Origin of the sequence: Legionella bozemanae (genome assembly GCF_900450575.1) — a bacterium.
GTDB lineage: Bacteria > Pseudomonadota > Gammaproteobacteria > Legionellales > Legionellaceae > Legionella > Legionella bozemanae.
Window position 1 is genome coordinate 1 of sequence record NZ_UGGY01000001.1, and the last position, 57,671, is coordinate 57,671.

Here is a 57,671-nt window from a genome sequence, read left to right on the forward strand (position 1 = left end):
GTGTCAGCATCTGTTTGGCAAAAATGTTTAGGTCTCTTACAAGATGAATATTCTGCGCAACAATTTAATACCTGGTTGCGCCCTTTACAGGCTCATACAGATGAGCAGCGTTTCATTTTATTTGCACCTAATCGATTTGTTGTTGACTGGGTTAAAAAGCATTTCTTTTCTCGAATCGAAGAGTTGATTAAGCAGTTTTGTGGTGACGAGATTAAATCAATTTCCATTGAAATTGGCAGTAAAACTTCCAGCACAGACTCAGATTCAAGTTCTTCTGGTTCATTTTCTTCTGAAGTGAATACATCTCCTTCAGTCAGTTCTAATGCAAGTAAGGCTTTACCGAAAAAGGCTGTTGATTATAAGAGCAGCCACTTAAATAAAAAATTTATTTTTGAAAGCTTTGTTGAGGGTAACTCCAACCAACTTGCTCGTGCGGCTTCAATGCAAGTGGCTGAACGACCCGGCGATGCCTACAATCCTTTATTTATTTATGGTGGGGTAGGTTTAGGAAAAACGCATCTGATGCATGCTATTGGAAATGCCATCTTAAAGAATAATCCTGATGCTAAAATACTTTATTTGCATTCTGAACGTTTTGTTGCCGATATGGTTAAAGCGATCCAGACGAATTCAATTAATGAATTTAAACGCTTTTACCGCTCCTTAAATGCATTGCTTATTGATGATATACAGTTTTTTGCTGGTAAGGATAGATCACAAGAAGAGTTTTTCCATACCTTTAACGCTTTATTGGAAGGACAGCAGCAAATTATTTTAACCAGTGATCGTTATCCAAAAGAAATTGAAGGCATGGAAGAACGTTTGAAATCCCGATTTGGCTGGGGACTAACCGTTGCTGTTGAGCCTCCTGAGTTGGAAACGCGAGTTGCTATTTTAATTAGTAAGGCAGAACAATCGAATATCGAATTGCCTTATGAGGTTGCATTTTTTATCGCAAAACGTATTCGCTCTAACGTAAGAGAACTTGAAGGCGCATTACGCAGAGTTATTGCTAATGCACATTTTACAGGTAAGCCAATTACTATCGAGTTTGTTCATGAAGCGTTGCGTGATCTTTTAGCGCTGCAAGATAAATTAGTCACTATAGAAAATATTCAAAAAACTGTTGCTGAGTACTATAAAGTCAAAGTGGCTGATATTTTATCAAAAAGACGCAGTCGTTCTATTGCTCGACCTCGACAAATGGCTATGGCCTTAAGTAAAGAGTTAACGAATCACAGTTTGCCTGAAATTGGTGATCATTTTGGCGGCCGTGATCATACAACGGTTATTCACGCATGCAGGAAGGTTAAGGAATTGATTCAGGATGACAGTGATTTTGCCGAGGATTATAAAAATTTAATGCGTATTTTATCTTCTTAGTGCTGTAAAAATAGTGTAATACGCCTTATTAACCCATATGTTTATTCTGGGAAGATAGTTTTTTAGTTTTGTCTATTAATAAATCATTCCGCTAGGGTAGCCATGTTGTACATGAATTAGATGAAGCGATTTATTTGTTATTTTATTCTTAAAGTTCATATGGAGTTCTATCTTGTTTGAATTCACTATTAAAAAAGAAGATTTACTTGCTCCTTTGCTAACAGTGGCAGGTGCTGTAGACAAAAAACAATCTTTAGCTATTTTGTCAAATTTTTATTTTAAGTTAGCGGATGATTTGTTGAATATAACTGCTACCGATTTAGAAATTGAAATTTCTGCGCAAGTTGCTTGCGAATCTGGGCAGCATTCTGGCAGTATTACCGTACCTGCAAAGAAATTTATCGATATTATTCGCTCTTTAGATGATGAAACCAATCCAAATGTTATCGTTGATAATGGGCTTTTAACCATTAAACAAGGGCGTAGTTCATTTAAGTTAACGACTTTACCTGCAGAGAGTTATCCTTTAAGTGAAGATGAATGTAATGAAGTTGAGTTAACTGTTCCTCGCTTGGTTTTATTAAAGTTGTTGCAATCAACTCATTTTGCCATGGCGCAACACGATGTACGTGTTTTCCTCAATGGCTTGTTTCTTGATTTTGAACCGAATCTTATTTCTGCAGTTGCAACTGATGGACATCGAATGGCGATTTGTCGTCATCCGTGTTCTAACACCAGCGAGAAAAAATTGTTATTGCCTAAAAAGGGAATTCAGGAATTGTTACGACTTCTTAATGGTATTGATGATGAAGAAGTTTTATTGGCAGCAGGTAAATCACATTTTAAATTAGTATCTCGTCAGTTTATATTTTTATCGAAATTAATTGAGGCGCGTTTTCCTCCTTATTCCAAGGCGATTCCAAAAAATCAAGATAAACAGATTATTATCGACTGTTCTGTTTTTAAGCGTTCTTTATCGCGGATTGTTATTTTAGCTCATGAAAAGTCGAGAGCGGTTATGCTTCATTTACAACCTGGTCTGCTTACTTTAATTGCCAACAATAACGAGCAGGAGGAGGCTGTTGAATCTCTAACTGCTGAGACTCAGGGTGATGAATTAAAAATTGGTTTGAATGCAACTTACTTACTTGATGTGCTTTCGCACTTTGGGGAGGGAACAATTCGCTTGTCCTTATCGAATACGGATAGCAGTATTTTAATTGAGTCATTAGATGATGATAATTATCAATATATTATTATGCCCATGAAAATATGATCCTTTCCGAATTAAAAATTCATCACTTGCGAAATATTTCATCGGTACATCTTGGGTTAAGCCCTCGATTTAATTTTATATTTGGGCCAAATGGAAGCGGCAAAACTTCTATCCTTGAAGGACTCTATCTTTTAAGTTGTGGCCATTCTTTTCGATCTCGTGAAATCTCGCCAATTATTTCATATGAACAACCCTCTTTAACTGTATTTGCTCGTTCTCAGCTGGAGGAGACGATCAGCATTCAAAAATCTTATTCTGAACCAACTCAAATTAAGCTGAACAATCAATTTTGCTCTACTACCAGCCAACTGGCTTATGCTTTACCTTGTCAGATTTTTTATGCTGATATTTTTCAAATCATTGATGCGGGTCCATCGGAACGACGTAGTTTATTGGACTGGGGATTGTTTCACGTGAAACATAATTATCATGCTTTATGGAAAGAATATAGAAGAGTCCTTAAACAACGCAATGCACTTTTGAAACAGCATGCGTCACACGTACAGTTTATTCCCTGGGATAAGCAATTAAGTCAGCTTGCAACTCAACTTCATTTACTCAGAGAAGAATATTTTAAGCAATGGGAGCAAATGTTTATTACTGTTTTAAGTGAATTAAGTCACCTTGACTGTAAGATAACGTATTATAAGGGCTGGGATAAAAAAAACTCTGGTAAAGAATTAGAAGACATTTTATCTGAGTGCTTTACCAGTGATCTGCAAAAAACATACACACAATTTGGAGCCCATCAAGCTGATATTGTGATTGAAATAAATCAAAATAAAGCCAAACAGATTTTGTCACGTGGTCAACAAAAGATAATTTTGATTTCCTTACGATTGGCGCAGGCAAATTTACTTCAGCAGGATTGTTTGTACTTGATTGATGATTTGCCTGCTGAGCTAGATGAAGAACATCAAATAAAACTAATGGAATATTTGGCGAAAAGAAAAGGTCAATATGTTATTACGTCCACTACCGACCCATCTCAGTTTATTTCTGCTATATCCAGTCAAGAACATTTCATTTATCAAATTATTGAAGGTACTTTAAAGCAGAAATAATGTTTCACGTGAAACAAACTGCTATGTATGAAGTAGACTAGGGGGAGGCCATTCTGCCATTACATGCTACGTAATTAGTATTCTATAGCAGAAAAGCCATATTTGGCTCATCTTGAATGAAAAAATACCCTGATAAAGCTCATATTGATGTATACCATGCATTTTCAACATATTTTTCGTTTAACTAAGCTTAAAACTGCCTGAGCAGTTACAATGATGGAGTTATATGTGTTCGGTTATTCAACATACTTTACCGGTACTCCTAAAATCACGCCCAAGTAGGCTCAGTTCAGCGAGTTTTCAATAGGCCATAATCCATATTCTTAGAGCAACTATGACCAGTTCAGGCTAAGCTTAAAGTTCCCTAATGAGATATAAACATAGGACAAAATATGCTATGATAAAGTATTTAGAACACCACAATAGGGTTAAGAGGACCACTAATGAGCGTTGATGCCAGTTATGATTCAAATAATATTAAAGTCCTAAAGGGTTTAGATGCAGTAAGAAAAAGACCAGGGATGTATATTGGTGATACAGATGATGGCACTGGCCTGCATCACATGGTTTTTGAAGTTGTTGATAACTCTATAGACGAAGCACTGGCGGGCCATTGCAAAGAGATATTTGTTACCATTCATACCGATGAGTCAATTACTGTAAAAGATGATGGACGAGGGATACCCGTCGATATTCATAAAGAAGAAGGGCGATCCGCTGCTGAAGTGATTATGACAGTGCTTCACGCCGGTGGTAAATTTGATGATAATTCTTATAAAGTATCGGGTGGTTTGCATGGAGTGGGTGTTTCTGTAGTTAATGCCTTATCCGAGGAATTACATTTAACCGTACGTCGTCATGGTAAAATCCATGAGCAACATTACCGTAATGGAGTTCCAGATGCGCCAATGGCAGAAACAGGAGATGCATCGACAACCGGAACTCAAATTTGGTTTAAACCAAGTGCCGAAACGTTTTCTAATATTGAGTTTCACTATGATATTTTAGCAAAACGGCTAAGAGAATTATCTTATTTAAATTCAGGTGTTTGCATCCATTTATTCGATGAGAGATCCCAAAGGCAAGACACTTTTCATTATGAAGGTGGAATCACGGCATTTGTGGAGCATCTCAATAAAAATAAAAATACTATTATGCCCACCGTTTTTTCTATGACCGCTGAAAAAGATAACATTGTTGTTGAACTGTCTATGCAGTGGAATGATTCTTATCAAGAAACACTTTATTGCTTTACAAATAATATCCCTCAGCGTGACGGCGGAACACATATGGCTGGGTTCAGAGCTGCATTAACAAGAACTTTAAATAACTACATCGAAAGTGAAGGTTATGCTAAAAAAGCTAAAGTATCTCCAACAGGTGATGATGCTCGAGAAGGATTAACCGCAGTGCTTTCTGTTAAAGTACCTGATCCCAAGTTCTCTTCACAAACAAAGGATAAGTTAGTTTCTTCGGAAGTAAAATCAGTCGTTGAGTCCAGTGTTGCTGAAAAATTCAATGATTTCCTCTTGGAAAATCCATCCAGCGCAAAAGCAATTGTTGGTAAAATAATCGATGCTGCACGCGCAAGAGAAGCAGCGCGCCGTGCTCGAGAAATGACTCGCCGTAAGGGGGCACTAGATATTGCTGGTTTGCCTGGAAAACTTGCTGATTGTCAAGAAAAAGACCCAGCATTGTCTGAGCTCTATCTGGTAGAAGGAGATTCAGCGGGTGGCTCAGCAAAACAAGGGCGAGATAGAAAGTTCCAAGCAATTTTGCCGCTCAAGGGAAAGATATTGAATGTTGAAAAAGCACGTTTTGATAAGATGCTTGCATCTCAAGAGGTTGCTACTCTTATTACTGCTTTAGGCTGTGGCATAGGGCCAGATGAATATGATCCGGATAAAGTTCGCTATCATCGTATTATCATTATGACGGATGCTGATGTTGACGGATCACACATTAGAACTTTATTACTTACCTTCTTTTACAGACAAACACCTGAGTTATTGGAGCGTGGTTACATTTATATCGCTCAGCCACCTTTGTATAAAGTGAAGCGTGGAAAACAAGAGCAATATGTAAAAGATGATGAGGCATTGTTTGAATATTTAACACAAAGTGCTTTGGATGGAGCTGCATTTTATCCAGGAAAAGATACGCCTCCAATTACCTCTTTAGCCCTAGAAGAGTTAGTACAGCAGTATCGACGTGTTGAAAAAATTATTAAACGTTATAAAAGAAGATATCCAGCAGATATACTGAAGCGTGTTGCCTATTTACCTATTTTACAAAATGATGATTTTAATCAGCAAGAAAAAATAGCTAATTGGTGTAAACAGTTGCATTTAAGCTTGCAACAGCTTGGAAGCAAGACAGAACAATACCAAGTTGTGGTACATACAATAGAGGATACGAATCAATTTATACCGCAAATAATTGTTACACAGCATGGGATGGAAAATGACATCCCCATGAATGCTGAATTCTTCTATTCAAAAGACTATAAAGAATTGGTAAATCTAGGATCCAAATTGGCAAGTCTGGTAGAAGAAGGGGCTTATATCAAACGAGGTGACAAGGAGTTAGTAGTAGAAAACTTCGAGCAAGCCTTATACTGGCTCATGGAGGAAGCGAAAAAAGGCCAGGCTATTCAGCGTTACAAAGGTCTGGGAGAAATGAATCCCAATCAACTCTGGGAGACAACGATGGATCCAGCGGTTCGCCGTATGCTGCAAGTCAGTATTGAAGATGCTGTTGCTGCTGATGCCATTTTCACTACATTAATGGGTGATAACGTTGAGCCTAGAAGAGAGTTTATTGAATATAATGCCTTAGAGGCAGAAAATATAGACGTCTAAAAATTTCTTGCGTGATCCTATTATTTTAGTGATCACGCGACATCTGCATAACTTCCAAATCTATTTTATATATACCTGTTCAGCCTCAATCAGGGAGCGGCTGCATTTTTCTCATTTTGTGAGAAAATTTCTCTGCTCACACATTGATGTAGGCTACACCTGCTTAGAAAAATCTTCTCACAATTTACGCTCAACCCAGCCATTCAAGTAAACAGTTGCTCAATCAGGCCTGCCGTTTTCATCGGTTTCTATTTCTAGCAGGCCTTTTATTTTTCTTAACTTAGTAAAATTGAACGGACACAGCGAACATTCAATGAGCTTCCTTTACTAGTAATTCCTTGAAGACCCTGATTAGAAAAATTCAGAAACCATGCATTATTAGCGGGATTAGCGCTGGATTCAGTAGAACTCCAATACTGCCCAGATAATCCTGCAGTAAATCCTAAACTAAATAAGTTAAAAATTGTTGAGGCATTAGCAGGGCAACCCGCACTACCTGAAGTACCCAGTTCGCAAATAGAAGGTAGATACCAAGCAGCCATAGGAAGTGATTCAAAATAGCAGTTACCGGCGGCAATAGCCATGGGATCAAAACTTGTTATTTCCTGGGTATTACAGAATCCATTAGTGGCACCATTACAATTATCGGGAGGATTTGTAGAGGCTTCCGTAATTCCAGGTATGTTCATATTGACTGTGCTCCAAGGAACAGCAGAAAAATCAGTATCTGCGATGACATTAGCAAAGGGAGGTGATACAGAATAGATTAAGAAATTATTGATAGAAAAAGCTAAGGCGATTGCAGGAGGTGAGATCACGTTATCACCAGTAACTAATATACCTCCCTGAGGAGCGAAAGGAGTTAATGCTGTAGATGCGATATGTATGACACATGAGCCGTTTGCTGGAATAACAGCACACGTGCTGCTGGTGACATTGCTCCAGAAAGCAGGCAAATTGAGCCTGACATTTAACGCTGGGGTACTGGTAAGATTATTTACAGTAATATCAACACCAACTGAATCATTGGTAGGAATAACCGCGTTCGTTGGAGCACTAATGGTAGTTTGTGCAGGAGCGCATTGTATGGCCTGCATGTCAAAGAAGGTGGCGTTGGTATTGGTTCCTTTAACCATAACACTAGGTATGAAAAAAGCAATTGAGGTATTGGTAAAAAAGGAAATGGCACAACTTCTACCGGGTAACAACGAGGTTGGGCAACTATTATTTTGTAGGACATAAAGGGAAAAAAAACCGTTTGTCGAAGAGGCCTGAATATTGTTTGCGGGAACTCTGGAGTTATTCGTAATGATAACAGTACCTGGGCTTGGCAAGCATTGAAGTTGGCTCACTTGAATCATGCAGTTTTGCAATGACTTGGAGCAAATGACACCATTTTTACCGGTGCTGATGGTTAATTGGGCTTTTTCAACAGTTTTGGATGACCCGAGTGCCCATAGAGATTGAATAGGAACGATAAAAAAAAGAAAAAAATATAAAGGTAGTTGTTGCACGCGACGCATAAAATTCATCCTTTTAATTAAACTAGGCGCATAGTTATGCAACCATATTACAGACCCTATCTTTTTTGCAAGAGTTTATTGGGATATGTCGAAAGTTTCCATGAAATGAAATACATTAATCATTAAGTTATTGAACTAACTGAAAAATAATTTATCGTTTCATTTATTAAACCGTCTGTAGTGCGACGTAAAAACAGGCCTTTGCTAATAAGAGAATTGCTTTGATTCATGCTTTTTTCTTGTTGGTTAACATGTATCCATTATACATGCCTGGGTTAACACCGTAAAAAAATCGCCTTATCTCGTTGCGAGTGCATCTCAGTTCATTAATATTTTCTTAAGTTTTATTTATTAAAATATGCAAAATGTTTAAAAATATACCAATATGTCGACGAAAAAAATATGTGCTGCTTTAGAAGCTGGAACGCATTGTATCGATGCGAGTAGTCTTAGCAAGGACCAAATTCTGAAATATGAGAACTCTGCACGTGGTGCTATTGTTAACCGAAAATTAGATGATGGTACAGAGGGAATGGTTGCCCGTGCATTGCATCAAGTACTCGAACCACAAAAAGGAAATTCAGGTCAGTTTAAATTAATTGATGCTACAAATTTACCGGCTCAAGATTTACCTCCTGCAAAAAGACCAGCACTTCGCGTTACATTAAAAGAAGCGTTGTTTAATGCACAATGGTTTACCCAATATGAAATGCCTGCGAGCGCTACGGATGGGAGTTCCAATGCATTTGGAGGGTTTGGGACCATACAAATGCCATCAAGTGATTCATTGAGTATACCGGTTATTAATGCCCTTTATGCCTCAGACGAGTTTTTAGCAGCATATGGCGTGAAGTTAGTGCATTTAACTGAATCCACCTCAATTGATTTTGGAACGAGTCACGATTTAATGTTATTTCGTTATGATGTCCATGCCCAGTATTTCGACAAGTATATTAAAACCCCAAAGGGTGGTGGAGTTTATCTGGAAACGCACAATGATTTCCCTCATCTGGCCATACCACTGCATCCATCTTGTGGCGGATCCTATACGGTTGCAAGGAAAGTCAAAGAGAATGAATATGCAATCGTTTCTATTAAAGTCAGCTATGGTTGGGGGCTTGTGATTGCTCCTGGCGCTATTCATGACGATGCTACCTTGACTGGGCCTTATATTATTGGTTTAACGACTAATGTGGACCCAACGCACGTAAATACTGCCTTAATGCGAACAAAAGATGGCGGCATTATGGATGCAGTTTTGACCACCCCTTCTACTGCGTGTTTGTCGGGCGATGGAGTTACCAGTATAAGTCAATGTAAAGCGCAGATGTTTATGCAATTCAAAATAGGTAGAAAAGATAATTTGGAAATGATAGCTCGTTCTGCCGATAAACGCCCTGCAGAAGAGCGAATAAAAATTTTGGCTTATCTAAAAACGTTACCTGCAGATACTTTATCTGAAATCAGGCACTTATCAGACACAGCGCAGGAAGCATATGATCATACATGCGGGCTTGTACTAGCTCACGTAAGTTCGATATAAAAAATAACCTGAATTTGGAGAATTTAATAGTACACATTGATGCGGTAGCGACGTGCGGCGGTCACAATGCTTTCATTTGCATTCTTTCCTACGAATTCTGATACGGTTTTTTGAGGTATTGCAGAACGTATACTCGCTAAAATAGGAAAAAACCCATGGTTCTGCAATAAATCTTAAATCCAATTTTGAAATAATGAGAAGGTAATAAATACTCAATGAAGGGGGCTATCTGTTACTCAGGAACAATGCCCATTTGCTTAAAAACGTGGCTTATGGTTAGGCGATATAATTGATAAATAACAATGCGTTGTAGGTATATATTGAGTGTGTAGTGTGCTGCATCCTTGCAGCGAAGTACGTCCTATGTACTGGTCCCTTAGTTTGACTTCCTGTCAGACAAATCCGTGTCATCCCTTTGAGTTACAGTATAGTATTTTGATGTCCGTTGTCATTGCGCAGATAGAGCAACAGCATGTAAGAAATTTCTCAAAGAGTAACGTGTGTTGTCTTCGGTTGCTGTTGTGTAATGCAATGAATCCCGCCGCCGCCTGCAAATACATCCAGTGCATCAATTTGGGTAATTTGATAATCAGGATATAAGTGCGTGAATAATTCGTAGGCTGCTTTATCTTGTTTTTCATAACCGAAAGCAGGCATGACAATTCCTTTATTTGCCAAATAAAAATTGATATAGGACAAGGTCAATCGTTCGCCAGCAAGATAAGTCGCTGGGGGTTGCTCTACAGTATAAACTTCTAACTTTCGCCCTTTCGCATCAGTTGCTGATTTAAGAATTTCCAGATTCTCATGGAGCATAGAATAGTTTGGGTCATTTTTGTCATGAGTAATAAGACATAAAACTTTTCCTGGTGCTGTAAAACAGGCAATTTCATCAATATGGCCATCCGTTTCATCACCTAATAATCCTTTATTTAACCAAATAATTTTTTGACCGCCCAGAAAATTATTCAGATAGTTTTCAATTTCTTGCTGCGTGAGTTGTGGATTTCGATTCTTATTCAGCAAGCATTCACGAGTCGTTAAAATGGTGCCTTCACCATCTACATGGAATGAACCTCCTTCCATAACCAAAGGTGCGGAAAAGGATAAAGCCTGAGTTTGCTTTATGATTGCTGTTGCAATTTGGTTATCCAGGGCACAATCTTGATAGTTACCGCCCCAAGCATTGTGGATCCAATCAACACCGGCTAATTGGTGTTTCTGATTTAATAAAAAGGTAGGACCTGTATCTCTTGTCCATGAGTCATTGATAGGAAGAGTAAATAATGTAATGCCCTCGCCACATAGGCTTTGAGCGGATTCTTCATCTCCAGGGTTCACTAACATGGTTACTGGTTCATATTGAGCTATAGCTTGGGCGACGCGAGCATACGCTGTACGTGCTTTGTGTAGACCTATCTTAGACCAGGTTTCAAGGTGACAAGGCCATGCCATCCAGCATCGCTCATGTGGATGCCATTCCGCAGGCATAAAAAATCCACTTTGTTTTGGTGTCATCTTATCTTCTCCGAATGTTTTCGTCTAAATAGGTTAATTGAGAAAAAATGCTTCTTAATTCATTTAAATATAAAAGCGTTGTCTCTTTAGGTAATTCAGCATGAATTAATTGTTTCTCATAGGATTGCACTAATTTTTTAGTATCAAAGTGAGCGAGATTCAGAACGTTAGTTACTGTATCGCCACTCACCAAATCATTCAGTTCAAACTGTCCATCGTCAAAGAGTTTAACATCCAGCGAATTGGTATCCCCAAATAAATTATGTAAATTACCCAATATTTCCTGATAAGCACCTACCAAGAAAAAGCCCAATGAGTAAGGGTTATTACTATCATATGGAGGAAGCATTAACGTTGAGTTAACGCAAGAACTGCCAAGATATTCTTTAATAGTACCATCTGAATCACAGGTTAAATCTTGCAATACACTGTGCATGGCTGGTGTTTTTGTAAGTTGTGAAATAGGTGCGATTGGAAAAATTTGTCCTATAGCCCAGGCATCAGGAATCGATTGGAAGAATGAGATATTACAGAACACTTTAACTGCCATATCTTCGTTGATTTTTGCTAATAAAGTTTCTTCAGCAGGATTTTCTACATTGAGCCGCTTTTTAAGCTCCATGCATATATTGGTATAGAACGCTTCTACCTTGGCTTTTTCTTGCAAACTAATCACGCCATGCTTAAACAAAGAATGGGCTTCATTCAATGAATGCTCTGCATAGTTATATATCTCGATAGGTGAGCTTGCTGTTATTGAATGATACGTATCATAAATATCACGAATCACATGGGAGTCTTCATCGGTAATTTCTGGAAGTGAGGGCGACTTATTAATTATTTCAATATCACTGATATCAGAAATTAAAACTGCATGATGGGCTGTTAATGCTCTTCCCGATTCTGAAATAATGTTGGGCTCTGGGACATTGGCCTCCTGGCAAAGATATTGAATTGCAAGGAGAATATGCGTGGCATATTCATGCAAACTGTAGTTCATGGAGCAGCCTTGGTTTGAATGAGTGCCTTCATAATCCACGCTGAGCCCACCCCCAACATCAATCGTATCTATGGGCGCATTTAATTTGCGTAATTCAACATAGTAACGAGATACTTCTTGCATACAATGACGAATATCATGAATATTGGCAATTTGTGAACCTAAATGACAATGCATCAGTTGCAAACAATCGAGCATATCGTGCGCTTTTAATTGATTGATTAACTCAAGTACCTGCTTTGCTGTAAGGCCAAATTTGGATTTGACGCCACCAGTATGTTCCCATTTGCCTGCACTTTTAGTGATTAAACGGATACGCACGCCAAGAGATGGTTTTATTTTCAAGCGAGCAGATTCTTTTAAAATAATATCCAGTTCAGAGATTTTCTCAATAACAATAAAGACCTTATGCCCCATTTGCTGGGCGATTAATGCGGTGCGTATATAATAGCTGTCCTTATAACCATTACAAACAATCGTACTGTTTTGATGATTGCTGAGCATGCCAATTACAGCCATGAGCTCGGGTTTTGAGCCAGCTTCCAGTCCTATAGAATGATTGGGTGATTTCAGCAACTCTCTAACCACGCTTTGTTCTTGGTTTACTTTAATGGGATAAACCAGTTTGTAGTGGCCTTTATATTCATTTTCTTCTATGGCCTGGGAGAATGCTTCATAAATGCGGTGCACGCGGTCATGTAAGATATCGGAACAACGAATGAGAAGCGGCAAATGAAGCCCCGTCCTGCTTGCCGCGTTAACAATAGCTTGCAGTTCAACACCAGGTTTACCTGGTGCCTTGCTGATTTCAATATTCCCTTTGGTATTAATACTGAAGTATCCCTCACCCCAGTTGTTGATGTTATATAAATTTTCTTCAGATGGTGCACTGATGTTCATAATATCAATATTCCAAAGGGATTAACGTGATTTTACAAGTTCATGGTAGGTGGAAGGCTCTCGCTGTTGTGCAAAAGGAAATAATCTTCCCCATAATGCGCGTTGGCTAAAGTCTAATTCCGCTACTAATACCGCAGGCTTGTCGCGAGAGGCTTGCACTAAAATTTCACCCATAGGCGTGCTAATGAAGCTGCTACCATAAAATTCCAATCCATCTTCACAACCTATTCTATTGGCTGCAATGATAAATGTATTACTCATGATTCCTTGCGCAACCATAACTTTTTGCCACATCGGTTGTGTATTTATCTCCGGAGCAGTGGGCTCCCCGCCTATTGCTGTGGGATAAACTAAAATTTCCGCTCCTTTTAAACCATAAATTCGTGACAGCTCAGGAAACCATTGATCATAACAGGTAGGTAATCCCCATTTGTGTGCTGCGATGTGATGCACCGGGTAATTGGAGTCGCCGGGTTTAAAATAGAAATTTTCATGGTATTTTTCACCGCTGGGGATATGTTGTTTTCGGGTTACGCCAATAAGCTCACCCTTATTACTGTATGCCACAGCAGTATTATAGCCAGCTTTTTCAAACAATGAGGCAGTAATGCATACATTATGTGCCTTTGCCATTTTGCTGACAAATTGGGCAGTTGGACCAGTATGAATATCTTCCATAAATGGAGTCGAATTTACATCTGAACGAGTACAAAAATAAGGACTTAGCGTAAGCTCTTGCAAACAAACTACAGATGCTCCTTGTTGTGCTGCAGCATGAATCCCAGAGGCTAGCTTATCTTGATGTTCTTTAGGGTTTTCGTGCCATTTTTCTTGTACTAACGCGATAGTCAGTTTTTCTTGCGTCATTAACTTACCTCTCTTGCAATTAAGGATCAAAAAAAAGTGCCCTTACTTTGTAAGGGCAGATGTATTTAAAGTGAAGTGCTGGTGAATGAGTCACTAAGCGTGCTTTCATCATATTCTTCCTCTTCGTTACGCTGGGAGAGTTCTTTTTCATTAGCATCATTGGTTGGCATTATGCTCAACGGAGGTGTTAGTGATCTGCTATTAAAATAACCATACGGATTTGTGGTTTGAGCTCCCGTTTTCTTTTGTTCAGAGCTTTCTTTTGCACTCAGGGAATTAGCGATGAGTTTGAATGGATTTGTTTCATCAAATACTTCAGTGTGCAGCAACTCTAAGTGACGCTTGACTGATGCTCGCGCGCTTTCAGATTGGATAGCGCATAATTTTTCACCGATTGTTTCTTCGTGGCCTTTTAATAAGGCACGAAACATATTGATGAACATCCTGCAGCTATCTTTATTGTAATCGCGACTTGTAAAAAACTTCTCTGGATTGTCTCCTAATAACAGTCTTTCTATATTCCGCCGCATCATAAATGCGATCTGAACTTTTTCTGCAAGACTATGCTTGGGGAACGTAGTGCTTATATTATGAGCTACTTGGCTGCGATCCTGTTCGGGTGTGCACAAGGCGACGCGTTCTGCAATCACAGGCTCATTGCTTTCCAATACGTGCTTGGCTAAAGTGCTGAAACGATGGAACGGGGCGGGATTAAATTCCTTTCCTAAAAATAAAACATGGGGTGCTTTATTGCGAGAGTCAAGTAATGAGTTGATGCGCTGTCTGACTTGGTATGCTTCAGAGAGTACAGAGTGGAATGTATCCTCGCTTTTGGTTAAATTCCCTAATGCTCTAATGTGATGAGCATATTGTTTGAATTTTGCTTCGGGACAAGCAGCAATTATCTTAGTAGCAAGTGCGACTTGTTCTTTATCGCTTAATGTATTGAGCATCTCCGCATTCTTTGCCAATGCGTCACCATCGCTTAGTTGCTCATAGGGATTTTCTAGCGCAATTATTTCTATACGAGTAAATGCCATTTAATCCTCCTTAAATAAAGATGAGAAAGTGTAATGAACAATTAGGGTCTGTTTCTATTTCCACTTTATTGGCCAAACTGTCCTGACATTCTGTGCGCCGATGTTCCCATACTGCGTGTATGCCACGCGTCGGGTGCTCGAAAATCAGGTCATTTTGGCTCAAGTTAGCGAAATGTAAACAGCCCCTATACAAAGGAGTTACCTCAACAAAAAATAAATGTTATTTCCTTTGCTCTCTTCCGGCATAAAATGCTACCGAAATTCCTTTTTACTGACATCAGAGTTAAATTTGGAGACTATATTAACGGATTAAAATCGAACTGTCATGAAATTAATCTAAAGTTTTACGAAAAAATGTCGAATAAGTGATCAGATGCATGTTTTGCCTTTAAAAAATACAATAACAACAAGGAGTGGGCAATGTCTAAAACTCATTTATTACAAGACCCCTTTTTAAATGAATTACGCAAAGAAAAGGTGCCTGTATCCATTTTTTTGGTGAACGGAATCAAATTACACGGTATTGTGGATTCTTTTGATCAATACGTAGTCATGCTGAAAAATTCGATTACACAAATGGTTTATAAGCATGCCATTTCTACGGTTGTTCCTTCACGCGCAATAAAAATGCCTGTTGAAGACGAAACTGGTGGAAGCGAAGGAACTGTGGCAGACTAGAAAAATTTCAGTATCCATTGCAGGTTGAGCCTTGGGCTCAACCTGAATTCCGGTAATGAGAAGATAATTCATATCTGAGTGAAAGCACTTCTGAAAATTTATATATCTCTCAGGGGTGGCTTTTGCTTGTACTCAACCGCGGATTCAGTTTTTTTCGGAGAATAAGTTAGTGTTTGAACGTCCTCAAGGTGGTGAGCGAGCGGTATTAGTGCAACTAGCACTGCCGGGAGTTGATGCAGATAAGGCATTGCAGGAATTTGAAGAATTAGCACTTTCAGCAAAAGCGGAAATATTAGATTGTGTTTTAGGCACTCGAGCAACTCCTGATGCTAAGTATTATATCGGTAAAGGCAAGGCGGAAGAAATTGCGCAGCTGGTTAAAGCACTTGATGCAGAGTTGGTTCTGGTCAACCATGAATTGTCCCCATCGCAAGAGCGAAATCTGGAGCGTTTATTTGAATGCCGCGTGGTAGATAGAAGCGGTTTGATTCTCGATATTTTTGCTCAGCGCGCACGAACTTTCGAAGGGAAATTGCAAGTCGAGTTGGCGCAATTACAACATTTATCAACGCGCCTGATACGTGGTTGGACGCATTTGGAACGGCAAAAAGGAGGTATAGGATTACGAGGCCCTGGTGAAACGCAATTAGAAACAGACCGTCGTTTATTGCGAGAACGCATCAAATACATTAATAAACGTTTGGAAAAAGTACGTAGTAGTCGTGACCAAAACCGACAGGCCAGACGTAAAGCTTCTTTGCTTACAGTGTCTTTAGTAGGTTATACCAATGCGGGTAAATCCACTTTGTTCAATGCATTGACTGGTGAAAGCATTTATGTGGCAGATCAGTTGTTTGCTACTTTGGATCCCACCATGCGTCAACTCAACTTACCTGGTTCTTCCTCAGTGATTTTAACGGATACAGTAGGTTTTATTCGCGATTTACCTCATCAATTGGTAGAGGCATTTCGCGCTACTCTGGAAGAGACACAGCAGGCTGATTTATTATTGCATGTCATTGATATTTCTGACGCTCATTGGCGAGATAATGTTTTTTCAGTGCAACAAGTTTTAGATGAATTGGGCGTGCATGATATCCCTGTAATACAAGTGTTCAATAAAATTGATTTAAAGGAGGGGTGGACTCCTAAGATTGATTATCAGGAAAAGCGCTGTAAAGTCTGGATCTCTGCCGCAGCAAATTTAGGGTTGGATTTACTTAAAGAAGCAATTAGTACTCAATTGCATGGAGCAGTGCTTATTGAAAATGTAGTACTTAAAGCGACCCAAGCGAAATTACGCTCACAACTGTATGAATTGGGCTCTGTTTTAAGTGAGTCACACAATGAAGACGGTGATTGGCTGTTGAAAATTCGGATAACTCAAGCACAAAAACAACGTTTGTTTGCGAGTGAGAACTCCTGATATGGGAAGCGCAATTTCGCTACACTCCACTTTGGTAAGTGCTTAGCGCCATTTGAATAGACATTAACATGGAGATCCGAGTGCTTTGAGCCTTCGCTTCTATAATTTATGTCTTTTCTATCTCCATATCCAAAGTCTTAAGGTCTTGGCCGCCATAAAGGGTATTAACAAGCTCGCCTTTGGGATTAATGACGAAAGTAACCGGTACTCCAATAATATCACCTAGTCCTAATGCAAGCGCCGGATCTGTAACAAGAGAGGGATACTGAATATTGAATTTTTGAATGAGCCTTTTTTGCTTATGTATTGGGAGTCCATCGTAATTTACTGCAAATAATACAACAGGATCTTTTTCGTGTTTTTGATAAAATCGATTCAATTCGGGAATTTCCTCAATACACGTTTTGCACCAGCCCGCCCAGTAATTAATAAGTACCCATTTACCTTTCAAAGAGGCAAAAGAAATAGTATTGCCTTGAGTGTCCTTAAGCAGAACGTCCGCCTGGCTTAGGGGTGCGGTGGCCATTAAAATCAAGAGGACAAATAAAGTTTTTATTTTCATTATAGTTATCTCATGCAATATTTGAAATTACTTCATTCTATGTAAAACAGCCCCTACAGGGGAAAGATATTTTTTACTATATCAAAAAATACTCCTAAAATCGCATGAATTTAATGAATTAGGTTAGCATTGTAGACCATTGGCAAATGATTTGGGTATGATGAGAGTATTTTAAAAAACGAAACGCTCCAATGGCAAAACTCTATTTTTATTTTGCAGCAATGAATGCAGGGAAAAGTACGGTTCTCTTGCAATCAAGTTATAACTATCGTGAACGCGGTATGGATACTTTGTTATTCACACCGGCAATAGATAATCGTTATCAGCATGGTGCTATCCATTCGCGTATTGGTTTATCGGAACACGCTTTGATTTTTAATCCTGAAGACGATCTGTACAAGCAAGTTCTAATGCAAGAAAAAAAATACGCTTGTGTTTTGGTGGACGAGGCTCAATTTTTAACGCGGGTACAAGTTCACCAATTAACGGAAATTACTGATGAATTGGGTATTCCTGTGCTCGCATATGGATTACGTACTGATTTTCGTGGTGAGTTATTTGAGGGAAGCCAATATCTTTTAGCTTGGGCGGATGAGTTGGTTGAGCTTAAAACCATCTGCCACTGCGGGCGTAAAGCAACCATGATCTTACGATTAAATGCTCAGGGTGAGGTGATTACCGAAGGTGAGCAAGTGGTTATTGGCGGTAATAATATGTATTCATCGACGTGCCGTAAACATTTTAAGCGTCGAGAGCCGGGGAGCACGCTTGCTATAAAAGAACGAGCAGCAGAAGATTTAATTTGATCTGGATTAAGTTTTATACCCTTAAATTAAATCGTTCTTGCAAGGAGAATGACTTTTCATAAACTAGTTACAATGACCTGTTTTTTAACTTTCAGTTTACTGGAAGCTAAGAAAAGAAATTTTGTTTCATCATTTAAAGCGGTACATTTAGGGTACTGTTATCGGTAATGTTACTTGCTCTTTTCCAGGAGGAGCCTTAATCATAGATACTGCGTACTCAACGAGATCCGCGCCAGTAAAACATTAGCTTTCGGAACGGCTTTTCATACCATTGTTTTGAAAGCTTAACTTTTACATCTATAGCGGATGGCGGATTTTAGACTATGCTATATAGCAATGATGGAAATTATGTTTTAGTTAGCTAACATGGAGTGTATTCATGAGCGAAATTAAAGTAGAGCGATTAATCAAAGGTATCCTGGTTCGTGAAGGTGGTGGTGTAAAATTACATCGCTACATTGGTATCGAGAGGAGCAATGATTTTGAACCTCTTCTTTTACTCGATTATTTCAATAGTGCTGATCCTTTAGATTATATGGCGGGTTTTCCTCCTCATCCACATCGTGGTTTTGAGACGATTACTTATTTACTTGATGGCAGTATTACTCACGAAGACAATAAAGGGCATAAAGGAGTTATTGGCGCAGGAGATGTTCAATGGATGACTGCTGGCAAAGGAATTATTCACTCGGAAATGCCTTCACCCAATGGCAGATTACATGGGTTACAGTTGTGGTTGAATTTACCCGCGTTAGAGAAAATGCGTGCTCCACGTTATCAAGAAATGCAAAGCGCCCAATTGCCCGTGGAGACCAATGATACCGGTGCTCAAATAAAGGTTATTGCGGGGAAGACAGATAAAGGAACCCATTCGCCAATTTCGGGTATTGCCACACAACCTTTATTATTTGATATTATTTTGCCTCCTGGTGCAAGCATACAACAACATATCCCTAATGATTACCAAGCTATTCTACTGGTGATTTCCGGAACCGTTCGCATAGGTGAGCAATTAGTTCAACACGATACTTTGGCAAAACTTGGAGGCGGAGAGGTTTTATTTTTGAAAGGTGAGACAGCAAGCCAATGTATTATGATTGCAGCAGCCAGACTTCATGAACCGATTACCCGTCATGGGCCATTTGTAATGAATACCCAGGAAGAAATAATACAAGCGCTGGATGATTTTCGTAGTGGCAGATTCTAGTTTTCCAATGCGACTGTATTTAACCCGATTTTACTAGGCTCTGATCCCTTTTCGCTGGATTGAGTCAAAATGGCTAAATTTTCGAGCATCGAAACACCAATGGGAACAGACCCTAAATTTAGTCTAAAATTGAATTATTAATAGTGAAATAAGTGAGGGAATAGGAGTAAAACTTGTGCACCCACGGAAAGAGCAGTCTGCCAAAGAAATCTATAGGATTGTAGATCAATACTGTGAAGCCAATTTACATAGTAAATACAGCTCAAGTTCAGCAATACCTCTGGTTTTGGGTATTTCAGATACTGATGCGCAGAAACTGATTCATAAAATCCTAATCGCTTTGCCCGATTGTTTTTTTTATTTGGCAAAACCAGAGCGTGTTAATGAGATGGTCAGTTTTATTGCGCAGCAATATTTGCTTTTTCAAGCACAAGAAAACATTAACGATGAGTTATTTCCTAGCTTACTTATTAACTTTGTCAATAATTTAGTCGAAGAAATTATGCTTCGGTATTACTCATACACATGACCAGGTGATTTATGACTAAAGAAGAGATAATTCAGGGAACAGGACTTAGCAGCGAAGATCTGGACGCATTATTTTTGCTGGAACGGATTATCCAAACGGATAAACAAAGTTCAGGTATTGAGTTAACAGCCGAAGAAAAAAAGCAAGTGATCACTTTTTTAGAAAAATCAATAAGTAATCTGGGATTAAACAAACAACTTCTTGAGTTAGGAAAATTGGAGCAGCAAGATACAGGAATTAGTTTTGCCGTGATAAATATGCTAAGAAATATAACGTTTAAATCAAGACATTGGCATGAAATTCGTTCTGACGATTATCAGAAATTAACACTATCTAAATTAGGCGCTTTATCTGATTTAGCTGCTCTTGCGCGCGATTTGGCTGTACTTGAGCGTTCTGGGTTAATCATGGAATCCTCTCCTTTAGCGGAATTGTATTCTGATGCTCAAAAAGCATTAAAAGAAGGCTTTTCCAAAGGTGTTGATATTTCTTCCCAGGCTATGGTTTTTGAGATTAAAGCAAAAGGTGCTCCCATGTTACTCCATCCAAATTATCAAAAAGAAGATGAATTCGTCTTGTCTGAATTTCTCTATAGCGAGGAATATAGGATTAAGCTGGATAAGTTAATTGAGCGTGATGAACTAAAAGAATTTCTAAAAAAATATTTAGGTGATGACTGGTTACAGCAATTGGAAAATAAATTTGCGATAATTCAACGTGAAATCCATGATGCACAACTTATAGGTCCTATTTATCATGGGCTCATTCATCAAGATACTTCAGCCCAGGAAAATTTTCGTGCGGAAGATAAAAGTCCAGTAACCCTTATTTGCTCTCCATTTGTAGGGATTTGTACTATGGCTGCTATTAAAGAATTAAATGAGCAGCTGATGCACGAGTTGCAAAAAAAAGGTGTTGAGGAGGATATCCCTTCTCCTTTGCTGCAATTACCGGTTAGCGAAAAACTGAAGGCATTATCTCCCTCCCAATTTATTGATGCTCTGGATAAACGGCGTGCTTTAGAGCGATTACCCGGACAGGCAACAGTTATGATGAAAGAGCGTTTGAGTGGTGCCAAAAACGAAGGCGAAGATGAGCATCCGCTAAATCGTCCCAAATAGCAATAGACTTCTAGCGAGTTCCGAAGAAATCTATTGATAGAACCTTTTACGCCCCTCTCCTATTGAGAGGAAAGTTTAAGCGAACTTTTACTCAAGCCACTCAGTCAATAACGATTCCATTGTTTTGCGAGCAGCGATTAAAGCGGAGGAGTCAAGCGAAGAGGGGCTATGTAAATCGTCGCAATGAGCTGCTCCTTGAATCAATTGATAAGTTAGTTTGGGGTTCATCGCGTTCCCATTTTTTTCCGCCAAAGAAAGAGTGGACCAGGGATCGTTTTCCCCATTAGTGAAATAGATATTAGATGCCAGAATGTCCATTAAGGGAAAGTATAAGGTATTATTAAGTTCCGTTGTATTGGCCGGTTGAGTGAGACCAAACAAGCGTTGACAGACACTGTGGTGATACTCCATATTAATTAATGAAGAACGGGTAGAAAGTGCAGAATTAGGATGGGCATTTTGCCAATAACCGTATTCCCTGCATGATTGATAATACCACTGACGCATTCCTAAACCATCTTTATAATCGCTGGGATTTTCACTCATTGCACCCTGGGCTGTCATCTCTACTGCATTAACCTGCATGTCTTGATATAATTTTCTAGCAAATTCGGCATAACCTTGGAGTGGTGTTGGGCTTGCCGATAAATTGGCGCAAAAAGCATCCCGCATTCCGTATTGCACTGCTGCAGCGCCGGTATCAGCAATCAAATATAAAAAATCAACTGGATCAGCAACTGCAGATGCATCAAACAATGATTTCATTTGTGCCAACGTCGCAGGGTTACTCAAACTGGCTTCCACTTCACTGACTACCTCCCGCATTTGATTGGCGCAATGTAAGCCGGCAACTTGGGTGACATGCGCATCGTACTCAACAAAGTCTTCTTTAGCCATTACTGGTGCGGATGAAGCCAAAGCACCAACCACTAAATAAGGAAATTTTAAGCGATAATAAGCGGATAAAGAGCCGGGATAAGAACCACCAAAAGCCACCCATTTCCCGGTCCAGTTTTTTTCGTTTTTTAAATGGCGCTGGAAATAAGCCAAATCATCTAAAGCTGCTTCTGTGGTTAAGAAACGTAAGTCTTTAGTTGACAACGAATTGAAAGGTAAACTTTCACCATAATATCGATGTTCCAGGGCAACGAGTTTGGCATGAAATTTTTGGGCGTAATTTCTGATCGCGCCGTTTAGGGCGCGCTTCGTGCAGGCGGATTCGCCGCAAATATAGAAAAATACCGGTGAATCCTCTTTAGGACCATATGTTTCATCAAGATAGTAACGTTGAGAAAATGTTCCCATGACAGGATCATTATGATCAATTAATTGTTTAAAATATGCGAGTTGAATGGTTTTTTCAGCAATTAAAGGAGCTTTTTCTTCTTGTTTTTTTTGCAAGTAACGCTCCACAACTCCTGCATGGGATGCAGAAAAAGTAGCGTAGAGGCCAAGAAAAAGGAGCATCCATTTTTTAATATACATCATATTGATTATCCTTAATATAAAAAAGTCCATTAGTTAGGCCGGCGCAAAAACCCGGACACAGCGAACACCATAAGTATTGTTTTTGATGATGGTTCCCTGAGTACTCATTCCATTAGCAAAAAATTCCTGAAACCACGCGTTATTTTCTGAGTCAGTGCTGGATTCAGTAGAGCTCCAATACCGGCCATTTACTGCCAATTCAGGAAGAAATCCTAAACTATATAAATTATTCGCAATATTGGGAGTATTCGCAGGGCAATTTGCATTGGCGCTGCCAGGAAATCCTGGGGTAAATATGCCTAATTCACAAATCGCGGGCAAATACCAAGTCCCTGGAGGTACTTCGCCACCATGATCTTCGGTAATTTGATAACATAACTCAGCCGCATTAGGAACCTCTCCTCCATAAAATTCAATCAGTATATTTGAATTACAGGAACCATCGGTCGCGCCATTGCAATTCTCGGGTGGGTTGGTAGAAGTTTCCGTGATTCCAGGGACATCATTAGGATTCATGCTCCAAACAAAGCCTGAACTTGCATCACTATCCCGCACTACAAAAAAAACTGAAGAATCGATTACAGAATATACTAAATAACCTTCTATAGAAAAAGCCAAGGCAATTGAGGGCGGTGAAATAACATTATCCCCTGTGACTGATATTCCCCCTTGGGCAACAAAAGCAGTAAAGAAAGGTGAGGTAATATTTATCATGCAGGATCCGTTTGCTGGGATAACAGCACATGTGGAGCTGGTAACCCCAGCTGCCACCCAGAGAGCAGGTAAAACAATTCTAACGTTAAATGCTGGAGTGCTGGTTAGATTCGTCACAGGGATATTAACGCCCACTGAATCACCAGCAGGAATAACTGCATTAGTAGGAACAGAAAGCATTGTTGTCGGCGATAAACTTACATTGACTGTTATTGGAATTGTATTCGCCGTATTTGTTCCAAAGACTGTTGAAGTGGTACTTCCCGGGGTAGCTCCTGGTTGATAAGTGATTTGACACGTATTGTTAGGCATTAAAAGTGCCGGACAAAAACTCATGACGCCAACGCCAAGTGGAGGTGATGATGCTATGGACGCCTGAACATTCGCAGCAGGTAGCGTACCAATATTGGTTACGGCGATTGATTGGGGGGAACCGCCGGTGATCAAATTTACCGTATTAGACGATACGTTGAGTAGTGCTTGCGGCTGAGCAGAACATGTTACAGCCTGCATATCAAAGAATGTGGCATTGGTATTGGTACCTTTAACCATGACACTGGAAATGAAGAAAGCAATTGAGGTATTGGTAAAAAAGGAAATGGTGCAACTTTTACCGGGCAACAAAGAGGCAGGACAGCCATTATTTTGCAGGACATAAAGGGAAAAAAAACTGTTTGCCGAAGAAGCCTGAATATTGTTTGCAGGAATTTTGGAGTTATTCGTAATGGTAACAGCGCCCGGGCTTGAGAGACATTGAGGTTGACTTACTTGAATCACACAGTTTTGCAATGACTTGGAGCAAATGACGCCACTTTTGCCGGTGCTAATGGTTAAGTTGGCTTTTTCAACAGTTTTGGAATATTCAAGTGCCCATAAAGATTGAATAGGAACGATAAAAAAAAGAAAAAAGTATAACAGTAGTTGTTGCACGCGACGCATAAAATTCATCCTTTTAATTAAACTGGGCGCATAGTTATGCAACCATATTACAGACCTCATCTTTTTTGCAAGAGTTTGGGATCTTATCATGGGGGTATTCCTTATAAAAGGGAAATGGTACTTGAACAATTTACTTGTAGATTGTTTATTTTCATGCCATTATGGTGGCAGTGTAAATTTTTTGAGTGATTTTTATGTTAAAAAAATTTCTTAGCATTACTTTTGTTTTGGTCACTTATGATGCGTTTGCTGTAACAGAGCTGGATTTATATCAAGCTCCATTAAGTAGTTTGAATCAATTTTCACTCAAACAACAATCAAACATAAGGGCTCGTGCAGCCGCTCCATCGGCAGAAAAGAATGCCTTACAGCAAGTGAGTCAGACCCAAGAGCACTCAAAAACAATCATGAGATACCAACAAATGTACCAGGGAATCCCTGTTGTTGGCGCACAAATTATGATTACTAAAGAGGATGCGCAAGTCAATGGACATTTACTTAACGACGTCCAACTGAATACAAAGCCCACACTGACGTCAAAAGAGGCTGTTAACTTGGCCAAAAAATCTTGGTTCAGCTTCAACTCACAAATGCCTACTTATGAGGAATTGAGTGAGTTGCAAATTAGGGCAGATCAAAATAATGAACTGCAACTGGTTTATCAAGTTTCATTTAAAACCACTCAAAATGATAACAAGCCGGCATGGCCATTTTTTATTGTAGATGCACAAAGTGGCGAAATCAGTAAGCAGTGGAATAACATAAAAAATTTTATGGATGGTGGTCCGGGTGGCAATGAAAAAGTTCATGAATACTGGTATGGGCGAGATGGATTGCCTTTTTTAGAAGTAACTCAAAATGGCAGTCAATGCATCATGGATATCGCCAAGGTAAAGCTTGTTAATCTGGGATCGGCTTGGGATTGGAATGATCTTTTGACCACTCCTTTTCAATATCCTTGCAGCAAGAATGTAGAAGAAAACATCAATGGTGCTTTTTCACCAACTAATGATGCTTATTATTTTGGCCACACCATAGTGAATATGTATAAAGAATGGTACGGGGTCAATGCACTGCAACATAGTAATGGAACCCCAATGCAGTTAGTCATGCGTGTCCATTTTGGCCAACATTATGATAATGCTTTTTGGGATGGACAGTTTATGTCTTTTGGCGATGGCGAGGATTTCTATCCCTTGGTATCTCTTGACGTAGCGGGTCATGAGGTAACACATGGTTTTACTGAACAGCATTCGGGACTTGAATACCATGATCAATCAGGTGCTCTCAATGAATCTTTATCCGATATGGCAGGCCAGGCAGCGCGTGCTTATCTCTTGGAAAAATTTCCTCAGCTTTATAATAAACTTTATTTGGAGCCAAATACTGTAACTTGGGGTATTGGTGAAACGATTGTTCGTGATTCTTTTGGTAAAGCGCTACGCTTTATGGATTTTCCTTCTTCAGATGGTAGTTCGGCTGATTGTTTGGATAAAAATCTAGCTCAAAGTCATGGGACCTATTGCGCAATTAGTTATCTAGAATTGGTTGCTTATGCAAAAGCACATATTTCTAATCCTCAAGAAAGACAAAGTTTTATTGTACATACTGCCAGTGGCGTATTTAATAAGGCATTTTATTTGTTGGCAAAAAATATAGGTATTAAACAGGCTTATCAGATGATGATTATTGCCAATAGCAAATACTGGACACCTACTACTAATTTTGTTCAAGGTGCTTGTGGTGTGCTGTATGCCGCAAAAGATATGAGTATTGATCAGAAAATGGTTCAGTCAGTTTTTGGTCAGGTAGGTGTGAAGACCACCGGCTGTAAGGTAAATTAAAGTATGGGTTTGTGGACTTTATGAGAAGAAGCTTATAAGCATATATGAGGTTCTTAATTGATTCGAAAACCCTGGTTATAAATCAAGTTCATTTTGATCTCTATAATGTTAATTTAATTATATTGTAATTCCTCCATTTAAAACGTTTTGACGCTTATAGGTTTTATTTTATATTGAACGCATTATACGATACTTTTTATCCGGCACAGGAATTAGCGGAAAACGCCTTGAACAGCATTCAGTGTGTGATGGAGTAGACACATCCATGTTTTATTGGGAAATGTTTAAAGAAAAATCTTTAATTTGAGCAGGCCATTGCTCATAGCGGTTGGGTCAAAACGACTCAACTTATGCTGAATTCTAGATTAGTTCATATCATCGTTTCAAAGAGCTCTTGCAAAAGACCAAGGAAATCCAGTATTGTTTATACGCAGGAGCAGGCAAATTCACCTCTCGCTTTTATTGTTTTTTATACGCAATTCAATAAAAGACATAGTCTTGAAAATTTTCATGTTTTCTCTACGTTAAAAGGGATTTTATGTACAAAAAACAATTAATATCGTCTCTCTTAGGCTTTTTGGTTGCCGATATATTATTTGCTAATGAAGTAGCAACAACATCATCACTACAAAATTTTTATAATAATTATAATAACTATTGGCATGCAGGTCCTTGGACTTCTCGTTTTACTAGCCAAGGCTTAATTAGTCGTAGTGAATTAGCTGGTTTCGTAGATGGAATGATTCCTGTGTTAGGGCAAAGTGACCGCTTAGTATATGTGGATGGTGCTTTTATGGGAGGACGAAATCAATCCATGGTAGCTAGCATGGGAACCGGTATTCGTAGTATCCATAACATACAATCAGATGAAGTTATTTTGGGTGGTTTCTTTTTTGCTGATTATCAAAGAATGAATCTAATGAATAATCAGTTGCACACATGGATAGCAAATCCGGGACTTGAGCTATTAACCAAGCATCATGAAGCACGAGTACAAGGTTATTTTCCTATGGGGAAACGAAGTCAACCTTATCTCTCCATGATGGCGAGTAACATGCCTCAATTTGTTCTTCATGATTCAGGAAAAACAAATATCGCACAAACAAGTGGTCATACATTCATTGATGCTCCTGTTAGTTTAACTCATGAATATGGTGTAGGTGTGGAAGGGGAGGTAGGACGTTATATACCTATAGCGGGAGGGGTATGGCTAAGAGGTGGCGTTTATCACTTCGACTATCATAATGCTCCTTCTGTGAATGGTTGGGAAGCGAATATAGAAGTTTATGCAGGAAAAAACATATCATTATTAGTGCAAGATAATTATGATAATCAAAATAAAAACTGGTTCTCCTTTGGAGTGCGCTTAAGTTTTGGTGGGCCTGATTATACACAAGTGAATCAGCTAAGAAATAGAATGGAGGAGCCCATTATTCGTCATATTGCACGCCAACCTTCAGGTGCTGCAATACCTATTAGGGAAAGTTATATATTAACTGGACCTACGCAAATTATAAATGATATTTGGTTTTTTAGTCCTTCTGGCACTAACTATACAAATTTTAATTCCAATATATGTACCGCAGAACATCCTTGCCAAACATTGAATCAATCTATTGCTGATGGTATTACAGCAACAGTAACTCGACCAGCGAATTTATGGTTCGCCTCAGGGAATTATACACTTCCAGCTAATAATGGTAGTCAAGTAGTCTATTTAGGTAATGGGCAAATATTATCTGGACGTAGTGCCGATTTCACAACAAGCGCTACTCTTGCTAGACCTATTATTAATGGGGGTTTATGGTGGTACGGAAATGGTTCGTTTCAGGACATGAATATAATTAATTCAGGACAAATAAATGTCATTGATAATTCAGTAGCAGCATTAGGTGCTGATAATAATCTTACAGTGAATAATGCCTCGGTTGTGGCGCGTGCTCAAGGGGTAACGGTTAATGGAATTGAAAGTGATAATCTTTCAGTAAACAATGCGGTTATATCCGCTGAAGGAGATCAATTTGTTATAGCTGCATCTGCATTAAATGCTATAAACGTCACTAATTCAGAACTAAGTGCGTTAGGTACAGATGCTGGCCAAATTTTTGGTGTAATAGGAAATCAATTAGCTACACCCGTTAATGTAGTTGTCAGAAACTCTAATATTAAGGTTGTCTCCACAGGAGATTCTTCTTTTGTTTTAGGGGTTTGGGGCATCAATACCGGTACGGTAATTGTAGATGATTCAGTGATTAGTGCTATAGGACCTCGTATTGTGGTTGGAGTGGATAGTGATGGGGGGAATGTTGAGGTAAATAGAAGTTCTATTTATTCAGAAGGAGGAGATAGCCTGGTAAATGGGATTTTTGCTCAAGGAAGTATCAGAGCTCAAGAGGTGAATATTACCGCAAGAAATAACTCAACAGGGGAGTCTTTAGGAATAGTAAATAACATGGGTGATGTTTTTTTAACTGACTCAACAATTAACTCCTTTAGTACTGCTATTGCTTATGGAATTTCTGCTAATGGTGGAAATGTTTTTAGTACTAATAACATTATTTTTGCACAAAGTTCGAGCGCTATCCCAGGAAGATGGGTTTTAGGAATTTATGCAAATCAAAATGCGACAATAAATAGTTCGAAAGTTACCGCTCAAAATATTAGTACTGCTGCAACAAGTGTAACACAAGGCATTGTGTCTGATGGCGTTTTAACCTTTGAAGGTGGTGAAAGTAGTGTATCAGCTACCTCATCAACACCTGCATCGTCAGATGCTGTTATTGGGGCTGAAGGAGTAATTAATAATAGTAACCCTAAATCACAATGTTCTATCAATGGAGGTGCTTCTGCTGATTGTGCTTAACTTTATAAGCACCGGAAATTTTATCCAAAGAGAGTATGAATTATTGTTATCAAATCCTACAGTATTTGACATAACCTACCTTGCTGCTTTCTGGATATTCATTTGGGGAGTTACTGGGGGAAGTGGTTGGAGTAGATTCTGGGAGGGACGTTGGGGAACGAATCATGATAATGAGGTTACCTATCGAGTGTTTGGGGCAATAGACAAGCGTAGCAACTGTCTTAAAATAAAATTCAAGGCTAAAATTGAAGGGCAGAAGAAGAATTGGTTGCCTTTGCAAAAAGAGCATTCACAAATAGCAGCATAATAGAAAGCCCCAGATGGGGCTTTCTATTTCAGAAAATAAGTAACTAAGCACTAAGAGAATTCATTGAGGTATTTTATGAAAGTACTTGGAAAAAATGCTCAAATTTATATTTCTAATTTAGAGCTTGTATTTCTACTATAGAAGAACTTGTGATTCCCAGGCGACTTGCAGCCGCATATGAAAGATCTATAATTCGCGTACTATAAAAGGGGCCTCGATCATTAATACGAACCACCACTGTTCGTCCATTTTTTACATTCTTAACTCGTAGTCGGGTGTTAAACGGGAGCGTAGGATGTGCAGCTGTCATGGAATACATATTGTATCGCTCTCCATTAGATGTCTTATGATGATGGAAGCGTTTACTATAAAACGAAGCTAGTCCTCGTGCTTTATACCCTTTTGCAGATCTAAGAGGTGTATATACTTTACCCTTAACTTTATAAGAAGCTATTTCATGTCCTAGAGGCTTTGTTTTCATACAGGCGGTTAAACTAAATAACAATCCTGTAATGACAAAATATTGCATAGTTTTAATGGCTAATCTCATGCTTATCCTCAAATACCAAATGAGCCTGGAAACATAGCATATTGATTAAAGTCTGGCGACATATTCGTTGAATACTGAGCATACTATCTAATATTGGATCCTTTGACATAGATAATCAGACTTAATGATATTCCTGTTCAGAAAGTTCACGAGACTAGCCCCGCACAAAGTCTAGAATTTAATAAATAACCCCCATTTTATATACGCATATCACTTCATGCTGTCTCCTATATCATTCCTATTAATGAACAATAATTAATTACAAAAAATAACTTGCATATGAAATATAGTTTCACTATAATTTCAAATGAAAGGGGCTCGGAATGAAAACTTCTAGTAGTACACATCATAAAGAAGAAATTGTTTTGTCGAAGGCTTTATGTAACTTGGCAAAATTTTATTCTTTATCCGGAAAAGACTTAGGTAAAATCATTGGCATAAGTGAACCCAGCGCATCTCGTCTCAGTCAGGGGAAAAAATTAATTTCACCTCATACAAAAGAAGGTGAAATCGCTCTATTACTTTTAAGGATATATAGAGGCTTAAATGCTATGGTTGGAAATAATCATGAAAAAGCTAAATTATGGCTCAATAGCCAAAATAAATATTTTAAAAATAAACCTATTGAAGAAATGAAAACTATTTCTGGTTTAATCAGGGTACTTAACTATTTAGATGCAATGCGCGGTAAATTATGAGTATTTGGATCGAATGTGAAGGTCTAAAATTTTGCAAATATTTGGAGTTGGAACCATGGAGAATAGTTGAGGATCAATATAGTTCAAGCTCTAGAGATTTAGTTGAGAGCAGCGAAGAACACGATCTTTTAGAAAAATTACTAGATGATTCAAAACCTCAAGCAGCCAATAATAAACACTATTTAATTTTTACTCCTTTTAGATATCCTCCACTTGAGTATGGATCCCGGTTTGGTAATACTTATGAACCTTCGCTGTGGTATGGCTCTTTAACTCAGAAGACAGCATTTGCAGAGGTAGCATTTTACCGTTTGAAATTTTTTGATGATACTGTAGCAAATCTAGGGTACATTGAAATTCGAATGACTGCATTTAAGGCTTATATACAAGCAAAAAATGGAATCGACTTAACAAAGTCACCATTTCAAAAATATCAAGATAAAATTTCAAGCAAAACAAATTACGAACAAAGTCAACTTTTAGGTACGGAGATGAGAGAGGCAAAAGTTGAGGCTTTTATATTTGCTTCAGCAAGAGATAAAAATGCGGGGGAAAATGTTGCAGCATTCACACCAGACGTATTTAAAATTAAAAATAAAGAATATATAACTAATATGCAAAATTGGCGGTGTATAGCAAACAAAAATGTTATTGAATTTAGTCGCGATGATATTTTACAGAGAAAAAATCTGGAATTTTCTAAAGCTGAATTTGAAGTCATGTGAATTAAGGGTGTCAGGAAAGGTCTTAGAGTATGTATCCTAATACCAGCAATTTCTTTCTCAGGTTTCTAGTTAGACTAATACTTAACCCCGTTTACCAAAGTAAATGAGGTTAAGGCTTTGCTAGCTGAGATTGAACTCTTCCGGGAGGTGGCAAGTTAGTCTTCATAATCAAGTTCTTCGCTCTTCCTTCTTAGGAAATATTTTGACTATAATAGGTTTGGGCTATTCAGCAGGTGCAACATGGGGTTATTTATTCAAACTATTAAATCCCTGGCTAAATTTATTCGTTTTGTCTTTATTATTTTTTTTCTCATAGCGACAACATCTTATATTTTAAGTTTTTTACTTGCTTCTAAAGAAACAAAAACTTTAAAAGTACCGAAGATAAGGGCAACAGAAAACCAATTAAAAAATTTTACTTCAACTACTTTAAGTAAAGGATGGTTTGAACATCTTAGTGTGGTAAATACAAATATTTTTTATGCAAGTGGAATTAATTTAGTTAATAAAAGTCCTTACTCTTTTTATAAAAGTACTGATGGGGGTTTAACTTGGGATTCTATGAAAACACCATTTAGTACGAGTATTTCCGTAATTAATGAAGATATTTTATATGTCGGTAGCTTAAAATTTGGTGTTGGAAAAACAGTAGATGGAGGTAAAACCTGGAGTCCAACGAATTTGTCAAATGTTGATATTCTACAAGTCCAAGCTTTGGATTCTAATTCAGTTTATGCTCTCACAAGTAACAAGATTGGTTTTGGAGGTAGTCTTTTTCAAACAAATGATGGAGGAACGACATGGAAAAAAATTTATTCTTCAATATGGACCGTCCCTCTAACATTTTATGCCGTAAATTCAAAAATAATCTATTTAGGTTTAAGTCATGGTTTTATTAATAACAGTAAAATTCTAAAAACGACTGATGGGGGTTTAACTTGGGAGACTGTCTTTGTAGGTACAAATAAAACCTCTATTGATACACTGTATTACAAGGAAAATACTTTGTTTGCCACAACTTCCGAAGGCCTACTTAAAACTTTGGATGGCGGTAAAAATTGGTATTTAATAACCAAGGGCTTACCAAGGGTATTTGAAAGTAAAATATATTACTTTCCAAAAATTACGGCGCTTAATTCTCAAGAAATCATCTTATCTTCTCCCGCATTACAATCAATTTATATTACTTATAATGGAGGTAGCTCATGGCAAAATATTCCAATAAATAAAACTGTCCATGACATCACAACTTTTAATAATATAATTTATGTCGGGACCCAAGGTTCTCTTATTCAACTTCAAGAAAATCCATAATTCAAAGAATCAAAATTCTCGAAACTTTTAGCGCACTTAGGTTCCGTTTTAGTTTGAAGTCTGTTTACTGTGAAGTAGACTTAATGCAGAAAACTAACCTCGAAATAGTTCAACACTTGAAAAACCGTTTTGTTTAGCCTCATAAGCAGCAACGGTCGCAAAACCCCCGTTTTATTTCCTCTTTAAATACTTGACTATAGGCTTGAATCTATATAGCATTTAACCTATAATAAAAAGGAGAGGGTATGTGGTCAATAGAAACGACAGACACCTTTGATATCTGGTTTGATGCTTTGGATGATATAGATAGGACTAACATGTTGGCATCAATGATAGTATTACAAGAGAAAGGGCCTATGCTATCAAGACCCTATGCAGACACTGTTAAAGGCTCTTGTCATAGTAATATGAAGGAGTTACGAGTCCAAAGTAAAGGTGATCCAATCAGGGCGTTTTTTGCATTTGACCCAAAGCGGAGAGGTATTTTATTGTGTGCTGGCAATAAAACAGGAAATGATAAACGATTTTATGATGAAATGATTCCAATAGCTGATCGTGAGTTTACTGCTCATCTGAAAAAGTTAAATAAGGAGTAATTATTATGGCGAGAACCCTTGAACAAATTCTTGCAGCAGAAAAACCAGGAGTGGTTAAAAAGGCACAAGAAAAGGCAGAAGAAATGTTGCTCAATATCCATTTAGCTGAGCTTCGCGAGTTGGTACAAAAGACTCAAGTAGATATGGCAAATGTTCTTGGCATAAAGCAGCCCACAGTCGCTGAGATGGAAAAGCCTGGACGTGATCTTAAGCTATCATCTTTAAAGCGCTATATTGAAGCAACTGGGGGAAAATTACGGCTCGATGTTGAGCTTCCGGATGGGACACATTATGGTTTTGCTATTTAACTACTAAATATTATGACATTGATTCTTGCTGAAGCTAGCCTTGATGGCTCCAATAGCCCCCTGCTTGAAACACAAAGTGGCCTTGCTTTAATGCAGAAAAAATAGTTGGAGCATAAACCGATTTTAAAAAAGAATTGACTTGAGGGGATAAACTACAGAATTAGCTCGCTGACCGCAATAAGCGAAGCCACAACTGAATAACAGTAAACTATTTAATATCCTTTTTTTCATCAATACTCCTTTGTTAACTGTAACCTTCCCAACTTAACAAATTAATTCACCAGACTAAACACTAACCACAAACAAAACAATAGCCTTGCTGTTAAAATTATCGGCGTTTTGGCAATCGATAGGGTTATGTTGCAAAATTTTTCTTAGCCCCAAAAGCAGATATTTTGGGCGAATTTATGCGGCGAGTCCATAGAAATGAAGAAATAATGATTTTAGACCCGATGAAATTACTGAATGATATTTTGTTGAATGGAAGCAAGAATTGTCTTTAGTATTTATTTATGACATTTATAGGAGTCGTGTGGAATAACCACCAAAAGTGTTAATATTGAGTTATTCCACACGATCCCGAATAGAGCTGATTCTTACGAATCTATTAAAACTGGCTTAAGTCTGAATTTAGGCTGGATTCATTATCGAGCATTAATGCGAATTGACAGAGAAGAAGCACGACAATTTTATACGGTTGAAGCAGAAAAAAACTGTTGGAGTGGAAGAGAGCTTGAAAGGCAAATAAATAGTTTACTTTATGATAGATTAGCTAAAAGCAAAGATAAGGAAGGATTAATAAATCTAGCTAAAGAAGAGTCAAGAAATTAATAAACCGGAAGATGCTATAAAGGAACCGGTTGTATTAGAGTTTTAAGGGCTATCGGAATCAACGAAATTAGTTGAGTCGGAACTTGAAGAAGCATTGATTAACAATTTACAACAGTTTTTATTAGAACTAGGAAAAGGTTTCTCGTTTGTTGGACGTCAAAAAAGATTAACTTTTGATGGTGATCATTTCTATGCTGATTTAGTTTTTTTACCATGTTATTCTTAAATGTTACGCTATTATTGAATTGAAAGTAGGGCGGTTTGAACCAGAATACCTAGGGAAGCTCTCATTTTACCTGGAGAGCCTAGATCGAACTGTGAAAAAAGCACATGAGAATTCTTCTATAGGGTTATTATTATGCTTATGCGCGAGTAAAGATAAAGAAGTTGTCGAATTTTCATTAAATAGAACTTTATCTCCCGCATTGATTGCGGAGTACCAAATTCAACTTCCTGATAAAAAATTGCTTAGCAATTGGATATTTCCAAGACCACTTTATATTACCTACGGCACAGAAATGTTTGTATTGGGGAAAAAACATAAAAATTTAAACCATTTCATCGAGTTATTTTAAATACAAATTAATAACCATTTCGCGTATAATTTAGTCTTTTTTATAATGGAGATACCATGTCTTATAGAGATTTCTCATCTTTTCATAACATTAAACTATTGTTTGGTAATCCCAAAGAAGGTCTAAATTATGGTTATACCTGCACCCCAAACTTTCAGCCTGTACAAAACTCTTCTTTCGATGGGGATTTTTTTCTTTTATTCAGACGAAGTGAATATGCTGCTCAAGTTGAATTAGCTTGCTCTAAAATATTTAAAGGACTTATGGGTTATGGCCCTGAATTGGAGATTATTAAAGAAAACAATGAGTTTTATATTGCGAGCAGGAGGATAAAAAATTTTAGAGAGGGTTGTCCTGATCTCAAAGAGCAAAGTCAATTTCAAGATATTAAGGGTTTAGCAGGAATGTTTATTATTTGCTATTTCCTTTGTGAAACCGACATGCATTCGGGTAATTTTGGCTTGCAGGATACAGGTAAGGAAAAAAGAACATTTAGGATAGATATGGCTGAGTCTTTGGACTATGAAATGTTACGAACTACACTTACATTATCATCGTTACAAAAAATTCCCTACATAGTCGAGCAGCATTATCATGGTGTAGATGAGAACTCTTTGCCTCAAAATTATGTGAGCTCCGAGAGTTTTCAAAATGAAAAAATAGCTATGATAAAGTTAATTGCAAATACTCCTTTTTCATTTTTTGAAGATATCATTCGCACTACGATAACATCCGATTTATACACACACCAACAAATAATGTTTGATAAATGTCTTGCCCTAGTTGAAGATGAAGAGGAAATTACTTCAATGAAGAATGCTTTTTCTAAAATAGAAGCTAATGAATGTGATATAGAGTCTTTAATAAAATTATTAAAAAATAGGCATGAGCAATGGCAATTATTAGCGCTTGAAAAAAATCTTGATCAAGATTTTAGTTTGGCAAATCCTTCGCTCTTTATGAAAGAACTAAATCTGTATCATGGAAATACATCTGAAAGTGAAGGAGAAGAAGAACTTTCTTATTCAGATCAAGGGATAAGTCTGAATAACTCTTATTCTGGTATCGGTTTTTTCCCATCGCCAAAAAATGACGGCAATGAAGATAATCAATCTAAAACTAATGACTTCACACCCATTGAATATATAAATTAATGATAGTTATTATGAGATCAAGACGGAACAAGAGGTTTTTCTGAAATTAGTGGAGTAACTCAAAATTAACACTTTTGGTGGTTATTCCACATGCCCCCTATTAAAACCGGTCAATGTGCTTATGTCTGGTAATAGAACTTTTCTACTGATGAGCCACAGCGTGCAACGTTCAAACAGAATGCTTAGTCTTTCATTGCCATGCCGTGCTTGATCATACAGCCCAGCGAGTTAATCGAGCCCGCCAAGATCTTTATAATCAAATACAGTCTTTATTTCACCATAATGATCTAATCGCGTTGCTTTACGATCCTATAGGATGCAAGTACTACTGGAAGTTCAAACGCTAATTGTTTTGCAATGTAGTGGACAACTTGATTGGGCACATTAATTGGGTTTCGATCGCTCTGTGATGGTGCTATTGATACAACAACGGCTTCAGGAGAACTAATTTTTAATATTTTTTCTTCTTTGGCTCAATTTGAACGACGATTAATTCAAGAAAGAACTAAAGCCGGTTTAGATGCCGCGCGTGCTAGAGGTAGAAGCGGTGGACAAAAGAAGGTTTCTTCGAACAACCCTAAAATGCTTACTGCTAAACGCATGCATAAAAATCATGGCATGAGCATTAATGATATTTGTAAGACTCTTAAAATCTCGCGCTAGTTTTTATCGATATCTTGCCCTTGATGACCATAGGTGAGGATGACATTTTGAAATTAATGGATAATATTTTTAGTGGGTATTTATGATGCAATTGCGTTTTTTTATAGCATATCGCGGGGTTTTAAATGTTAGATCTTATTCGTTTGTGGGAAAATACGCTACCTCAACACACAAGTATAGAACAATTATCTCGTTCTTATGTTAATGACACCAAACAAGCTGCAATTAATTTTGATACTAATACAACCCAATCAAGTTTTGAATTTACAGAGCCTTCAAAGGTTATTTTTGTAAAAAACAGTTCAACTTTAGAACCAGCTGATTTTTATGATGATTTACCAGAAGTTAATCTGACTAAGGAAGAAGAAGATGCTCGATTAAGAGTAGTTGAAGAACAAAAAATCAAAAATCCCCGTTTTTAAGATGGCAAACAAATGATTATCACGGGCGTAACGTACAATGAAAGCACTAATACTCTCTATAATCAGACCTAAAGTAATTTCACGTCTCAATTAGTAAACTTACAAACTCAAAAAAAAGTGAATCAATTCAGAACAGGGATAACTGCTTTATCCTTTTACTTTGAGATATAAATATTAAAATTAATCTATGAAAAAACTATCATTACTTGAAAAAGAATATTTAATTGTGAGCATTTTCCCAAAACCACTTGTTTTTTAATTTAAAAGCCTCTTACCTAAAAGCTGCGACTTTTAATGAAAATTTTCTTGCCTTTAAAGGCATACCTACTTAACTTAAAAACCCTGGTGAGCGCATATTGGTCGAATTGGGTATTTATGTTATATTTCGTTCTAATTTTTAAAAAGGAAAATAAATGCCTTATTTCTATGAAAAAAATAGTCAAATCTATTCAACAGGTTCCATTGACGAATTGATTTATCATTCATTCCCCTCTGATGTACAATCACCGGATAAAATAGCTCATTATAAGGCTGTTGCCCCAATTATTTTTTCTCCGCAATATAAGATATCTCGTTCAGCTACGATAGAGGACATCAATTTAGGTCAAGATTTTATAGATTTTTTAGCACATCATAAATTAACTTCAGCAAACAAGTATAATGGCGTTGATCTTTTATATCTTTTATCCTTAAGTCATGATACAGCTTTGCGTGCCGGAGTTTGGAAGTTAGGCTCTCAGTCTCATTTAAAAGCGACTGATATTATCAGTAGCCTATCAAAATTAGATGCTATCGATCGCGTACCTCTTATGAAAGAATCCATAACGGCATGGAAAGAATTTTTTCTAAAAGCTCTATTTGAATTGCAAATACAAGAGACAGAGGCTTGTCCTGATAGCACTCGAAATATGTTGGGTCAGATGTCTTTATATTCCTCTGCAAAAAATGATAAAAAGAATTACCATGAGCACTCTCAGAATGACCAAACAAGATTAGAGATTGAACAGGAACAGTTTCGTTTGCTGGAAAGAGCTTATCACAAAAAAGAACAGGATAGGGAGAATGAAATGGAATCCTACAATTATGAAGATGAGGAATACTACGCTCCACAACCGCAGTATTACTACAATTAATAATTCTATTGTAGAAAATTTCTATTAAGGAAGAATGAAATTTTCTACAACATGTAATGCAGAACAATTTGTTGAAACCGAGTTAACCAATAAGATTTATACTGTTCGTGAAAATTCTTGTGATGCTTAATAGTGAGCTTGTAGAGATTCATGGGATTGAAACAAGGGAATTTAATCAAGTAGTCAAACGTAATTTAGTACGATTTCCACAAGAGTTTAGTTTCCACTGGCAGCAGTGACCTTAAAAAGCCTGATTACTTTTGAAAAGTAAACCTTAAGCAGAAATTGACCTCAAAATAAACAATCACTTGAAAAACAAATTTATTTAGACTCATAAGCAGCAACGTTCACAAAGTCCCCATTTTATATACGCATATCACTTCATGCTGTCTCCTATATCATTCCTATTAATGAACAATAATTAATTACAAAAAATAACTTGCATATGAAATATAGTTTCACTATAATTTCAAATGAAAGGGGCTCGGAATGAAAACTTCTAGTAGTACACATCATAAAGAAGAAATTGTTTTGTCGAAGGCTTTATGTAACTTGGCAAAATTTTATTCTTTATCCGGAAAAGACTTAGGTAAAATCATTGGCATAAGTGAACCCAGCGCATCTCGTCTCAGTCAGGGGAAAAAATTAATTTCACCTCATACAAAAGAAGGTGAAATCGCTCTATTACTTTTAAGGATATATAGAGGCTTAAATGCTATGGTTGGAAATAATCATGAAAAAGCTAAATTATGGCTCAATAGCCAAAATAAATATTTTAAAAATAAACCTATTGAAGAAATGAAAACTATTTCTGGTTTAATCAGGGTACTTAACTATTTAGATGCAATGCGCGGTAAATTATGAGTATTTGGATCGAATGTGAAGGTCTAAAATTTTGCAAATATTTGGAGTTGGAACCATGGAGAATAGTTGAGGATCAATATAGTTCAAGCTCTAGAGATTTAGTTGAGAGCAGCGAAGAACACGATCTTTTAGAAAAATTACTAGATGATTCAAAACCTCAAGCAGCCAATAATAAACACTATTTAATTTTTACTCCTTTTAGATATCCTCCACTTGAGTATGGATCCCGGTTTGGTAATACTTATGAACCTTCGCTGTGGTATGGCTCTTTAACTCAGAAGACAGCATTTGCAGAGGTAGCATTTTACCGTTTGAAATTTTTTGATGATACTGTAGCAAATCTAGGGTACATTGAAATTCGAATGACTGCATTTAAGGCTTATATACAAGCAAAAAATGGAATCGACTTAACAAAGTCACCATTTCAAAAATATCAAGATAAAATTTCAAGCAAAACAAATTACGAACAAAGTCAACTTTTAGGTACGGAGATGAGAGAGGCAAAAGTTGAGGCTTTTATATTTGCTTCAGCAAGAGATAAAAATGCGGGGGAAAATGTTGCAGCATTCACACCAGACGTATTTAAAATTAAAAATAAAGAATATATAACTAATATGCAAAATTGGCGGTGTATAGCAAACAAAAATGTTATTGAATTTAGTCGCGATGATATTTTACAGAGAAAAAATCTGGAATTTTCTAAAGCTGAATTTGAAGTCATGTGAATTAAGGGTGTCAGGAAAGGTCTTAGAGTATGTATCCTAATACCAGCAATTTCTTTCTCAGGTTTCTAGTTAGACTAATACTTAACCCCGTTTACCAAAGTAAATGAGGTTAAGGCTTTGCTAGCTGAGATTGAACTCTTCCGGGAGGTGGCAAGTTAGTCTTCATAATCAAGTTCTTCGCTCTTCCTTCTTAGGAAATATTTTGACTATAATAGGTTTGGGCTATTCAGCAGGTGCAACATGGGGTTATTTATTCAAACTATTAAATCCCTGGCTAAATTTATTCGTTTTGTCTTTATTATTTTTTTTCTCATAGCGACAACATCTTATATTTTAAGTTTTTTACTTGCTTCTAAAGAAACAAAAACTTTAAAAGTACCGAAGATAAGGGCAACAGAAAACCAATTAAAAAATTTTACTTCAACTACTTTAAGTAAAGGATGGTTTGAACATCTTAGTGTGGTAAATACAAATATTTTTTATGCAAGTGGAATTAATTTAGTTAATAAAAGTCCTTACTCTTTTTATAAAAGTACTGATGGGGGTTTAACTTGGGATTCTATGAAAACACCATTTAGTACGAGTATTTCCGTAATTAATGAAGATATTTTATATGTCGGTAGCTTAAAATTTGGTGTTGGAAAAACAGTAGATGGAGGTAAAACCTGGAGTCCAACGAATTTGTCAAATGTTGATATTCTACAAGTCCAAGCTTTGGATTCTAATTCAGTTTATGCTCTCACAAGTAACAAGATTGGTTTTGGAGGTAGTCTTTTTCAAACAAATGATGGAGGAACGACATGGAAAAAAATTTATTCTTCAATATGGACCGTCCCTCTAACATTTTATGCCGTAAATTCAAAAATAATCTATTTAGGTTTAAGTCATGGTTTTATTAATAACAGTAAAATTCTAAAAACGACTGATGGGGGTTTAACTTGGGAGACTGTCTTTGTAGGTACAAATAAAACCTCTATTGATACACTGTATTACAAGGAAAATACTTTGTTTGCCACAACTTCCGAAGGCCTACTTAAAACTTTGGATGGCGGTAAAAATTGGTATTTAATAACCAAGGGCTTACCAAGGGTATTTGAAAGTAAAATATATTACTTTCCAAAAATTACGGCGCTTAATTCTCAAGAAATCATCTTATCTTCTCCCGCATTACAATCAATTTATATTACTTATAATGGAGGTAGCTCATGGCAAAATATTCCAATAAATAAAACTGTCCATGACATCACAACTTTTAATAATATAATTTATGTCGGGACCCAAGGTTCTCTTATTCAACTTCAAGAAAATCCATAATTCAAAGAATCAAAATTCTCGAAACTTTTAGCGCACTTAGGTTCCGTTTTAGTTTGAAGTCTGTTTACTGTGAAGTAGACTTAATGCAGAAAACTAACCTCGAAATAGTTCAACACTTGAAAAACCGTTTTGTTTAGCCTCATAAGCAGCAACGGTCGCAAAACCCCCGTTTTATATACATGTCAAATGCGAAGAAGAGGCACAGGTTAGAATGTTAAATTAGGCTTGAGTGGGATTAGTTTATAATTCCATGACTTTTGAAAACATTTCTAATAAAATTGCTTCCTTTCAAATATTCTATGTTTCTGTGTCGTTTATTGTTTGTCGACCTCTAACTAGGAGTAATTAATGAAACATCAGTTGACCCATCTTTTTAATCTTAATGAAAATGAATTTTTAAAAACTTTGACTCAAGTCCCTAATGGATGTATTTCACTTAACTTAAGCAGAAATGACTTTGGTAAAAGAAGTGGAAATCTTTTAGCATGTATCGTATTCCCTCCAAATTTAGTCTCATTGGATTTAAGCCTTAATCATCTTATTAATAAGTCTGGAGCTAGATTAGCTCAATTTTTTGCTGTATTACCCAATTTAACCTCACTTGATTTAAGTAAGAATTCTTTAGCTCGAAAATCAGATGTGCAGTGGAGCTTTGAATTTAACTTTTTAGACAAATTCTCTACCGAAATCTATAAGTTGGGTAGTGAATTGGCTCTTGCCTTCGCAGCTCTTCCTCAAACTTTAACTCATCTTGATTTACGTGAGAATGAATTAAATATTCTTCCTTTAGAAGAAATGATCCTTCTTAAGGGTAAATTACCGCAAATTAGCACAGTGAATTTATCCTATGAAGAAATGAATGTGATGACAAAGAAGCAACGTCAAGCTATTCGTGATATATTTCCAAATATTAAAACTATTTTTATATATAAAAACGAAGAGTTGTGCGAGGATAACGAGCAGCTATATACAGAGGAAAATGCAGCTGACCTCCGGAGCATATCGAACTATTCTCGATGGAACAATTATTGTACTTAAGCTCATCCTAAGAAATATGACAATCTTAATACCCGTAAAATGAGATAGAGGAGTAGGTTCTTAAATAGCCTATTAGGTTTGATTACTGTGAAAACCAAACAATTCTCTTTTTCTAAGCTACTTATATCAAATCGTTAATTTAATCATCATTTCTTTGGTCCGGGAATGTCATTGTGCTTATCCCGGGTTCCACTTAACTCAATGTTATTCTGTAATTCAACGTATTCTTTTAGCCTTGAGTAAATCCAATCTCTACTGCCGGCTTCTTGTATGCTCTGGTGCTGCTCTGCTTCTCCTTACCTCCAACTTCTGCTGCGAGGTTGGAAAAAGCTCTAATGTGTTCCATTTATGTCCCCGTGTAATTCATAAAGCATTTTTTTTGGTCTACATGTTGTTTGCCGACCAACAGAATTAGTATATAATTACCAGGTTTTTTAATTTGAGTTCACTATTTTATTTAGGTTGGTAGCCGAATGGTCATCTTTTTTATTACTCTTAGCATTTTGGTGTTAAGCCTGCTTTGTGTAGCCGTGATGGTTTTCAAGCTCATTCGCCAGCCCGCTGAGCCTCTCTCTTTGATGCAATACTTGAAATTAATTGTAAGCGGAGTGATTGCTTTTATCGCCGATACTTTGGGCGTTGGAAGTTTTGCTGTTAATGTGGCTTTGGCAAAATTGACGGGTACGTTCCGTGATGACGAAATGCCTGCGGTAAATAATGGAGCGCAAGTGATCCCAGGAACAATTGAATCTTTGTTTTTTATGGGGTTGGTTGATGTTGATTTAACTACGCTTCTGACCTTAGTTATGGGTACTTGTGTTGGTGGTCTACTCGGTGGTTTTGTTGTAAGTCATATGAGTAAGCAGACAATTCGTTTGGCTATGGTTTGCTGTTTTGCTTTAATTATTCTGCTCTTAATTTCACATCAATTTCGCCTGTTACCTGTTGGCGGTGAATTAACTGAATTGCATTCATGGAAATTAATCATAGGTTTTTTAGCGATGGTGGTTTGCGGTGCTTTAACCTCAGTGGGAATAGGTTTATTTGTTATGGTACAAGGCGTACTGTTTTTAATGAATGTTTCGCCTGTAGTGGCATTCCCAATTATGACTACTGCAGGCGCCATGCAGCAACCATTAACTACTTTTGTATTCTTGAAACATAATAAAATCCCTTTAAAGAAAACCATGATTCTAAGTCTCTCAGGCTGTTTAGGTGTTTTTATTACTATCCCTATTTTTATGCAGTTAACCATTACCTGGTTGCACTTACTTTTATTATTCATCCTGACCTATAATTTTTTTGCGGTGGGCCGTTCGTATCTACGCTCCAGACCCAGAAAACATTATACACAAACGCCAACACCTGCTTCCCTTGTCGCAGCTGAATAATAGTCTATACTTTACACGCTCATTTTGTGAGCGTGTAAAGTATATAATATGATTAGCTAATTTTAAGGTTAAAAAGTACATACTATGGATGAGCCAGTCAGTAAATCACAAAAAAAACGAGATGCCGATTTTTTACAAAAAATGGGTGTAAAATTGATTGACTTGAGTTTGTCTAAGCTTGAGTTACTTCCACTTCCTGAAAATCTCTACAAAGCAATTATTGATGCAAAGTCTATTAAAAGTCATGGTGCTAAAAGAAGACAATCCCAATTAATTGGAAAGTTAATGCGTGCTGCTGATCATGAAGAAATTTTGGCAGCTTATGAGCGTTTGCTTGAAGAAGATAAAGCGGTAACGGCGTCATTTCATGAGGTTGAGCATTGGCGTGATCGCTTGCTCAACGAAGGTAAAGAAGCATTAACTGCATTTATTGAAGCGTATCAGCCTGAAGAGGTCCAGCATTTAAGACAATTAATAAAAAAGGCGGTTGATGATCAACAGAAAGAAAAAAATACAGGTGCTGCCAAAGCTCTTTTTCGCTATTTGAGGTCATCCATAGAATGAAATATTCTCTATTTATAAGCTGCCCGCGCGGACTTGAATATTTATTGGAAGAGGAATTAAAAGCCTTAGGTTTATCGGTTACGCGCGTCAATCCTCAAGGAGTTTATGGAGATGCCGATTTACTGACTCTTTATAAATTATGTCTTTGGTCACGAATAGCAAATCGTGTGCAATTAATTCTTTTTAGTGGTTATGCGGGTAATGAGCAGGCGCTGCATCAACTGTGTACAGAATTTCATTGGCAGACTGTATTTTCCCACGATAAAACGATTGCTATTGAATTTCATGGATCTTCTGAGCACATTCGCAATACGATGTTTGGTGCACAGGTTGTTAAAGATGGAATAGTAGATCATTTTCGTCGATTAAATCATTCGCGCCCATCAGTAGATAAAGAAAAACCACAAATTCTTATTCATGCCTATTTGAAAAACGATGTGGTCACTGTGAGCTTTGATCTCACTGGATACAGTTTGCACCAAAGGGGATATCGTCATAAAGCGGGTGTTGCTCCTTTAAAGGAAAATGTTGCTGCGGCACTGCTTATGCGCGCGAAATGGCCGGAATTAGCTGCTAAAGGGTATGCTTTGCATGATCCTTTTTGTGGTGCGGGTACTTTAGTTATTGAAGCGGCCATGATGGCAGCACATATTGCTCCTGGTTTATTGCGCCAGGATCAAGCGTTACAATATTGGGCACAACATCAATCTTCGTTATGGGAAAAATTACGGGTAGATGCTCTGCAGCACGTTAAAACCCTGCCCCTGACCTTATTGGGTACCGACGCAGATAACAAAATAATTGCTATAGCGCGCCAAAATGCTGAACGTGCTGGTGTCGCGCCATTGGTTGATTTTAAAACGCAAACATTAAATGAGGTTAAGGCTCCAGCAAAAAAGGGATTGGTTATATGTAATCCTCCTTATGGCGAACGCCTAAGTGAGGTGACGCACTTGGTTCCGCTTTATCAGCAACTGGGTAAGATTTTGCATGCACATTATCAAGGTTGGCAGGCTGCAATTTTGACCTCCAATCCCGTTTTGGCCAAGGCCTTAGGACTTCGTGCTAGGAAACAATACACCATATATAATGGCGCATTGGAATGCAAACTGTATTGTTTGGATATTCATGTAACAAATGAGCTTAAAGGCATCATGAGCAGTACCTTATCTGAAGGGGCGCAGATGCTGTTCAATCGACTGGAAAAAAATTATCGCCACTTACAGAAATGGGCGAAAAAAAATCATATTTCGTGTTATCGAATATACGATGCAGATTTGCCTGAATACGCATATGCCATAGATATATATAATGATTGTGCTGTACTCCAAGAATACGCTGCCCCTGCAAGTATTCCAGCGCATAAAGCAGAGAAACGCAGTTTGGAAGTAATGCAGGTTGTTCCCAGGGCGCTAGGGTTGGAAGCGAATCAATTGGTAGTAAAGCAACGCAAACAACAAAAAGGCAGTGAGCAATATCAAAAACTAGGGCAAACTCGAAAAACCATGGTTGTTACAGAGGGGCAGGCTAAGTTTAAAGTTAATTTATATGATTATCTGGATACCGGTTTATTTTTGGATCATCGATTAATGCGCTTAAGCTTCGCCAAATTAAAGCCAGGAACACGATTTCTCAATTGTTTTTGTTATACTGCCAGTGCCAGTGTTCATGCGGCTTTAGCTGGAGCATTGACAACAAATGTTGATCTTTCCAATACTTATTTGCGTTGGGCTGAAGAGAATTTCAAGTTAAATCATCTTGATTTATCGAAGCACCAATTCGTGCAGTATGATTGCCGTGAATGGATGAGAATTGCTCGCGATCGTTTTGATGTTATTTTTTTAGATCCGCCTAGTTTTTCCAACTCGAAGCGCATGGCGGATACTTTGGATATTCAACGCGATCATGTTTCTTTAGTGAACTCAGCGATGCGTTTGCTAAATCCTAACGGAGTTTTATATTTTTCTACTAATTTTCGCCAATTTAAATTGGATCCCCTGCTTCTAGAAAAATATTCAGTGCAGGATATTAGCGCGCAAACAATAGATCAGGACTTTAGACGAAATCAAAAAATTCATCACTGTTTTAAAGTAATGATGCCGCAATTTGCCGGTACTTGAAACAGGAACTGTGACAGGATGTACGAATGAAAAAACAAGGAAAAAAGAAAAGAAATATATTGCATCCTGCAAATGTATATCTGCATATGGTGCGTAACGCCTGTTTTGGGTTGTTAATCACCGCGTTAGCGCTTTTTGTAGGTATGTTGGGATATCATTATTTAGAGAAAATGCCCTGGGTTGATGCATTCATGAATGCCTCCATGATTCTTTCAGGCATGGGACCTGCGGCCAATCTGGTCACGGCCTCCGGGAAGATTTTTGCTGGGTGTTATGCGTTATTTAGCGGTTTGGCATTTATTGCCATTATGGTGATTATCCTTTCGCCCCTGATTCATCAGTTTTTTCGTAAAATTCATTTGGAGAGTAAGACGATCTATTCTGACGATCAAGACTAGGTCTGTTTACATTTCTACTATCCTGGTCAAACTGTCCCGATTTTCTGTGCTCCGATGCTCACATACTCATGTATGCTACGCTTCGGTGCTCGAAAATCAGGCCATTTTGACTCAAGCTAGCGAAATGAAAATAGACCCTAAAGAGTATTTTTATCTACTCCATATATTTGTTCTTTTAATGAGTTCATGAGCCCAGCCATAAAAAATAGCTCTGCGACAAGAAATAAAGGGGCTATGAACGCTTGGCTCAAGTTATCCATGAATGCCGGTTTTTTACCTTCCAGATAATGACCGTAAAATTGTAATCCCCAGCCTATAATAAAAAAGATAACAAACGCCCAGACCCCTAATGTTGTCGGGCCATCTTGGCTAAACCAATTTGCTATCAATAACAGGATGAGCATAATTGGAGTAAGTACCAAAGCGAGTTGCCAATTTAGGCGGAAATAATAAATTAAGGCAATTACCGTAGCGAAAAAAGCAAGATTTGTTGCAAAAACACCAGGCATAATTATTTTTATAAAACCTAACAAGATCATTACTGATAAAATAATGAGAGGAACTCCTGCCATATGTGTGTAACGTGTCTTGATATTTTGATGATATGCCGCATAAAACTGTGCTTGTTCAATAAACGATTTCATATTAAAAATATTCTGATTATGGTTCTATAGAACATAGCACATTCTCTTAAAAAAAGCAGTTGCCTGGGTAGTGCATGATTCAGTAGTGGGATGGGTTTATATCTTTAAAATATAGTTAATCGATGCAGCAAAGCTAAATTTTCTTAGAACAGCACAGAACATGCTCTCTATTTATCAAAAGCATATGTTCCTACCAGATAAAGCACATTTCCATTAGTTGATGAGCCAGGAATGTACGCCGCTTTTAAGGACAGCTTTTTATAGAAAACACCTGCCCAAGGGACAGCTCCCGGAAAAGGAACACGATGTAGGATATCAGGGCGTGACGTAATCAATACAGAAAATCCTAGCCCTGCTTTAAAATCTTTACTCAAATTTGCGACTTTTAAATAGGCATATCCAGCAGTTGGTTCAAGATTGCGATGAGAGTCGAGGAATGCAAACGCATAAAGGCCGTGCCAATTTCCTTTTTCATCAAAAAAACCTTTACCGAATCCACCTCCCCAAGCGAGTTCATTGTATTTTTTTTCTCGAAGTTGCTTTGCAGAATAAGTAAAACGGTTGTGCCATGCATAACCTGAAAGATACAGTTCGGTATTGCCTTCAGTCCACGTTTGATGCAGATGACGACAAAAAGGTTTAAAAAAAGGAAGCCAATATTTACATCCTTTGGGTTCTTCAGTATTAAAAACAGGAATATCCTCTTTTTTCATATCGTTTTGTACTGCTGGAATTGCAGGAGAATTTAAATTTTTTCCGTTATTGGATAAAGATGTAGAAGAAGTCCCAGAAAATCTGCTGCTGTGAGTATTCAAAGAAAACAGTATTAATAGACCAATAATGATCATTCGTAAGGTTATTTTTTTCATTTACTTTAAACCTATGCGGGATCTAGACTATAAAACATATAGCTTGTGATCTATTTTCCTATTGTTGATTGGCAGCATTCTTGCTTGAAAATAGAACTATGAGGTTTCAAACTTGTGAGCATACCATGGACTTGTTTCGTAAAAAAGAGATTAGTACATCATTTGAGAGCGAATCTCACCTCGTTAAATGTCTTACCGCTTTTGATCTGACTTTTTTAGGAGTTGGAGCTATTATCGGTGCAGGAATTTTTATTTTGACAGGAGTTGTTGCTGCAATAGATGCTGGTCCTGCAGTTGTCTTTTCCTATGTGTTAGCTGGTCTGGTTTGTGTTTTTTCTGCGTTATCTTATGCTGAATTAGCTGCATCTATTGGGGGATGTGGAAGTGCTTATGGTTATGCATATGCTGGTTTTGGAGAGTTAATTGCATGGGTTGTTGGTTGGGATTTATTGTTGGAATATGCTATTTCTGTTTCTGCGGTATCTGTTGGCTGGAGCAGTTATGCCAATGATTTTCTCAAGGCTATAAAAATAAATATACCAACAATACTTATGTATGGTCCAAAGGATGGCGGTGTTTTTAATTTGTTGGCTTGTGTGATTATTGCCATTTTAACGGCGTTATTAATTTGGGGAGTCAAATCAAGCTCTCGCGTAAATAACATTATGGTTATGATCAAGCTTTTGGTTGTTCTTCTTTTTATTATTGTGGCCACCAGGGAGATTGACCCATCTAATTGGTCACCATTTTTACCTTTTGGTTGGCATGGTGTTATTAAAGGAGCTTCCTTAATATTTTTTGCTTACATTGGATTTGATGCGGTCTCTACAGCGGCTGAAGAGGCTATCAACCCACAGCGTGATTTACCCATAGGAATAATAGGCTCATTATTTATCTGTACGATAATATATATTATCGTTGCTGGATTATTGACCGGTATAGCACATTACAGCACCCTTAATGTGGCATCCCCCATCAGTCATGCCTTATTAGCTTTAGGTTATAAAACAATAGCCAGCTTTATCAGTGTTGGTGCTGTAGCTGGATTGACTACCGTAATGCTGGTATTATTTTATGGTTTAACACGTGTTATGTTAGCAATGACACGTGATGGTCTATTACCGAAAGTTTTTTCTAAAACAAATCCGTATACTCATACACCCATACGCGTTATTTTATTGTGCGGTATTTTAATGGCATCACTAGCTGCTGTCGCCCCAATACATGTTTTGGCTGAACTGGTGAATGTCGGTACTTTATTTGCGTTTTTTATTGTCTGTGCTGGTGTAACCTATTTACATTATAAACAACCACAGATGCATCGACCGTTTAGAACCCCTGGAATGCCTTATGTACCTATTTTGGGGATGATAAGCTGTTTTTATTTAATTATTCATTTGCCTGTGATTACGCTCATTCGTTTTGTTATTTGGATGGCCATTGGGATGGTGATTTATTTTGTCTTTAGCTATAAGAATAGTTCTTTGGCAAAAAAATAGCCTAGCTTGAGTGCTTCATTAGGATCTTGCTGTATATAGTACTATATATGACTTAATACTAATGCAGCGGAAATTATTGCAGATGCAGGAATTGTAATAAGCCAGGAAAAGAAAATTTTCTTGATGACCCGCCAATGTGGTCCGGCGAGACCATTAATTAAGCCAACCCCGGCAATTGCACCTGTAACGGTATGGGTGGTTGAGATAGGAATACCACATTGAGTTGCTATAAAAAGCGAAATGGCGGCGCCAGTTTCTGCAGCTGAACCCTTCATTGGGTCGAGTTTTGTTATTTTAGTTCCCATAGTATGGACGATACGCCATCCCCCTGCCAAGGTTCCAAGACTAATCGCTGCCTGGCATGAAATAACTACCCAAAAGGGAACATAAAAAGGACCCTCAATCCATGCAGCTGAAAACAATATTATAGAAACAATACCCATTGTTTTTTGTCCATCATTACTGCCGTGGGTTAAGCTAAGCAATGCAGACGAACACAATTGGAAGATTTTAAATAGTTTGAACTCAGTTTTTTTTCCATTGCGCAAAAATTTATAAAAAAAATAAATAATAAGCAATGCAATGAGCAGTCCAAGTGCTGGCGAAATAAAAATCCCTCCAATCACTTTGGCAAAACCTGAAATTTTAAGCGATGAAAAGCCGCCTTTGGCGATTGCAGCACCTGCTAACCCACCAATCAGTGCATGTGACGAACTGGATGGAAGCCCGTAATACCAAGTAGCGAGATTCCAAAATATAGCGCCGACCAATGCGGCTAAAATAAAATGCGCATCGACAATATCTGAATCAATCAGGCCGCTACCAATGGTGTGTGCAACAGTGAGATTGAATACTAAAAATGAAATGAAATTGAAAAAAGCCGCCCACACTACTGCTTGTTTTGGGGTTAAAACTTTAGTAGTAACAATAGTAGCTATAGAATTTGCCGCATCATGGAAGCCATTGATAAAGTCAAAGATGTAGGCTACCAAGATAACAAAAAGTGTAAACAAAATGGCTGAGTCCATATCAATAGCTCCTTGTGCCATAATTTTGTAATCTGGACGAACGTAGCGAATTTAGGAGATCTACCTCAACTTCATTCTGCTTTATTTCATTAGACTACTATACGTAATAACTACTTTTAGTCATTAATTTAGATACAACACGCATTAATTGTTTCACTAGATAAGGTAGTTCTATAGCTCCAGCGTTCAAAGCTGCAGTTGCATGTTGTTCTTCATCTTCTTTCATTTTAATAAGAATTGCATGTGATTTTTTATCTTTTGCTGGTAATTTTTTTAAATGGCGATGCAAATGGTGAGCGACTTGTCGTTCAGTTTCTGCGACAAATCCCAAGCTGACTTTGTCGCCAGCTAAACCAGCAAGTGCTCCTAATATAATCGAACCGCCATACCATAAAGGATTTAATATGCTGGGTTTTGAACCCAGTTCTGCCAAGCGCTCTTCACACCAGGCTAAATGATCTGTTTCTTCAGCCGCAGCATCACTCATTTGCTTTTTAATATGGGTTAATTGTGCCGTTAAAGCTTGACCTTGATAAAGTGCTTGGGCACAGACTTCTCCTGCATGATTGACACGCATAAGTCCGGCCACATGTTTTTTTTCTTTTGTAGACAGATCCGTATCAGCAAGTGATTCTGCGGGGGATGGACGATTACTCGTTCGCTGTGCAGGGGGAAATAAGGTGCGCAGAGCATTGTCTACTTCAAAGATGAGTGAATCAAGCATATTCATATAAAGGGACTGTCTTGTTAGAACATTGTTTTGTCTATGGTAGCTTGATTATCATTAGGTTTGAAGTCATCACCTGTTTTTTCTTTAGTGTTTGAACGACGCTTTCCTAACGGAGAGTCGAATAAATAACTTTCTTCTTCAATAGAAGGAGCCACGATTGCAAACCCATTATCAAGGCTATGATTACTCGAGCGTCCTAAATGGTGGCTCACATTGCTTCCTGTTTGGGATTGGGGGCTTATTTCATCCATCTCTTCAGATGGGTCTTCTTCCGGATAAATTGTTTTTCTGCCCAGCAGATGCAGGACTCCTAAAAATAATGTTCCTGTAACAAAAGTCAGCATTGCTCCTGTAGCAGCTGAAATTGATAAACTCACTAAAGAAAATAATTGGACAAAAGGATAGGCCAAAGTGCCAAGCAAGGAAAGTGCTCCAGGCCCCATAGAAGGCATAAGCGCTGCAAAAATTGGCGGTGCAAAGAACGCAAGGGCAGCTATTGCAGCCCCAATAATGCATACAGAGGCTAAAGCACTAAGATACCCTAGAATAGGATGAACCTTCCGGGCAGCTTCATAACTGACTCGAGGTGAAGTAACGGTTCGAAGCAGATAATAGGCGCCTTTAAACAGGTTTTGCAATCCCATGGTTGAAAGTAACAAAAGAGTACGTATGCTTTGAGTTATTCCATGAGTAGGTGCCCAAGAGAGCACTTTATTTTTAAAAAAGGAGTATGTTTCACTGAGAAAATTAAGCGGGAACTCAGTGATTAGTGACAGCAAATTGGTTAATGGAGCAGTAATAAATTTCAGGGTCAGGAAATAGGCTATTTTAGAAGCGTTTGACTTTGAAGGCCACCCCAAAAAGTAATGCCCAAAATGATATGTATTTTTTTCATGTTCTTGAGCAAGAGGTAGAAAGGTATCTTGCCAAGCCTTTTTCAAAAAGAGAAAAAAGGAACTATGATCTCGCGAATTTTTATTTTCTTGAATTGAAAGATCGTCTGCCATAAGTACTCTTAATTCGGTTGTATATTTATATAGAGATTGTGATTTTTAAGCGCAAACTGCTCATTATTATATATTCTGATCAATATTAAGGCAATATTAAGTAATTAGTTTGCAGGTACTTTAGGTTAAAAGCCATGAATGACCATCAGAATCTGGATCCCGCGGACAAGCCCGCGGGATGTCGGCAGGGAGTGTTCTATAAATGCATCTAATTGCGTGATATAAAATCATAAAGCTCACCTTTCGCGCTTTATGTCCGGAATCCAGCTTCGGTTTTTCAGCAAGGTCAAAGAACGCAAACAGGTAAAAAAAGAGCGATTTTATCTTCAATAAATAGATGCGTTTACCCTATATCCTATATGTTGTACGATTTAGTTCATTGGCTCATTGTTGAAGCCAATTTTGTAATGCGGCTACGGTTTCTTGATGTACTTGGAGAAGTTGTTGGTAAAGTACTGTAGGGTATCGTTCCGGATTGTTTTGAAAATGTTTTTCTAAGGCTTCACATGCATGGCGCATGCGAAGAGTGCCGCAATAAAGCGCACTACTTTTCATTTTATGTGTTAGCTTATGGATTTCAATCAGGTCTTGTTTTTCCCAAGCCTGAGCTGTTTTTATTAAATCTTTAGTATTTTCCTCGATAAAGAGATGCAGCATTTTTTTGAGTGTTTTTTCCGATCCCAGATTATTGATTCCATGAGTACTATCAAATAATGGATATTCATTAATCGGGAGAAGAGGGTCAACCTTTGCAGTGGGTACATTGTGGATTTGTAATTTAGAGGTGCTGTATCGAGCCAGCAATGCCTGCAGCATACTGCTGCGCAGAGGTTTGGTAATTACTTGATTTATCCCAGCCGCTACACATTCATTTTCAACATCAGTTACTGCATGGGCTGTTAAACAAATGATGGGGGTAGGGATGAGACTCCGGCTTTGTTCATAATGACGGAATTGTTTTGCTAATTGTATCCCAGTGGTATCAGGTAGGCCAATATCACTTAAGATCCAATCAAAGGTATGTGTTTGAAACAATTCCATTGCTCTGGTACCTGTTGATGCGGATAAAAATCGGATGCCGAGTTGTTGTAAAAGATTTTCTATCATTTTTAAGGCGATGGCATTATCTTCAATAAGCAGCACAAGAGGTGAATCATTTGTTTTTTCTAAGATTAGTTTTTCAGGAGGAAGGGATGTTGATTTTTGGTGGTCTATAGGTTTTTCTATATAATGGACAGGGATGGTTAGCGTAAATGTAGTCCCTGTATGTATTGTAGAGTCAACGCGTATCTTTCCTTTTAAAAGCTGGGTATAACGTTTCACAATATGCAATCCTACACCATGACCTGAATAAATCCCTTGATGTGATGGGGTTGCCCGGTAAAACCGTTTGAAGATTTTGTCTTTATCTTTAGGTCTAATTCCTGGTCCGCTATCTTTGACAAAAAACTCCAGGAACATTTTTCCATGGTGAGGCGATTTAGGCCTAACTCCAATTTCAATAAATCCTTTTTCAGTAAATTTAACGGCATTGCCTAAAAGGTTTAATAAAATTCGATGAAGTTTTACGGTATCTGTAGTTATCCATTCAGGGGTATTGCAGTCAATACTGATTAATAAATCCAATTTTTTCAAAGTGATGGTTGGAAGCTCCAGATCGGCAATACTGCGAATCAAATCATGGACATTGCAGGCTGTTTCATTGATTATATTTTCTTGTTGGCTTCCTGCAGCGATAATATCGAGCACCCCGTTGAGCAGCGCCAGGAGTTGCTCCCCGCTTATATTGATCATATGAGCGTATTCTTTTTCTTGGATATTTTGAACTTCTCGCTCAAGGATGCTGGACATGCCGATAATCCCACTTAAAGGGGTACGAATATCATGACTCATATTACGGATGAATTCATCTTTGGCATGGTTCGCTGCTTCTGCTTTTTCTTTCGCCTCTTTGAGCTCGGATTCGACTTTTTTTAGATAAGTAATATTAATCGTATTACCAAGAATGCCAATAACTTTCCCTGATTTATCCAACAAAGGTCTTTTGGTCGAAAGCAAAACCACTTCTTCACCTGATGGCAAAAGAGTTATTTCCTCGCGTGATAATTCAACGTTCTTTTCAATCACTTCAAGGTCATTAGCTCGATAAACATCAGCGGTTTGTTTACCAAATAGTTCATAATCTGTTTTACCAAGAACTTCGCTTTCATCACATTTATTAATAAATTTCATATGATGAAGACTTTGAATACATCGTTGATTAATTCCGGACCAAACACCTTTTAGATCTTTCCAATAGACATCTCCAGGCAAGACATCCAGCAGATTTTTTAATTGGGCATATTGTTCTTCCAGCTGATTCATTTTATTTTGTAACGTATTAATTGTTTTTTCTAAATCGGCTATCAAGTTCGCAGTGTTGGAAGTTTCATTTTTTGCCATTTTTTTCCATAATAAATTAAAATTCTTGATTTAGAGTATATTTTGAATGCCTAAATCTAAAGAACATGAATTATCCTGTATTTTAAGGCTTGGTCAATCGCGCCCATAGGACACAAAAACTAAAGAAAGCCCTTTTTACTTTTAAGCATAGCATAGGGTCTGTTTACATTTCGCTAGATTGAGCTCAAATGATCTGATTTTCGAATGCCCAAGCCTAGCATATATGAAGTATGGGAGAGCGAAACACAGAACATCATGTCATTTGAACCAGATCATAGATGTCTAGATAGATATAGAATTTTTATTGAATTAGTTGTGCTTATAATCGATATCATGTTTTATTTGCATTCTGTTATAATGAGTGAAATTGAGTATTTGGTAATGCCATGTTAACTCCTGATGGACATTGTGCTAAAAAAATTGAAAAAGTGATGCTGTTAGCATTATGGGCCAATACTCTAAGGGATGAAATTCAAGCACAAGGTTTAGCCGAAACAAAAAAATTGATATTTGCGGGCCTTGGAAAACCAACCTATCCTATTAATTCAAATACTATTGCCTCATATCTTTCATATTGGCAAAAATTGGATGATTTAACTAAAAAATGGAAAGTAGATCCGCAGCAGGTTGAAGAGGATATTGCCATTGATTATGGAGATCCTCGAGGTGACTATGCGCCGCGAGCATTAATGGCCGATATCATGTCACGATGGTATGAAACAGAAATTAAAGCGGAAAACATATTATTTACTGTGGGTGGTATTGGGGCTTTGCGCGTGTTATTTGAAACCTTTAATACTCATTTTGAAGAGGTGCCAGGGTATCGAATTATTACCCCTTTTCCTTATTACAGCGCATATTCCAACAATGCGTTGCATTGTTTACATCCAATTTATGTGATGGACAAACCCGGATATAAACTCACGGCGCAAGCAACGGAAGAGAGTATTAAAGAGGCTTATACTTTAGCCGAAGTGGATCATGGTTGGCCCAAAGCCATATTAATTTGCAATCCATCAAATCCCTTGGGAAACATTATTGATAAAGACGAGCTAATAAAAATTGCTGATGTTTTGCGTCAGTATCCTAATTTGTACATCATTTTTGATGAAGCTTATACCGAGATGAGTTTTTCAGATGCCCCTTCTTTTTTAAAAATTGCTCCTGATCTAAAAGAGCGAGTAATTGTCTTACGCTCAGCAACAAAGGCTTTATCTGCGGCGGGCGAGCGCATGGCAGTGCTTTTAGTATTTGAATCAAGTTTGATGAATGAAATGCTCAATAAAAATATAAGCTATTTCATTCATGCACCGCGCTCAGCGCAAGCTGCCTATGCACAAACCATGGCGAATTTTGGCCCCGAAGAAAAAAATAATATAGCAACCTTCTATGAGAAAAAAGTGGATTATGTGGTTGCACGCTTAAAAAAAATGGGTGCAGCAATGCCTGATCCTTTATACCGCGTAGAAGCTACTTTTTATGTTCTTGCTGATTTTAGTGATATGTTTGGTTTGCCTTTACCCAAAGAAGCAGCGCGAGTTTTGCAGAAAACTGGCATTGTGGAGACGGACGAAGATCTTGCATATTATTTATTGTTTGAAGATTACTTGATGGTTACACCTTTATCTTATTTTGGATTGTCCAAACATGATGGTTTTATGCGTATTACTTGTAGTGGTCGAGAAAATGAGCTCTGCGATCTAATGGACAGGCTCGAGAGACGGTTATTTGAGTCAAGGAAAAGAATAAAAAACTTTCTTCTAGAAAAAATTAATCACAGGCTTCCGGAATTAAAAAAAATAGATGGCCATATGTTTGAACTCATCTGTCAAAAACTGCAAACAGGAAATAAAGAAGAAGATACCTGCTTGAATTTGAAGTTAAAAAATCAATCATTAAAAAAAATTAATGATACGATCGTCGATTTTTTTGCAATCATGAAGTCGGAAGAGATCTAGCTAGGAGCCGGGATCACAAATTTTTTTGCCTACGTACCGCGCATAAAGCATGGTACGTAGAAATGAAAAAGTGACCACATCTTAGGTTGGGTGTCCCGGTTACACTCTATTCTCATTAGGTGAACGCTTATACTGAATTCAAACTACGAGGAGATTAACCCTGAATGAATTGCTTGATCGTAAGCGTGAGCCGATTAACTAATTCATCAATCTCTTCTTCATTAATGATGAGGGGAGGTAAGAGTCTCACTACAGTATCTGCAGTAACGTTAAAAAGTACACCGTTAGTAAGTCCCAGTAAGCGAGCATCATTAGCGGGTCGATCTAATTCAATACCAATCATGTAGCCTTTTCCACGAATTCCTTTTACGCCAGGATGTTCCCCGAGATTTTTGATTAATTTCTCCATCAATAGACTGCTATTTTTTGTGACTTTTTCACAAATTTTGTCGCGTTCTATAACTTCCAATACAGTTAGAGCTGTAGCGCAAGCCAGAGGATTGCCACCAAAAGTTGATCCATGATTTCCAGGTTTAAATAAATCTTTCGCGCGTTTACTCATCAGGCAAGCGCCTATAGGAACACCATTACCCAAACCTTTAGCTGTAGTAAGCACATCAGGTTGAATGTCATAGTGCATATAGGTAAAAAG

Annotated in this window: 52 protein-coding genes and 1 pseudogene (1 of these 53 running past the window's edge); 37 read left to right on the forward strand and 16 right to left on the reverse strand. The window is 37.7% G+C overall.

Annotation, left to right across the window (positions count from 1 at the left end; all coding sequences use genetic code 11):
• The 4 genes from dnaA to gyrB form a co-directional block, all read left to right on the forward strand.
• Window positions 1–1,383 (forward strand): chromosomal replication initiator protein DnaA (gene dnaA, locus DY223_RS00005; RefSeq protein ID WP_476703182.1); only part of this gene is annotated, 1,383 nt, incomplete at its 5' end.
• 172 nt (window positions 1,384–1,555) lie between these two features.
• Window positions 1,556–2,659: a DNA polymerase III subunit beta gene (dnaN, locus tag DY223_RS00010; protein WP_058459577.1), complete on the forward strand. Its 1,104-nt coding sequence runs from the start codon at window positions 1,556–1,558 to the stop codon at window positions 2,657–2,659.
• Window positions 2,656–3,723, forward strand: coding sequence for a DNA replication/repair protein RecF (gene recF / locus DY223_RS00015; RefSeq protein ID WP_058459576.1), 1,068 nt, complete (start codon window positions 2,656–2,658; stop codon window positions 3,721–3,723). Before dnaN ends, recF begins: the two co-directional genes overlap by 4 nt.
• A gap of 443 nt (window positions 3,724–4,166) precedes the next feature.
• Window positions 4,167–6,584, forward strand: coding sequence for a DNA topoisomerase (ATP-hydrolyzing) subunit B (gene gyrB / locus DY223_RS00020; RefSeq protein WP_058459575.1), 2,418 nt, complete (start codon window positions 4,167–4,169; stop codon window positions 6,582–6,584).
• A 275-nt stretch (window positions 6,585–6,859) separates the two neighbouring features.
• Here the strand turns inward: gyrB and DY223_RS00025 are convergent, their stop codons facing one another.
• Window positions 6,860–8,107 (reverse strand): Lcl C-terminal domain-containing protein, encoded by a 1,248-nt coding sequence (locus tag DY223_RS00025; RefSeq protein WP_058459574.1) that lies wholly within the window; start codon window positions 8,105–8,107, stop codon window positions 6,860–6,862.
• 385 nt (window positions 8,108–8,492) lie between these two features.
• Here DY223_RS00025 and DY223_RS00030 point away from each other — a divergent pair, with 385 nt between their 5' ends.
• Window positions 8,493–9,650 carry a hypothetical protein gene (locus tag DY223_RS00030; RefSeq protein WP_058459573.1) on the forward strand — a complete coding sequence of 386 codons (1,158 nt, stop codon included), beginning with the start codon at window positions 8,493–8,495 and terminating at the stop codon, window positions 9,648–9,650.
• Window positions 9,651–10,136: 486 nt separating this feature from the next.
• On the opposite strand, the gene DY223_RS00035 is transcribed toward DY223_RS00030, so the two are convergent.
• The 4 genes from DY223_RS00035 to DY223_RS00050 form a co-directional block, all read right to left on the reverse strand.
• Complete coding sequence (locus DY223_RS00035) at window positions 10,137–11,168, reverse strand: agmatine deiminase family protein (RefSeq protein ID WP_058459572.1); 1,032 nt, start codon at window positions 11,166–11,168, stop codon at window positions 10,137–10,139.
• Between the two features lies 1 nt (window position 11,169).
• The gene (speA, locus tag DY223_RS00040) at window positions 11,170–13,068 is read right to left on the reverse strand and encodes a biosynthetic arginine decarboxylase (RefSeq protein ID WP_058459571.1); all 1,899 of its coding nucleotides are present in this window, start codon (window positions 13,066–13,068) and stop codon (window positions 11,170–11,172) included.
• A gap of 21 nt (window positions 13,069–13,089) precedes the next feature.
• The gene (locus DY223_RS00045) at window positions 13,090–13,935 is read right to left on the reverse strand and encodes a carbon-nitrogen hydrolase (RefSeq protein ID WP_058459570.1); all 846 of its coding nucleotides are present in this window, start codon (window positions 13,933–13,935) and stop codon (window positions 13,090–13,092) included.
• 65 nt (window positions 13,936–14,000) lie between these two features.
• Complete coding sequence (locus tag DY223_RS00050; protein WP_058459569.1) at window positions 14,001–14,975, reverse strand: lpg0008 family Dot/Icm T4SS effector; 975 nt, start codon at window positions 14,973–14,975, stop codon at window positions 14,001–14,003.
• A 420-nt stretch (window positions 14,976–15,395) separates the two neighbouring features.
• On the opposite strand from DY223_RS00050, the gene hfq reads away from it, so the two are divergent.
• Entirely contained in the window at window positions 15,396–15,653 is a 258-nt protein-coding gene (hfq, locus tag DY223_RS00055; protein WP_058459568.1) for an RNA chaperone Hfq, read from the forward strand.
• A gap of 169 nt (window positions 15,654–15,822) precedes the next feature.
• Window positions 15,823–17,079 carry a ribosome rescue GTPase HflX gene (gene hflX, locus DY223_RS00060; RefSeq protein ID WP_058459567.1) on the forward strand — a complete coding sequence of 419 codons (1,257 nt, stop codon included), beginning with the start codon at window positions 15,823–15,825 and terminating at the stop codon, window positions 17,077–17,079.
• A gap of 106 nt (window positions 17,080–17,185) precedes the next feature.
• On the opposite strand, the gene DY223_RS00065 is transcribed toward hflX, so the two are convergent.
• Window positions 17,186–17,644 carry a TlpA disulfide reductase family protein gene (locus DY223_RS00065; RefSeq protein ID WP_374930666.1) on the reverse strand — a complete coding sequence of 153 codons (459 nt, stop codon included), beginning with the start codon at window positions 17,642–17,644 and terminating at the stop codon, window positions 17,186–17,188.
• A gap of 188 nt (window positions 17,645–17,832) precedes the next feature.
• On the opposite strand from DY223_RS00065, the gene DY223_RS00070 reads away from it, so the two are divergent.
• From DY223_RS00070 to DY223_RS00085, 4 genes are all read left to right on the forward strand, one after another.
• The gene (locus DY223_RS00070) at window positions 17,833–18,447 is read left to right on the forward strand and encodes a thymidine kinase (RefSeq protein WP_058459565.1); all 615 of its coding nucleotides are present in this window, start codon (window positions 17,833–17,835) and stop codon (window positions 18,445–18,447) included.
• 379 nt (window positions 18,448–18,826) lie between these two features.
• Window positions 18,827–19,654, forward strand: coding sequence for a pirin family protein (locus DY223_RS00075; protein ID WP_058459564.1), 828 nt, complete (start codon window positions 18,827–18,829; stop codon window positions 19,652–19,654).
• 175 nt (window positions 19,655–19,829) lie between these two features.
• Entirely contained in the window at window positions 19,830–20,183 is a 354-nt protein-coding gene (locus DY223_RS00080; RefSeq protein WP_058459563.1) for a hypothetical protein, read from the forward strand.
• Between the two features lie 11 nt (window positions 20,184–20,194).
• Complete coding sequence (locus tag DY223_RS00085) at window positions 20,195–21,304, forward strand: hypothetical protein (protein WP_064115088.1); 1,110 nt, start codon at window positions 20,195–20,197, stop codon at window positions 21,302–21,304.
• A gap of 87 nt (window positions 21,305–21,391) precedes the next feature.
• On the opposite strand, the gene DY223_RS00090 is transcribed toward DY223_RS00085, so the two are convergent.
• Together DY223_RS00090 and DY223_RS00095 are read right to left on the reverse strand one after the other, a co-directional pair.
• Window positions 21,392–22,792, reverse strand: a complete 1,401-nt coding sequence (locus DY223_RS00090) for a S28 family serine protease (RefSeq protein WP_174223895.1) — start codon at window positions 22,790–22,792, stop codon at window positions 21,392–21,394.
• 33 nt (window positions 22,793–22,825) lie between these two features.
• Entirely contained in the window at window positions 22,826–24,445 is a 1,620-nt protein-coding gene (locus tag DY223_RS00095; protein ID WP_160116259.1) for a COG1361 family protein, read from the reverse strand.
• A 194-nt stretch (window positions 24,446–24,639) separates the two neighbouring features.
• Between DY223_RS00095 and DY223_RS00100 the strand changes: the two genes are divergently transcribed.
• From DY223_RS00100 to DY223_RS00110, 3 genes are all read left to right on the forward strand, one after another.
• Complete coding sequence (locus tag DY223_RS00100) at window positions 24,640–26,289, forward strand: M4 family metallopeptidase (protein ID WP_058459561.1); 1,650 nt, start codon at window positions 24,640–24,642, stop codon at window positions 26,287–26,289.
• Between the two features lie 538 nt (window positions 26,290–26,827).
• Window positions 26,828–29,152, forward strand: a complete 2,325-nt coding sequence (locus DY223_RS00105) for a hypothetical protein (RefSeq protein WP_058459560.1) — start codon at window positions 26,828–26,830, stop codon at window positions 29,150–29,152.
• Window positions 29,145–29,459, forward strand: a complete 315-nt coding sequence (locus tag DY223_RS00110; protein ID WP_058459559.1) for a hypothetical protein — start codon at window positions 29,145–29,147, stop codon at window positions 29,457–29,459. The genes DY223_RS00105 and DY223_RS00110 overlap by 8 nt, the downstream gene beginning before the upstream one ends.
• A 112-nt stretch (window positions 29,460–29,571) precedes the next feature.
• Here the strand turns inward: DY223_RS00110 and DY223_RS00115 are convergent, their stop codons facing one another.
• Window positions 29,572–30,009 (reverse strand): septal ring lytic transglycosylase RlpA family protein, encoded by a 438-nt coding sequence (locus DY223_RS00115; protein ID WP_058459557.1) that lies wholly within the window; start codon window positions 30,007–30,009, stop codon window positions 29,572–29,574.
• Window positions 30,010–30,332: 323 nt separating this feature from the next.
• Between DY223_RS00115 and DY223_RS00120 the strand changes: the two genes are divergently transcribed.
• The 21 genes and pseudogenes from DY223_RS00120 to DY223_RS00215 all read left to right on the forward strand — a co-directional run bounded on the left by DY223_RS00120 (window position 30,333) and on the right by DY223_RS00215 (window position 46,842).
• The gene (locus tag DY223_RS00120; protein ID WP_058459044.1) at window positions 30,333–30,707 is read left to right on the forward strand and encodes an antitoxin Xre/MbcA/ParS toxin-binding domain-containing protein; all 375 of its coding nucleotides are present in this window, start codon (window positions 30,333–30,335) and stop codon (window positions 30,705–30,707) included.
• A complete protein-coding gene (locus DY223_RS00125) occupies window positions 30,704–31,432 on the forward strand; it encodes an RES family NAD+ phosphorylase (RefSeq protein ID WP_058459043.1) in 729 nt (242 codons plus the stop codon). The genes DY223_RS00120 and DY223_RS00125 overlap by 4 nt, the downstream gene beginning before the upstream one ends.
• Window positions 31,433–31,672: 240 nt before the next feature.
• A complete protein-coding gene (locus DY223_RS00130; RefSeq protein ID WP_058459042.1) occupies window positions 31,673–32,746 on the forward strand; it encodes a WD40/YVTN/BNR-like repeat-containing protein in 1,074 nt (357 codons plus the stop codon).
• A 245-nt stretch (window positions 32,747–32,991) separates the two neighbouring features.
• A complete protein-coding gene (locus DY223_RS00135; protein ID WP_058459050.1) occupies window positions 32,992–33,342 on the forward strand; it encodes a type II toxin-antitoxin system RelE/ParE family toxin in 351 nt (116 codons plus the stop codon).
• Between the two features lie 5 nt (window positions 33,343–33,347).
• Window positions 33,348–33,650, forward strand: coding sequence for a helix-turn-helix domain-containing protein (locus tag DY223_RS00140; RefSeq protein ID WP_058459049.1), 303 nt, complete (start codon window positions 33,348–33,350; stop codon window positions 33,648–33,650).
• Between the two features lie 606 nt (window positions 33,651–34,256).
• Window positions 34,257–34,481 carry a DUF1016 N-terminal domain-containing protein gene (locus DY223_RS00145; protein ID WP_259293093.1) on the forward strand — a complete coding sequence of 75 codons (225 nt, stop codon included), beginning with the start codon at window positions 34,257–34,259 and terminating at the stop codon, window positions 34,479–34,481.
• A gap of 70 nt (window positions 34,482–34,551) precedes the next feature.
• Window positions 34,552–34,707 (forward strand): annotated as a pseudogene (locus DY223_RS19750) (PDDEXK nuclease domain-containing protein); the annotation flags it as partial.
• On the forward strand, window positions 34,700–35,056 hold the full coding sequence (locus DY223_RS00150) for a PDDEXK nuclease domain-containing protein (protein WP_374930668.1): 357 nt from the start codon (window positions 34,700–34,702) through the stop codon (window positions 35,054–35,056). The pseudogene DY223_RS19750 and the gene DY223_RS00150, both read left to right, overlap by 8 nt.
• Before the next feature lie 56 nt (window positions 35,057–35,112).
• Complete coding sequence (locus DY223_RS00155) at window positions 35,113–36,210, forward strand: hypothetical protein (RefSeq protein WP_058459047.1); 1,098 nt, start codon at window positions 35,113–35,115, stop codon at window positions 36,208–36,210.
• Window positions 36,211–36,585: 375 nt separating this feature from the next.
• Complete coding sequence (locus DY223_RS00160) at window positions 36,586–36,873, forward strand: recombinase family protein (protein ID WP_202972290.1); 288 nt, start codon at window positions 36,586–36,588, stop codon at window positions 36,871–36,873.
• Between the two features lie 125 nt (window positions 36,874–36,998).
• A complete protein-coding gene (locus tag DY223_RS00165) occupies window positions 36,999–37,295 on the forward strand; it encodes a hypothetical protein (protein WP_058459046.1) in 297 nt (98 codons plus the stop codon).
• Between the two features lie 413 nt (window positions 37,296–37,708).
• Entirely contained in the window at window positions 37,709–38,428 is a 720-nt protein-coding gene (locus DY223_RS00170; protein WP_058459045.1) for a hypothetical protein, read from the forward strand.
• Window positions 38,429–38,550: 122 nt separating this feature from the next.
• Window positions 38,551–38,667 (forward strand): ORF6N domain-containing protein, encoded by a 117-nt coding sequence (locus DY223_RS19755; RefSeq protein ID WP_082642425.1) that lies wholly within the window; start codon window positions 38,551–38,553, stop codon window positions 38,665–38,667.
• A gap of 250 nt (window positions 38,668–38,917) precedes the next feature.
• The gene (locus DY223_RS00180) at window positions 38,918–39,292 is read left to right on the forward strand and encodes an antitoxin Xre/MbcA/ParS toxin-binding domain-containing protein (RefSeq protein ID WP_058459044.1); all 375 of its coding nucleotides are present in this window, start codon (window positions 38,918–38,920) and stop codon (window positions 39,290–39,292) included.
• Entirely contained in the window at window positions 39,289–40,017 is a 729-nt protein-coding gene (locus DY223_RS00185) for an RES family NAD+ phosphorylase (protein ID WP_058459043.1), read from the forward strand. The genes DY223_RS00180 and DY223_RS00185 overlap by 4 nt, the downstream gene beginning before the upstream one ends.
• A 240-nt stretch (window positions 40,018–40,257) precedes the next feature.
• Window positions 40,258–41,331: a WD40/YVTN/BNR-like repeat-containing protein gene (locus tag DY223_RS00190; RefSeq protein WP_058459042.1), complete on the forward strand. Its 1,074-nt coding sequence runs from the start codon at window positions 40,258–40,260 to the stop codon at window positions 41,329–41,331.
• Between the two features lie 348 nt (window positions 41,332–41,679).
• Entirely contained in the window at window positions 41,680–42,369 is a 690-nt protein-coding gene (locus DY223_RS00195) for a leucine-rich repeat domain-containing protein (protein ID WP_058459041.1), read from the forward strand.
• A 473-nt stretch (window positions 42,370–42,842) separates the two neighbouring features.
• Window positions 42,843–43,760, forward strand: coding sequence for a TSUP family transporter (locus DY223_RS00200; RefSeq protein WP_058459040.1), 918 nt, complete (start codon window positions 42,843–42,845; stop codon window positions 43,758–43,760).
• An 84-nt stretch (window positions 43,761–43,844) separates the two neighbouring features.
• Window positions 43,845–44,324, forward strand: a complete 480-nt coding sequence (gene yjgA, locus DY223_RS00205; RefSeq protein ID WP_058459039.1) for a ribosome biogenesis factor YjgA — start codon at window positions 43,845–43,847, stop codon at window positions 44,322–44,324.
• On the forward strand, window positions 44,321–46,444 hold the full coding sequence (gene rlmKL, locus DY223_RS00210) for a bifunctional 23S rRNA (guanine(2069)-N(7))-methyltransferase RlmK/23S rRNA (guanine(2445)-N(2))-methyltransferase RlmL (RefSeq protein ID WP_058459038.1): 2,124 nt from the start codon (window positions 44,321–44,323) through the stop codon (window positions 46,442–46,444). Before yjgA ends, rlmKL begins: the two co-directional genes overlap by 4 nt.
• Window positions 46,445–46,470: 26 nt before the next feature.
• Window positions 46,471–46,842 carry a hypothetical protein gene (locus tag DY223_RS00215; RefSeq protein ID WP_058459037.1) on the forward strand — a complete coding sequence of 124 codons (372 nt, stop codon included), beginning with the start codon at window positions 46,471–46,473 and terminating at the stop codon, window positions 46,840–46,842.
• Between the two features lie 137 nt (window positions 46,843–46,979).
• Here DY223_RS00215 and DY223_RS00220 read toward each other — a convergent pair whose 3' ends face one another.
• Both DY223_RS00220 and pagP read right to left on the reverse strand, forming a co-directional pair.
• Complete coding sequence (locus DY223_RS00220; RefSeq protein WP_058459036.1) at window positions 46,980–47,486, reverse strand: Mpo1 family 2-hydroxy fatty acid dioxygenase; 507 nt, start codon at window positions 47,484–47,486, stop codon at window positions 46,980–46,982.
• A 167-nt stretch (window positions 47,487–47,653) separates the two neighbouring features.
• Window positions 47,654–48,199: a lipid IV(A) palmitoyltransferase PagP gene (gene pagP / locus DY223_RS00225; protein WP_374930667.1), complete on the reverse strand. Its 546-nt coding sequence runs from the start codon at window positions 48,197–48,199 to the stop codon at window positions 47,654–47,656.
• A gap of 281 nt (window positions 48,200–48,480) precedes the next feature.
• On the opposite strand from pagP, the gene DY223_RS00230 reads away from it, so the two are divergent.
• Complete coding sequence (locus DY223_RS00230; protein ID WP_058459034.1) at window positions 48,481–49,854, forward strand: amino acid permease; 1,374 nt, start codon at window positions 48,481–48,483, stop codon at window positions 49,852–49,854.
• Between the two features lie 41 nt (window positions 49,855–49,895).
• Here the strand turns inward: DY223_RS00230 and DY223_RS00235 are convergent, their stop codons facing one another.
• The 4 genes from DY223_RS00235 to DY223_RS00250 form a co-directional block, all read right to left on the reverse strand.
• Window positions 49,896–50,882 carry an inorganic phosphate transporter gene (locus DY223_RS00235; protein WP_058459033.1) on the reverse strand — a complete coding sequence of 329 codons (987 nt, stop codon included), beginning with the start codon at window positions 50,880–50,882 and terminating at the stop codon, window positions 49,896–49,898.
• A 97-nt stretch (window positions 50,883–50,979) separates the two neighbouring features.
• On the reverse strand, window positions 50,980–51,612 hold the full coding sequence (coq7, locus tag DY223_RS00240) for a 2-polyprenyl-3-methyl-6-methoxy-1,4-benzoquinone monooxygenase (protein WP_058459032.1): 633 nt from the start codon (window positions 51,610–51,612) through the stop codon (window positions 50,980–50,982).
• 17 nt (window positions 51,613–51,629) lie between these two features.
• Window positions 51,630–52,619, reverse strand: a complete 990-nt coding sequence (locus DY223_RS00245; protein WP_058459031.1) for a hypothetical protein — start codon at window positions 52,617–52,619, stop codon at window positions 51,630–51,632.
• Between the two features lie 384 nt (window positions 52,620–53,003).
• Window positions 53,004–55,061, reverse strand: coding sequence for an ATP-binding protein (locus DY223_RS00250; protein WP_058459030.1), 2,058 nt, complete (start codon window positions 55,059–55,061; stop codon window positions 53,004–53,006).
• A 386-nt stretch (window positions 55,062–55,447) separates the two neighbouring features.
• Between DY223_RS00250 and DY223_RS00260 the strand changes: the two genes are divergently transcribed.
• Window positions 55,448–57,019: a pyridoxal phosphate-dependent aminotransferase gene (locus DY223_RS00260; RefSeq protein ID WP_058459028.1), complete on the forward strand. Its 1,572-nt coding sequence runs from the start codon at window positions 55,448–55,450 to the stop codon at window positions 57,017–57,019.
• Between the two features lie 154 nt (window positions 57,020–57,173).
• Here the strand turns inward: DY223_RS00260 and DY223_RS00265 are convergent, their stop codons facing one another.
• Window positions 57,174–57,671, reverse strand: the 3' portion of a protein-coding gene (locus DY223_RS00265) for an aspartate aminotransferase family protein (RefSeq protein ID WP_058459027.1). It continues 672 nt past the right edge of the window; only the last 498 of its 1,170 coding nucleotides appear in the window; its start codon lies off the right edge, out of view; it ends in the stop codon at window positions 57,174–57,176.

What these genes read in the sequence shown, in the direction of transcription:
- DY223_RS00130 (WP_058459042.1), top strand. Translation starts at nt 31,673, where the DNA reads ATGGGGTTATTTATTCAAACTATTAAATCCCTGGCTAAATTTATTCGT.
- DY223_RS00155 (WP_058459047.1), top strand. Translation starts at nt 35,113, where the DNA reads ATGTCTTATAGAGATTTCTCATCTTTTCATAACATTAAACTATTGTTT.
- coq7 (WP_058459032.1), bottom strand. Translation starts at nt 51,612, where the DNA reads ATGAATATGCTTGATTCACTCATCTTTGAAGTAGACAATGCTCTGCGC.
- DY223_RS00170 (WP_058459045.1), top strand. Translation starts at nt 37,709, where the DNA reads ATGCCTTATTTCTATGAAAAAAATAGTCAAATCTATTCAACAGGTTCC.
- hfq (WP_058459568.1), top strand. Translation starts at nt 15,396, where the DNA reads ATGTCTAAAACTCATTTATTACAAGACCCCTTTTTAAATGAATTACGC.
- DY223_RS00260 (WP_058459028.1), top strand. Translation starts at nt 55,448, where the DNA reads ATGTTAACTCCTGATGGACATTGTGCTAAAAAAATTGAAAAAGTGATG.
- speA (WP_058459571.1), bottom strand. Translation starts at nt 13,068, where the DNA reads ATGAACATCAGTGCACCATCTGAAGAAAATTTATATAACATCAACAAC.
- DY223_RS00025 (WP_058459574.1), bottom strand. Translation starts at nt 8,107, where the DNA reads ATGCGTCGCGTGCAACAACTACCTTTATATTTTTTTCTTTTTTTTATC.
- DY223_RS00180 (WP_058459044.1), top strand. Translation starts at nt 38,918, where the DNA reads ATGAAAACTTCTAGTAGTACACATCATAAAGAAGAAATTGTTTTGTCG.
- DY223_RS19755 (WP_082642425.1), top strand. Translation starts at nt 38,551, where the DNA reads ATGCTTAATAGTGAGCTTGTAGAGATTCATGGGATTGAAACAAGGGAA.
- DY223_RS00220 (WP_058459036.1), bottom strand. Translation starts at nt 47,486, where the DNA reads ATGAAATCGTTTATTGAACAAGCACAGTTTTATGCGGCATATCATCAA.
- DY223_RS00215 (WP_058459037.1), top strand. Translation starts at nt 46,471, where the DNA reads ATGAAAAAACAAGGAAAAAAGAAAAGAAATATATTGCATCCTGCAAAT.
- DY223_RS00190 (WP_058459042.1), top strand. Translation starts at nt 40,258, where the DNA reads ATGGGGTTATTTATTCAAACTATTAAATCCCTGGCTAAATTTATTCGT.
- DY223_RS00140 (WP_058459049.1), top strand. Translation starts at nt 33,348, where the DNA reads ATGGCGAGAACCCTTGAACAAATTCTTGCAGCAGAAAAACCAGGAGTG.
- gyrB (WP_058459575.1), top strand. Translation starts at nt 4,167, where the DNA reads ATGAGCGTTGATGCCAGTTATGATTCAAATAATATTAAAGTCCTAAAG.
- DY223_RS00195 (WP_058459041.1), top strand. Translation starts at nt 41,680, where the DNA reads ATGAAACATCAGTTGACCCATCTTTTTAATCTTAATGAAAATGAATTT.
- recF (WP_058459576.1), top strand. Translation starts at nt 2,656, where the DNA reads ATGATCCTTTCCGAATTAAAAATTCATCACTTGCGAAATATTTCATCG.
- DY223_RS00135 (WP_058459050.1), top strand. Translation starts at nt 32,992, where the DNA reads ATGTGGTCAATAGAAACGACAGACACCTTTGATATCTGGTTTGATGCT.
- DY223_RS00090 (WP_174223895.1), bottom strand. Translation starts at nt 22,792, where the DNA reads ATGATGTATATTAAAAAATGGATGCTCCTTTTTCTTGGCCTCTACGCT.
- DY223_RS00085 (WP_064115088.1), top strand. Translation starts at nt 20,195, where the DNA reads ATGACTAAAGAAGAGATAATTCAGGGAACAGGACTTAGCAGCGAAGAT.
- DY223_RS00050 (WP_058459569.1), bottom strand. Translation starts at nt 14,975, where the DNA reads ATGGCATTTACTCGTATAGAAATAATTGCGCTAGAAAATCCCTATGAG.
- DY223_RS00045 (WP_058459570.1), bottom strand. Translation starts at nt 13,935, where the DNA reads ATGACGCAAGAAAAACTGACTATCGCGTTAGTACAAGAAAAATGGCAC.
- DY223_RS00105 (WP_058459560.1), top strand. Translation starts at nt 26,828, where the DNA reads ATGTACAAAAAACAATTAATATCGTCTCTCTTAGGCTTTTTGGTTGCC.
- DY223_RS00075 (WP_058459564.1), top strand. Translation starts at nt 18,827, where the DNA reads ATGAGCGAAATTAAAGTAGAGCGATTAATCAAAGGTATCCTGGTTCGT.
- yjgA (WP_058459039.1), top strand. Translation starts at nt 43,845, where the DNA reads ATGGATGAGCCAGTCAGTAAATCACAAAAAAAACGAGATGCCGATTTT.
- DY223_RS00165 (WP_058459046.1), top strand. Translation starts at nt 36,999, where the DNA reads ATGTTAGATCTTATTCGTTTGTGGGAAAATACGCTACCTCAACACACA.
- DY223_RS00030 (WP_058459573.1), top strand. Translation starts at nt 8,493, where the DNA reads ATGTCGACGAAAAAAATATGTGCTGCTTTAGAAGCTGGAACGCATTGT.
- DY223_RS00250 (WP_058459030.1), bottom strand. Translation starts at nt 55,061, where the DNA reads ATGGCAAAAAATGAAACTTCCAACACTGCGAACTTGATAGCCGATTTA.
- DY223_RS00125 (WP_058459043.1), top strand. Translation starts at nt 30,704, where the DNA reads ATGAGTATTTGGATCGAATGTGAAGGTCTAAAATTTTGCAAATATTTG.
- DY223_RS00230 (WP_058459034.1), top strand. Translation starts at nt 48,481, where the DNA reads ATGGACTTGTTTCGTAAAAAAGAGATTAGTACATCATTTGAGAGCGAA.
- DY223_RS00120 (WP_058459044.1), top strand. Translation starts at nt 30,333, where the DNA reads ATGAAAACTTCTAGTAGTACACATCATAAAGAAGAAATTGTTTTGTCG.
- DY223_RS00100 (WP_058459561.1), top strand. Translation starts at nt 24,640, where the DNA reads ATGTTAAAAAAATTTCTTAGCATTACTTTTGTTTTGGTCACTTATGAT.
- DY223_RS00185 (WP_058459043.1), top strand. Translation starts at nt 39,289, where the DNA reads ATGAGTATTTGGATCGAATGTGAAGGTCTAAAATTTTGCAAATATTTG.
- pagP (WP_374930667.1), bottom strand. Translation starts at nt 48,199, where the DNA reads ATGAAAAAAGAGGATATTCCTGTTTTTAATACTGAAGAACCCAAAGGA.
- DY223_RS00115 (WP_058459557.1), bottom strand. Translation starts at nt 30,009, where the DNA reads ATGAGATTAGCCATTAAAACTATGCAATATTTTGTCATTACAGGATTG.
- DY223_RS00245 (WP_058459031.1), bottom strand. Translation starts at nt 52,619, where the DNA reads ATGGCAGACGATCTTTCAATTCAAGAAAATAAAAATTCGCGAGATCAT.
- DY223_RS00070 (WP_058459565.1), top strand. Translation starts at nt 17,833, where the DNA reads ATGGCAAAACTCTATTTTTATTTTGCAGCAATGAATGCAGGGAAAAGT.
- rlmKL (WP_058459038.1), top strand. Translation starts at nt 44,321, where the DNA reads ATGAAATATTCTCTATTTATAAGCTGCCCGCGCGGACTTGAATATTTA.
- DY223_RS00235 (WP_058459033.1), bottom strand. Translation starts at nt 50,882, where the DNA reads ATGGACTCAGCCATTTTGTTTACACTTTTTGTTATCTTGGTAGCCTAC.
- DY223_RS00035 (WP_058459572.1), bottom strand. Translation starts at nt 11,168, where the DNA reads ATGACACCAAAACAAAGTGGATTTTTTATGCCTGCGGAATGGCATCCA.
- DY223_RS00095 (WP_160116259.1), bottom strand. Translation starts at nt 24,445, where the DNA reads ATGCGTCGCGTGCAACAACTACTGTTATACTTTTTTCTTTTTTTTATC.
- DY223_RS00200 (WP_058459040.1), top strand. Translation starts at nt 42,843, where the DNA reads ATGGTCATCTTTTTTATTACTCTTAGCATTTTGGTGTTAAGCCTGCTT.